50 protein-coding genes, 2 pseudogenes and 3 riboswitches (2 of these 55 running past the window's edge) are annotated in these 57,671 nt (G+C 44.5%); of the genes and pseudogenes, 43 read left to right on the plus strand and 9 right to left on the minus strand.

Annotation, left to right across the window (positions count from 1 at the left end; all coding sequences use genetic code 11):
- Window positions 1-3,434 carry the 3' portion of a discoidin domain-containing protein gene (locus tag AC3WU2_RS03995; RefSeq protein ID WP_492451454.1) on the plus strand. Its footprint begins 1,705 nt before the window's first position, so only the last 3,434 of its 5,139 coding nucleotides appear in the window; its start codon lies off the left edge, out of view; the stop codon is at window positions 3,432-3,434.
- A 33-nt stretch (window positions 3,435-3,467) separates the two neighbouring features.
- The gene (locus AC3WU2_RS04000; protein WP_492451456.1) at window positions 3,468-6,305 is read left to right on the plus strand and encodes a LamG-like jellyroll fold domain-containing protein; all 2,838 of its coding nucleotides are present in this window, start codon (window positions 3,468-3,470) and stop codon (window positions 6,303-6,305) included.
- Between the two features lie 83 nt (window positions 6,306-6,388).
- On the opposite strand, the gene AC3WU2_RS04005 is transcribed toward AC3WU2_RS04000, so the two are convergent.
- On the minus strand, window positions 6,389-8,536 hold the full coding sequence (locus AC3WU2_RS04005) for a HelD family protein (protein ID WP_492451458.1): 2,148 nt from the start codon (window positions 8,534-8,536) through the stop codon (window positions 6,389-6,391).
- Between the two features lie 196 nt (window positions 8,537-8,732).
- Here AC3WU2_RS04005 and AC3WU2_RS04010 point away from each other — a divergent pair, with 196 nt between their 5' ends.
- The 4 genes from AC3WU2_RS04010 (at window position 8,733) to AC3WU2_RS04025 (ending at window position 12,173) form a co-directional block, all read left to right on the plus strand.
- A complete protein-coding gene (locus AC3WU2_RS04010) occupies window positions 8,733-9,302 on the plus strand; it encodes a TetR/AcrR family transcriptional regulator (RefSeq protein ID WP_492451460.1) in 570 nt (189 codons plus the stop codon).
- Between the two features lie 66 nt (window positions 9,303-9,368).
- The gene (locus tag AC3WU2_RS04015) at window positions 9,369-10,760 is read left to right on the plus strand and encodes an MFS transporter (protein WP_492451462.1); all 1,392 of its coding nucleotides are present in this window, start codon (window positions 9,369-9,371) and stop codon (window positions 10,758-10,760) included.
- Window positions 10,761-10,786: 26 nt separating this feature from the next.
- On the plus strand, window positions 10,787-11,107 hold the full coding sequence (locus AC3WU2_RS04020) for a luciferase domain-containing protein (RefSeq protein WP_492451463.1): 321 nt from the start codon (window positions 10,787-10,789) through the stop codon (window positions 11,105-11,107).
- Between the two features lie 163 nt (window positions 11,108-11,270).
- Window positions 11,271-12,173 carry a hypothetical protein gene (locus AC3WU2_RS04025; protein ID WP_492451465.1) on the plus strand — a complete coding sequence of 301 codons (903 nt, stop codon included), beginning with the start codon at window positions 11,271-11,273 and terminating at the stop codon, window positions 12,171-12,173.
- 86 nt (window positions 12,174-12,259) lie between these two features.
- On the opposite strand, the gene gcvPB is transcribed toward AC3WU2_RS04025, so the two are convergent.
- Genes gcvPB through gcvT form a run of 3 tightly spaced genes read right to left on the minus strand, consistent with a single transcriptional unit; the run spans window position 12,260 to window position 16,190 of the window.
- Window positions 12,260-13,717, minus strand: coding sequence for an aminomethyl-transferring glycine dehydrogenase subunit GcvPB (gcvPB, locus tag AC3WU2_RS04030; protein WP_492451467.1), 1,458 nt, complete (start codon window positions 13,715-13,717; stop codon window positions 12,260-12,262).
- Window positions 13,714-15,066 (minus strand): aminomethyl-transferring glycine dehydrogenase subunit GcvPA, encoded by a 1,353-nt coding sequence (gcvPA, locus tag AC3WU2_RS04035; RefSeq protein WP_492451469.1) that lies wholly within the window; start codon window positions 15,064-15,066, stop codon window positions 13,714-13,716. Before gcvPA ends, gcvPB begins: the two co-directional genes overlap by 4 nt.
- A complete protein-coding gene (gcvT, locus tag AC3WU2_RS04040; RefSeq protein WP_492451471.1) occupies window positions 15,063-16,190 on the minus strand; it encodes a glycine cleavage system aminomethyltransferase GcvT in 1,128 nt (375 codons plus the stop codon). Before gcvT ends, gcvPA begins: the two co-directional genes overlap by 4 nt.
- Window positions 16,191-16,293: 103 nt before the next feature.
- Window positions 16,294-16,393: riboswitch (glycine riboswitch) on the minus strand.
- A gap of 3 nt (window positions 16,394-16,396) precedes the next feature.
- Window positions 16,397-16,491: riboswitch (glycine riboswitch) on the minus strand.
- 207 nt (window positions 16,492-16,698) lie between these two features.
- On the opposite strand from gcvT, the gene gcvH reads away from it, so the two are divergent.
- From gcvH to cls, 3 genes are all read left to right on the plus strand, one after another.
- Window positions 16,699-17,091, plus strand: a complete 393-nt coding sequence (gene gcvH, locus AC3WU2_RS04045; RefSeq protein ID WP_492451473.1) for a glycine cleavage system protein GcvH — start codon at window positions 16,699-16,701, stop codon at window positions 17,089-17,091.
- 285 nt (window positions 17,092-17,376) lie between these two features.
- Window positions 17,377-17,811 carry a MarR family winged helix-turn-helix transcriptional regulator gene (locus AC3WU2_RS04050; protein WP_492451475.1) on the plus strand — a complete coding sequence of 145 codons (435 nt, stop codon included), beginning with the start codon at window positions 17,377-17,379 and terminating at the stop codon, window positions 17,809-17,811.
- Between the two features lie 48 nt (window positions 17,812-17,859).
- Window positions 17,860-19,305: a cardiolipin synthase gene (cls, locus tag AC3WU2_RS04055; RefSeq protein ID WP_492451477.1), complete on the plus strand. Its 1,446-nt coding sequence runs from the start codon at window positions 17,860-17,862 to the stop codon at window positions 19,303-19,305.
- Between the two features lie 60 nt (window positions 19,306-19,365).
- Here cls and AC3WU2_RS04060 read toward each other — a convergent pair whose 3' ends face one another.
- On the minus strand, window positions 19,366-20,184 hold the full coding sequence (locus AC3WU2_RS04060; protein WP_492451479.1) for a Cof-type HAD-IIB family hydrolase: 819 nt from the start codon (window positions 20,182-20,184) through the stop codon (window positions 19,366-19,368).
- Window positions 20,185-20,354: 170 nt separating this feature from the next.
- Between AC3WU2_RS04060 and AC3WU2_RS04065 the strand changes: the two are divergent.
- The 7 genes and pseudogenes from AC3WU2_RS04065 (at window position 20,355) to AC3WU2_RS04095 (ending at window position 27,128) form a co-directional block, all read left to right on the plus strand.
- Window positions 20,355-21,332, plus strand: a pseudogene (locus AC3WU2_RS04065) (LacI family DNA-binding transcriptional regulator).
- A 15-nt stretch (window positions 21,333-21,347) separates the two neighbouring features.
- Window positions 21,348-21,890 carry a GrpB family protein gene (locus tag AC3WU2_RS04070; protein WP_492451481.1) on the plus strand — a complete coding sequence of 181 codons (543 nt, stop codon included), beginning with the start codon at window positions 21,348-21,350 and terminating at the stop codon, window positions 21,888-21,890.
- A 578-nt stretch (window positions 21,891-22,468) separates the two neighbouring features.
- Entirely contained in the window at window positions 22,469-23,533 is a 1,065-nt protein-coding gene (locus tag AC3WU2_RS04075) for a LacI family DNA-binding transcriptional regulator (RefSeq protein WP_492451483.1), read from the plus strand.
- 9 nt (window positions 23,534-23,542) lie between these two features.
- Complete coding sequence (locus AC3WU2_RS04080) at window positions 23,543-24,814, plus strand: Gfo/Idh/MocA family protein (protein WP_492451485.1); 1,272 nt, start codon at window positions 23,543-23,545, stop codon at window positions 24,812-24,814.
- A 176-nt stretch (window positions 24,815-24,990) separates the two neighbouring features.
- Window positions 24,991-25,587, plus strand: coding sequence for a histidine phosphatase family protein (locus AC3WU2_RS04085; RefSeq protein ID WP_492451487.1), 597 nt, complete (start codon window positions 24,991-24,993; stop codon window positions 25,585-25,587).
- A 24-nt stretch (window positions 25,588-25,611) separates the two neighbouring features.
- Window positions 25,612-26,337 (plus strand): HAD family hydrolase, encoded by a 726-nt coding sequence (locus AC3WU2_RS04090; protein ID WP_492451489.1) that lies wholly within the window; start codon window positions 25,612-25,614, stop codon window positions 26,335-26,337.
- The gene (locus tag AC3WU2_RS04095; RefSeq protein ID WP_492451491.1) at window positions 26,334-27,128 is read left to right on the plus strand and encodes a DUF817 domain-containing protein; all 795 of its coding nucleotides are present in this window, start codon (window positions 26,334-26,336) and stop codon (window positions 27,126-27,128) included. Before AC3WU2_RS04090 ends, AC3WU2_RS04095 begins: the two co-directional genes overlap by 4 nt.
- A gap of 86 nt (window positions 27,129-27,214) precedes the next feature.
- Here AC3WU2_RS04095 and bluB read toward each other — a convergent pair whose 3' ends face one another.
- Window positions 27,215-27,874, minus strand: coding sequence for a 5,6-dimethylbenzimidazole synthase (bluB, locus tag AC3WU2_RS04100; protein ID WP_379343512.1), 660 nt, complete (start codon window positions 27,872-27,874; stop codon window positions 27,215-27,217).
- 215 nt (window positions 27,875-28,089) lie between these two features.
- On the opposite strand from bluB, the gene AC3WU2_RS04105 reads away from it, so the two are divergent.
- From AC3WU2_RS04105 to AC3WU2_RS04120, 4 genes are all read left to right on the plus strand, one after another.
- Window positions 28,090-28,338 (plus strand): DUF2164 family protein, encoded by a 249-nt coding sequence (locus tag AC3WU2_RS04105; RefSeq protein WP_018758006.1) that lies wholly within the window; start codon window positions 28,090-28,092, stop codon window positions 28,336-28,338.
- A gap of 105 nt (window positions 28,339-28,443) precedes the next feature.
- On the plus strand, window positions 28,444-28,878 hold the full coding sequence (gene fucU / locus AC3WU2_RS04110) for an L-fucose mutarotase (protein WP_492451494.1): 435 nt from the start codon (window positions 28,444-28,446) through the stop codon (window positions 28,876-28,878).
- Window positions 28,875-29,726 (plus strand): amidohydrolase family protein, encoded by an 852-nt coding sequence (locus AC3WU2_RS04115; RefSeq protein WP_492451496.1) that lies wholly within the window; start codon window positions 28,875-28,877, stop codon window positions 29,724-29,726. Before fucU ends, AC3WU2_RS04115 begins: the two co-directional genes overlap by 4 nt.
- Window positions 29,727-29,858: 132 nt before the next feature.
- On the plus strand, window positions 29,859-30,026 hold the full coding sequence (locus tag AC3WU2_RS04120; protein ID WP_492451498.1) for a hypothetical protein: 168 nt from the start codon (window positions 29,859-29,861) through the stop codon (window positions 30,024-30,026).
- Window positions 30,027-30,067: 41 nt separating this feature from the next.
- Here the strand turns inward: AC3WU2_RS04120 and AC3WU2_RS04125 are convergent, their stop codons facing one another.
- Together AC3WU2_RS04125 and AC3WU2_RS04130 are read right to left on the minus strand one after the other, a co-directional pair.
- Complete coding sequence (locus AC3WU2_RS04125) at window positions 30,068-30,382, minus strand: DMT family transporter (RefSeq protein ID WP_492451500.1); 315 nt, start codon at window positions 30,380-30,382, stop codon at window positions 30,068-30,070.
- Window positions 30,382-30,723: a DMT family transporter gene (locus tag AC3WU2_RS04130; RefSeq protein ID WP_492451502.1), complete on the minus strand. Its 342-nt coding sequence runs from the start codon at window positions 30,721-30,723 to the stop codon at window positions 30,382-30,384. The genes AC3WU2_RS04125 and AC3WU2_RS04130 overlap by 1 nt, the downstream gene beginning before the upstream one ends.
- An 85-nt stretch (window positions 30,724-30,808) precedes the next feature.
- A riboswitch (guanidine-I (ykkC/yxkD leader) is annotated at window positions 30,809-30,917 on the minus strand.
- A 151-nt stretch (window positions 30,918-31,068) separates the two neighbouring features.
- Between AC3WU2_RS04130 and AC3WU2_RS04135 the strand changes: the two genes are divergently transcribed.
- The 20 genes from AC3WU2_RS04135 to AC3WU2_RS04230 all read left to right on the plus strand — a co-directional run bounded on the left by AC3WU2_RS04135 (window position 31,069) and on the right by AC3WU2_RS04230 (window position 54,630).
- On the plus strand, window positions 31,069-32,787 hold the full coding sequence (locus AC3WU2_RS04135) for an RNA polymerase sigma factor (protein ID WP_492452184.1): 1,719 nt from the start codon (window positions 31,069-31,071) through the stop codon (window positions 32,785-32,787).
- A gap of 135 nt (window positions 32,788-32,922) precedes the next feature.
- Window positions 32,923-34,416 carry a stalk domain-containing protein gene (locus tag AC3WU2_RS04140; protein WP_492451504.1) on the plus strand — a complete coding sequence of 498 codons (1,494 nt, stop codon included), beginning with the start codon at window positions 32,923-32,925 and terminating at the stop codon, window positions 34,414-34,416.
- 288 nt (window positions 34,417-34,704) lie between these two features.
- Window positions 34,705-36,465: an ABC transporter ATP-binding protein gene (locus AC3WU2_RS04145; RefSeq protein ID WP_492451507.1), complete on the plus strand. Its 1,761-nt coding sequence runs from the start codon at window positions 34,705-34,707 to the stop codon at window positions 36,463-36,465.
- A gap of 23 nt (window positions 36,466-36,488) precedes the next feature.
- Window positions 36,489-38,330: an ABC transporter ATP-binding protein gene (locus tag AC3WU2_RS04150; protein ID WP_492451509.1), complete on the plus strand. Its 1,842-nt coding sequence runs from the start codon at window positions 36,489-36,491 to the stop codon at window positions 38,328-38,330.
- 144 nt (window positions 38,331-38,474) lie between these two features.
- Window positions 38,475-38,984 carry a hypothetical protein gene (locus tag AC3WU2_RS04155; RefSeq protein ID WP_492451511.1) on the plus strand — a complete coding sequence of 170 codons (510 nt, stop codon included), beginning with the start codon at window positions 38,475-38,477 and terminating at the stop codon, window positions 38,982-38,984.
- Window positions 38,985-38,998: 14 nt separating this feature from the next.
- Window positions 38,999-39,130 carry a hypothetical protein gene (locus AC3WU2_RS04160; protein WP_492451513.1) on the plus strand — a complete coding sequence of 44 codons (132 nt, stop codon included), beginning with the start codon at window positions 38,999-39,001 and terminating at the stop codon, window positions 39,128-39,130.
- 309 nt (window positions 39,131-39,439) lie between these two features.
- A complete protein-coding gene (locus tag AC3WU2_RS04165; RefSeq protein WP_492451515.1) occupies window positions 39,440-41,398 on the plus strand; it encodes a hypothetical protein in 1,959 nt (652 codons plus the stop codon).
- A 232-nt stretch (window positions 41,399-41,630) separates the two neighbouring features.
- Window positions 41,631-42,917, plus strand: a complete 1,287-nt coding sequence (gene kynU / locus AC3WU2_RS04170; RefSeq protein WP_492451517.1) for a kynureninase — start codon at window positions 41,631-41,633, stop codon at window positions 42,915-42,917.
- A gap of 45 nt (window positions 42,918-42,962) precedes the next feature.
- Entirely contained in the window at window positions 42,963-43,586 is a 624-nt protein-coding gene (gene kynB, locus AC3WU2_RS04175) for an arylformamidase (protein WP_492451519.1), read from the plus strand.
- A 37-nt stretch (window positions 43,587-43,623) separates the two neighbouring features.
- Window positions 43,624-44,481: a tryptophan 2,3-dioxygenase gene (gene kynA, locus AC3WU2_RS04180; protein ID WP_492451521.1), complete on the plus strand. Its 858-nt coding sequence runs from the start codon at window positions 43,624-43,626 to the stop codon at window positions 44,479-44,481.
- A 695-nt stretch (window positions 44,482-45,176) separates the two neighbouring features.
- Window positions 45,177-46,262, plus strand: a complete 1,086-nt coding sequence (locus tag AC3WU2_RS04185; protein WP_492451523.1) for an HD domain-containing protein — start codon at window positions 45,177-45,179, stop codon at window positions 46,260-46,262.
- Between the two features lie 40 nt (window positions 46,263-46,302).
- Window positions 46,303-46,683, plus strand: a complete 381-nt coding sequence (locus AC3WU2_RS04190) for a VOC family protein (RefSeq protein WP_492451525.1) — start codon at window positions 46,303-46,305, stop codon at window positions 46,681-46,683.
- Window positions 46,684-46,768: 85 nt separating this feature from the next.
- Window positions 46,769-47,746, plus strand: a complete 978-nt coding sequence (locus AC3WU2_RS04195) for a serine hydrolase domain-containing protein (RefSeq protein ID WP_492451527.1) — start codon at window positions 46,769-46,771, stop codon at window positions 47,744-47,746.
- Window positions 47,747-48,022: 276 nt separating this feature from the next.
- A complete protein-coding gene (locus AC3WU2_RS04200; RefSeq protein WP_492451529.1) occupies window positions 48,023-48,748 on the plus strand; it encodes a response regulator in 726 nt (241 codons plus the stop codon).
- Window positions 48,745-49,845 (plus strand): sensor histidine kinase, encoded by a 1,101-nt coding sequence (locus AC3WU2_RS04205; RefSeq protein ID WP_492451531.1) that lies wholly within the window; start codon window positions 48,745-48,747, stop codon window positions 49,843-49,845. The genes AC3WU2_RS04200 and AC3WU2_RS04205 overlap by 4 nt, the downstream gene beginning before the upstream one ends.
- 120 nt (window positions 49,846-49,965) lie before the next feature.
- Window positions 49,966-50,742, plus strand: a complete 777-nt coding sequence (locus tag AC3WU2_RS04210; RefSeq protein ID WP_492451534.1) for an ABC transporter ATP-binding protein — start codon at window positions 49,966-49,968, stop codon at window positions 50,740-50,742.
- Entirely contained in the window at window positions 50,717-52,072 is a 1,356-nt protein-coding gene (locus AC3WU2_RS04215) for an FtsX-like permease family protein (RefSeq protein WP_492451536.1), read from the plus strand. The genes AC3WU2_RS04210 and AC3WU2_RS04215 overlap by 26 nt, the downstream gene beginning before the upstream one ends.
- Window positions 52,069-53,571 carry a serine hydrolase domain-containing protein gene (locus AC3WU2_RS04220; RefSeq protein WP_492451538.1) on the plus strand — a complete coding sequence of 501 codons (1,503 nt, stop codon included), beginning with the start codon at window positions 52,069-52,071 and terminating at the stop codon, window positions 53,569-53,571. Before AC3WU2_RS04215 ends, AC3WU2_RS04220 begins: the two co-directional genes overlap by 4 nt.
- 132 nt (window positions 53,572-53,703) lie before the next feature.
- Window positions 53,704-54,210: a DinB family protein gene (locus AC3WU2_RS04225; protein WP_492451541.1), complete on the plus strand. Its 507-nt coding sequence runs from the start codon at window positions 53,704-53,706 to the stop codon at window positions 54,208-54,210.
- Window positions 54,211-54,246: 36 nt separating this feature from the next.
- Window positions 54,247-54,630: a VOC family protein gene (locus tag AC3WU2_RS04230; protein WP_492451543.1), complete on the plus strand. Its 384-nt coding sequence runs from the start codon at window positions 54,247-54,249 to the stop codon at window positions 54,628-54,630.
- Window positions 54,631-54,670: 40 nt separating this feature from the next.
- On the opposite strand, the gene AC3WU2_RS04235 is transcribed toward AC3WU2_RS04230, so the two are convergent.
- Entirely contained in the window at window positions 54,671-55,456 is a 786-nt protein-coding gene (locus tag AC3WU2_RS04235) for a helix-turn-helix domain-containing protein (RefSeq protein WP_492451545.1), read from the minus strand.
- A gap of 227 nt (window positions 55,457-55,683) precedes the next feature.
- Between AC3WU2_RS04235 and AC3WU2_RS04240 the strand changes: the two genes are divergently transcribed.
- From AC3WU2_RS04240 to AC3WU2_RS04250, 3 genes and pseudogenes are all read left to right on the plus strand, one after another.
- Complete coding sequence (locus AC3WU2_RS04240) at window positions 55,684-56,229, plus strand: glutathione peroxidase (RefSeq protein WP_492451547.1); 546 nt, start codon at window positions 55,684-55,686, stop codon at window positions 56,227-56,229.
- Between the two features lie 163 nt (window positions 56,230-56,392).
- Window positions 56,393-57,319, plus strand: a pseudogene (locus tag AC3WU2_RS04245) (IS1595 family transposase); the annotation flags it as partial.
- A 52-nt stretch (window positions 57,320-57,371) separates the two neighbouring features.
- Window positions 57,372-57,671, plus strand: partial view of an ester cyclase gene (locus AC3WU2_RS04250; protein ID WP_492451549.1) — the 5' portion only. Its footprint extends 63 nt past the window's final position; 300 of the gene's 363 nt are visible here — the first part of the coding sequence; the start codon lies at window positions 57,372-57,374; its stop codon lies beyond the right edge, outside the window.

Below are 57,671 nucleotides of genomic sequence, written 5' to 3' on the forward strand. Positions count from 1 at the left end.
GGAGCGGGGTAGAACATTACGGTTCCAAAATGCTCGATGAATACGCAGCGCCACTAAGCAAATTGCCGTTGTTAGTCAAAGCGGGCGCTATTATTCCAATGTATCCAGAATCGCTCTATGACGGTCAAGTGCCGCCAAATCCGATCACATATGACATCTATCCGTACAAAACATCCAGCTTTAAGATGTATGAAGATGATGGCGTGACGAGAGAGCATCGTCAGGGCAAATATGCAGAGACTCTCATCAAATCGATAGCGCCAGAGACAGGAATAGGCGAACTTGTCATTCAAGTCGGCGCTACAGTTGGTGATTACAAAGGCAAGCTGGAAGCTCGTAAAAATCAATTTACCATTCATATGCATAACAAGCCGGGCAACGTGTCGTTAAGCGGTAAACCATTAAATGAATTAGCGAGCAAATCCGCATGGGATACAGCTGCTAGCGGCTGGTTCTTCGATGCAGCAGACAAAGGCGGCATCCTGTATGTCAGGACGGAAGAATTGCCGACAAATCTAGGATTCGAACTGCGCACGACAGGTTTCGTCGCGGATACAACGCCGCTGAAAGACGCGGTTGTCATTGAGATCCCGCAGGAAGATACAGATCCGAGCCGGATTCCGCAAGAAGATATCATAGCAACGGCTTCGAATGCGGACAGCTCGACACCTGCGTCCAATGTTCTGGATGCAAGCCGTGAATCCATCTGGAGCACGAATCTCACCGGATCGACTGCATTGCCACAATCCATTACGTTGAACCTGGGGACCAATCATTTTATTAACCGGGTCAAAGTTCTTCCTCGTCAATATGGCGGTACAGACGGCATCATTACGGAATATAAGCTATACAGCAGCTTGGATGGGACGAATTATGCGCTTGTGACAAGAGGGCTATGGAACGCCGACAAGGAAGAGAAGACAATTGCTTTTGATACCGTCGAAGCACAATACGTGAAGCTTGAAGCCGTCAAAGGTGTGAATGGATTCGCATCCATCGCCGAAGCGAATGTCTATCGTGATCCGACCAAACCAGCGCCTACGCCGATTAAGAAATCGGAGATGAAAGCAACCGCGGCAAGCTTCCAATCGGGTAGTGAGGCTTCCAAAGCGATTGATGGCAACTCGAGTACCGTCTGGCATACGAAATGGGATGGTTCGGATAAACTCCCTCAGTCCATTGTCATAGACCTAGGATCGATCCATGAAATCAGCCAGGTACGATACGCACCACGAACGGATGCAGGTAACGGGACATTCACGAAATACAACTTGTACCTCAGTACGGACGGAACGAATTACACCAATGTGAGCAGCGGGGATTGGGTACGGAATAGCGCGAAGAAATATATCAAGTTCGCTCCAACGCTCGCTCGGTACGTAAAGCTAGAAGCAGTTCAAGCGGTAGGAGGCTTCGCATCCGCATCTGAAATAGATGTCTATGACGCGCCGAAAGCGGAAATTGTGATCTCGAACATTTCCGAGGGTAAATCAATCTCAGCAGACAGCAGTGATCCTGCTTTTCCTGCGAACCATGCGAATGATGGCAAGCCGGAGACGAGATGGTCTGCAGCAGACAGTCTGACAGGTCATACGTTAACAGTGGATTTCGGTAAAATGTATTCGATCCAAGGCTCTGAGACCTCGTTCGAATCCAGTACGAAGGCTTATCAATATAAAATTGAAGTTCGTGAAGACAATACATCGAACTGGATTCAAGTTGCGAATCGTACAGCGAATACGGAAGCGGGTGCGGTGTTAAAAGACAACTTCGCCAGCCGCGGAAGGTATGCGCGTATTACGATTACTGGCTTGCCAGATGCGGCAGCGAAAGCGAGTATTTCGGAATTTAAGCTATTCGGCTATTCGCTTGGCGGCATTACCAAGGTAACTGGCGTTACATTGGATAAACCGACGCTTAGCATGGATGTGCTAGGAGCTTCAGCAACACTCACAGCGACGGTTGCCCCAGTAGATGCATCGATTAAGACAGTAACATGGAGCAGTAGTGATCCTTCCATTGCCATGGTCGATGCGCAAGGTGTCGTGACAGCGAAAGGTCAAGGTACGGCGACTATTACAGTAACAACGACGGACGGTAATTTCAAAGCAACGAGCGAAGTGACCGTGAAAGGCCAAGAGAATTTGGTGAAAATTCCACAGTCTCAAATGACTGCAACGGCAACAAGCTTCGAAACAGGTGAGAATGATCCGAAGTATGCGATTGACGGTGATTCTGAGACGCATTGGCATACGAAATGGTATAACGTGGATCCACTTCCTCAATCTTTGATGATTGAGCTTGGCGGTACGTATACGATCAGTAAAGTCGATTACTTACCGCGACCAGAGGCGAGCAACGGTACAATTTTGGCCTATAATGTATATGTCAGTGAAGATGGTGTGAACTATACGAAGGTTGGAAGCGGCAAATGGCTGAGGAACAATCTGTTAAAAGAGATCAACTTCGCCCCTGTCAAAGCCAAGTTTGTGAAGCTCGAAGCGACGGAAGGTGTCGGTGACTTCGCTTCCGTAGCAGAGCTCAATGTCTATCGTTCTTCCGATTCCCAAGCGGAGCTTCAATCGATCGCATTGAATGCATCGAGATATACGGTCAAAGTTAATGAGTCGACTTCCGTTCAAGTGACGGCGAAATATGCAGATGGATCGAGCAAAGAGGTTACCGCGCAAGTCAAATTGACAGTTGCTCAGCCAACCATTGCTTCGCTGACAAGCGGTAGTCTGAAAGGGATTGCCGTAGGCGATACAACCATCACAGCTAGCTTTGGCGGCAAAACAGCAACAGCAGATGTACATGTAAATCCGGCGGCTCCGACAAGCCCTGCGACATCCCTTACAGGGGATAGCACAGTTCAAGCTGGTAAGGACTTTAAAGTTCGCGTTGGCTTAAACGGTGTAACAACCGACGTCTATGCACAAGAGCTTGCATTGACTTACGATACAAGTGCACTTGAAGTGGTAGCCGTAAATCCTGTGAAAGATGGTTTGAATCTTCTACAAAAATCAGATATTAATGGTAAATTGCATTACATTATTGCAAGCGAAGGTCCAGGCAAAGCGATTAAAGGCGATGCACAAGTCTTGGAGATAACGTTCCGAGCAAAGAGTACGGAGCAAGATCGAACGGCGAACATCAGCTTGGTTAATGCCGTGCTGGGTGATGCAACAGGAGCAGAAGTTAGTGCGACACCATCATCTTTCCGAATTCAAATTGTAACGGTACCGCAAGGCATCCCAGGCGACTTGAACCATGATGGCAAAGTGTCAATCGGTGACCTTGCATTGATGGCGCTGAACTACGGTAAGACGACAGCAAGCCCAGATTGGGAGAAGATTAAACATATGGATCTGAAGAAAGACGGTGTCATCGATATTCTTGATCTAGCAGAAGTAGCGAGTCTGATTCTGAAGTAAGCCAAATTTTGAAGTTGAGGAGGAAGTTAGGCAATGGACATCAAACCGAGTCGCTTCGGGATTTCACAAGTGATGTCGAAGTTACTTATAGCTGCGATGGTTCTTCAATTATTTACCACCTGGGTGGGTGTGGGTCAAGGGGATGCTGCGGAAGCAGCGTCCCACACCACTACGAAACGCCCAGACGGTAAGAATCTTGTTTTTCCGGTGCTAAGTGACATTCATATCGGTCATACACCGAAGGATGTTCCGAAATGGCAGATGGTATTGAACCAGCTGAACGCCATTGCGCCGAACTATGACGCTCTAGCAGCAGTTGGCGATATTACGGACAGTGGGACGGTTGCTCAATATGACACGTTAATGAGCAATTACAACAACTTGAAAGTCCCGAATGCAGTGTCACTCTTCACCATTGGGAATCATGATTATATCAATGGATCAGCAGGTGCGATGCAGCAACGCTTTAAAGACAAGACGGGTATGAGCGGCATCTATTATGACCAGTGGATCAACGGTTATCATTTCATTATTCTGGGGAGCGAGGATGGTACGCGGGATGGTACGCTCTCTGATGCTCAGCTAAATTGGCTTGATACGAAACTCGCAGAGGAGGCAGATCCGAACAAACCCATCTTCGTGTTCTTGCATCAACCGATTACGAATACGGTCTATGGCAGTGATTTGTGGGGACACAAACAGAATGCAACGAAGCTGTACAATACGATTGCGAAATATCCGCAAGTCATCACATTCTCGGGACATTCCCATTATGTTCTAGATGATCCAGGCTCCATTAATCAACGCGATTTCACGGCAGTCGGTACGGCTGCAGTACGTTATCCAGAATTAGAGCCAGGGAAAATTCAGGGTATTCATCCGAGCGATGAGATCACACAAGGGCTTGTCGTTGAAGTGCTTGATAACGAAGTACACATCAAACGCAGAGATTTCCATACCAATGCTTGGACAGGGGACGATTGGGTCGTCAAGTATCCAGCCGTGAAAAATCAATTTACGTATACCGATGATCGTGACAAGGTGAAGCCTTCATTCCCTACCTCGGCCAAAGCGACCATCGATCCAGCCAGCATCGGTCCGAAGCAAATGCGTGTGACTTTCGATCAAGCTACGGATAATCTATTCGTGCGGTCATATGAGGTGAGAGCGATTAACGTGGCAACCGGAGGGACGGTACAATCGTTCCTCGCGTTCGCCCAGCAATATGACGATCCGGCGCCGACGCAGCTATCGTTCGATATTAGCGGACTTCAGCCGGAGACCCAATATCGAATTGAGGTCACAGCGATTGATTCCTTCAACAACCGTAGCGACGCTCCTCTTCAGGTGGAGGCGACAACAGGGAACAAACCTGTACTTGAAAAGCCAGCTGCGGATGTCATCGATATTGACTTTATCGATGGCACAGGGAAGGATCGTTCACCAGCACAGAACCACGCGACGTCAACTGGCAGCAGTGCCAAGATCGTCTATAGCTCCGAGTTTAAAAAATATGTTGCCCGGATGAATGGGACGACTGACGAATATTTCAGTATTCCGGTTAGCAGCTCGATCAAGAATGTGAAGAATCAATTTACGCTAGAATCCTTATTCAAGCTGAACTCCACACGCAACCAAGATGTGTTTGGGAATACGCAAAGTTCCGGTATGATTTTCGAGTCGACGACCAGTGGAAAAATGGAGTTGTGGGCACACATCGGCGGTAGTTACAAGCGTCTAGGCGTTCAATTGGAGCCGAACAAAATACATCATCTTGTCGCGACCTATGACGGTGCTCAAATTCTCCTCTTCTTAAATGGTGCTCAAGTTGGTTCGATGGCAGCGACGGGCACGATTGCTCAATCAGATATCCAATTTGCGATTGGTGCTGATCCTGAAGCGAATAATCGCGGGAACTATGTATTAGATGGCGATGTGAGCGTCGCGAGATTATACAGCTATGCGATTTATCCGGAGCAAGTACAAATGCTCTATAATGATCTGGCGCAGCGAATGTCTATCGAAGAAATGAATACGTTGTATAACGACATTCAGTTTGCCAGACAACTTGCAAGTGATACGTCTGTCGTCGGGACGAATCCGGGACAGTATCCTGCAAGCGCGATGAATATTTACACAACGAAAATAAACGCAGCCGAGCTTGTGCTTAAGACAAGAACCGTTACGCAGGAACAGGTTCAAACTGCAATTCAACAGTTGAAAGAAGCCAAAACCGAGCTCGACAAATCGAAAAATGTACCTGAAGCGAATCATATAACAGCCCTAGCAGCAAGCAAGAATGCTGTAGAGGAAGGGCAATCGTTCACGGTGAAGCTAGCCATTAATCGTGTTACCAAGAGCGTCTATGCTGAAGATGTGACGATTCAGTATGATGCGAGTTTGCTTGAATACATGGATGCAAAGTCTTTGCAATCTAACCTTCATCTCATACCAAATGCATCCAAAACCCCAGGAACACTAAGGTTCATTCTTGTAAGTATGGGCGCTGACAAAGGAATCTCGGGAGATACCGACGTGTTCGAGATGACATTTAAGGCCAAACCCGTTGATCAAGCTGCATCGGCAAAAGTAGCCGTCAACAAAACCGTGTTAGCGGATGAAAATGGTCAAGAGCTTGAAGCAAGTCTTTCGACTATTAACGTGCAAGTCACACCAATTTCAGGACCAAGTTCACCGGATGTGAACCATGATGGAAAAGTTAGTATCGGTGACCTTGCGATAATCGCAGCACATTATGGCAAGACAACAGCAAGCCAAGACTGGCAGCAAGTGAAGCAATATGACCTGAACCATGACGGCAAAATTGACATCTCTGATCTTTCGGCAGTTGCGTCTCAGATTATTAAGTAATAGACACATTGGCTATACGGCCAAAAAAGGCTGCACCATTGACGATTATGACAATAGTGCAGCCTTTCCTTTGATGAAGGATGTTATTTCGTAATAAACGGTGTCAATTCGCCATGGTAGAGAACCCATAACTCATGCAATGCACGGGTACAACCGACGTAGAGGAGCTTCGCATCCATGGCGCCTTCCCGGTAGTGATGTGAATCGACATCCATGAGTAGTACAGCGTCGAATTCTAACCCTTTGGATAGATAGACGGGAAGAACGGAAATACCTCCCAGGTATTCACTCTTACTGCCATCGATTAGATTGACGTTCACGCCGCTTGTTTCGAGCTTCGTATAAAGTGCTTTAGCTTCTTCCAACGTGCGTGTAAGCAGTGCCGTCGTATTATATTCTGATTGATGGAATTGTTCGATAGCCTTCTGAATGAAGGAGACTTCCTCTTCAGGTGCGACGGATTTGACTTGTACTTGATGACCGCTGCGGAAGACGGGTTCTGCGAGCAGATCGGTCTGCACCCCGTGCTTCAGAATTCCATTCGCGAAATCGATAATCTCCATCGTCGATCGGTAGCTGCGCGTTAACGCGAAATACGCCGTATCAGAAGCATCGAATAAGGATTGCATCTCGCGCCATTCATGAATGCCTTGGTAGGCGTGAATGCCCTGTGATAGATCTCCAAGGATAGTAAAAGAATGATTACGTACGAATAGATCGAGTACAGCCACTTGGAATGGTGAGAAATCCTGCGCTTCATCAATGACGATATGGTCGAATCGCGAGCTGCTCTCAATATCGTGCAATTTCACATGGATATAGAGCAATCCTGCAAGATCCTCATGGCGAATTTCGCCGTTTTTGAGCGTCGCATTTGTCTGCTTCACGACACCCGCCGGAATGGATTCGAACCGGTCGGAAGGAAAGATGTCGCCTCGTTTACCCTGTTGGAACAAACTTTTGTAAATCGCAAAGGCGTTAAATTCCGGCCATTTTTTCGTATACGCCTTGAGTCGTTGGCTGGACTTTTGCTTGAAATCCTTCAGCCTCACCTTATTCGTAATCGGCTTGAGCTCCATCTCAATCCAGCGATTGATTCTCGCAAGCACGCGTTCTTTACGTTTGGCTAATGCATAATGCTTATATTCTTCAAAGAACCATTGATGAATGGTCTGAAGCGGGAGGACTTTGCCGTCCCAGGCTTCAAAATCGGTCTCAGGCACGCTAATTGTCCCGAGTTGTTCGAGGGATTGATCGATCCAATCCCGGAATCGGATGGATCCTTTGTAACGACCAGATACATCATCATTGAGCACTGGCCGGTTATCAAGCGACTCGAACCAGATCGACCACATATCGGATGGCGGGAGCAGCTTTGCATCTAAATCAAGCAAGTTCATCGCCCAATCCGCGTATGTGTTCTGCTGGATGTTCCCGACACCTAGTTCTGGTAATACATCTGAGATATAATTCAAGAACATTTGGTTCGGTGCGAATATAATCATACGTTCTGCTCGTATTTGTTCTTGGTATTGATAGAGTAGGAAGGCAAGACGGTGCAGGGCGACGGTTGTTTTTCCACTACCGGCAACCCCTTGGATCATTAATGCGGTATTTTTCGCAGCCCGGATGATCTGATCCTGTTCGGCTTGAATGGTGGAGACGATATCACGCAAGCGGTTATCTTTGTTCTCACCGAGCCGATAGAGCAGGAATTCATCGGATACAGCAGGTTGATCATTATCGCTATCGCGGACATAGGTATCAACAACGCGCTGAAGTATTCTTTTGCGAATGACAAGATTTCGTTTGAGATAGACAAGGCCTTCGATGGTTCCGTCGGGCGCTTCATACGATGCGGGTCCAAGACCACCCGTGAAGGAGTAGAAGAGGCTGGCGATCGGCGCGCGCCAATCGACTACGAGCGGATTCTCCTGTTCGATCTCCTGATCTTCACCGTGATTGACACCGACTTTGCCAATGTAGAGAGGAGAGGGGGCTGATGAATTTCCTGTCTGGAAATCCAGTCGTCCGAAATACGGTTCATTCTCTGCGCGACTTAGCCGCTGACGTCTTTGCTCTCTCGTGTCCTCTAACACTTGTTCCGTAAAATCACTTCCGGTATAGACCGGTGTATTGCGTAGTTTGGCCAGCTGTTGATCGATTTGCGCTTGGGCAATTTCGAGCTGACGGAGTTCGTCTTGATAGGCACTTTGAAAAGTGTCTTCCATTTTCAGTTACCTCCTAAGATTTATTGGTTCCGTATGAAAGGAGTAAGTAATATATCATAAGGAATGGTAAAAAGCAAACGTTTCGATAAAAACTTCTAGGATGATAAGAGGGGCTCTTCCTGTTATTGACAATCAAGAAAGAATGGAATAAGATAGAAATGTAAGTAAGTACTTGCATTCAAGGTGGGTAGATCAAATGACTAATAATCGTAGCACAAGCGATAAAATACTCCAGGCAGTGATTGATCTAATGGCTGAGAAAGGGTATGACGGGACATCAACCAAGGAAATAGCCCAGGTTGCAGGCGTGAATGAAGTGACCGTATTTCGCCACTTCGGCACGAAAGGGAAGTTGCTGGAAGCTGCGCTGAAGCGCAATCATTACGCGGAGGAAATGACGAAGCTGTTCCACGATCGTCTGGTCGGTGATTTGCATGCAGATCTGCTCTTGATTGGTAGAACATATCATCAGATCATGAACCAGAATCGTAAACTCATCTTAATTGCACAGAAGGGCGGCAGCAGCCTTCCAGAGGGGGTTAGTGAAGAGGCGGACCGACATCCGCAGCAGCTCAAGAAACTTCTGACGGACTATCTGATGGAGATGTCTAATGAAGGGAAGGTAATGACCACGAATCCGGAATTACAGGCATTATCATTCATGTGGATGCATTATGGTGCATTTAACAGCTGGCTTAGTTCTCATGTGCTGGAAGAGTTTATCGAGGAGAGTACGCGGCTATTCGCTAGGGCTTTAACGCCCTAGTTTTTTTCCGAGTAATATGCAAGTGTGTACTTACATGCATTCTATATTATCCAAGGAGTGATTCTTATGACATTCGATTCGCATCAGAAGAAAGGTTCCATCTTAATGCGTTTGTTAATGTTCACCGTTATGATTTCCTCCATGAGTGCCATCATGTTCAATGTCGTTCTTCCGCAGATCAGTCAGGAGTTCCAATTATCAATCGCAGAAGTAAGCTGGCTCACAACCGCCTATACGCTCATCTATGCTTTTGGCACGGTAACGTATGGTAAACTGTCTGATCGGTTTCAACTGAAGACGCTCATGACGTTTGGATTAACTTTATTTGCGATTGGGTCGCTGATTGGTCTTGTCTCTCAAGTCTTCTGGGTCGCACTTCTAGGACGTTGCTTGCAATCTGCAGGCGCTGCGGCTATTCCTGCGATGGCTTTGATGATACCGATTCGATATTTTGCGCCGGAGAAGCGGGGTTCTGCCATAGCTATGACAGCCGTTGGGATCGCGCTGGGTGGTGCTCTCGCCCCTGTGATTGCAGCAGTTCTCGTCAGTGTTGCGAACTGGAGATGGTTGTTCCTCCCCTCACTGCTCATCTTAGTATTGCTTCCGATCTATCGCAAACATTTGGAATTCGAGCCGAAAAGTAAATCGACTACATTTGATTGGCCTGGCGGCGTGCTGCTCGCGGTATCCGTCTCAACTCTGCTGCTCGGCATCACGAACAAGACGTTCTGGTTGTTGATGATAGGCGCAGTGGCATTGATCCTCTTCGTCTTACGCATCCGTACGGCTCATGAAGCGTTCATTCAACCCCAATTGTTCCGCAACACGAAATATACGACCGCTCTTGTGTTAGTATTTCTTATCCATTGTATCGGGATATCGTTATACTTCTTAACTCCGATTTTGTTCGCGGACGTCTACCACTTGGATTCCGCTTGGATCGGATTCGCGATGGTTCCTGCTGCGATCGCCTCCTCCATTCTGGGAAGACAGGGGGGCAAGCTCGCGGATAAGAAGGGAAATACGCATCTGTTCTCGATTGCTTCCAGCAGTTTAATCTTGTGCTTCATCTTCATGTCTATCTTCGTAGGCATTTCGCCGTTATGGATATCGCTATTCCTCGTTTTCGGCAATGTTGGTCAATCCTTCATGCAGGTGGCTATGTCTAATTTCATTTCTACGACCTTGCCCAAAGACCAAGTTGGCGTAGGGATGGGCTTATTCTCGATGATCGGTTTCATTGCCCAAGGCGTCGCGGCCAGTCTCTACAGTATGGTGTTGGCAACGGGTTATACGTTGAATTGGAATCCGCTTCATCTAGATCTGAATAGTCAGTTGTATAGTAATGTGTATCTTGTTCTTGCTTCACTTCACGTAGGAATCTTATTGTTCTTCCGGATCCGATTCCGGGTGAAGCAACCAATGACCGCTCTGGAGCGTACCGTCAAACAATCCTAATTCGATGTTCAGGGGAGAGATGAGATATGACTTTATCCGTGAAACAAATCATTAGCGAACAATTACTGACATGGTCAGACGTGACGCAGCAGCCCCACCGTTTCGGTGGAATCGAATTTCTGTATCAAGGGAAGGAAATTGGACATTTGCACGGTGATTTCTTAGTGGATATCCTGATATCCAGACCATCGCGAGATCAGTTCATTGCAGAAGGGCGCGCAAAGCCTCATCATATCTATCCAGAATCCAGTTGGATATCCGTGTACATCCAATCGGAAGAGGATATCGCGGACGCGATTGAGTTATTGCGTTTTAAGTATAATTATCTCGTGAGCAAGATGAAGTAGATAGATAAACTCGATAGATGTGCTGGATGTCATTCTAGAACATTCAGCGCAGCTAATTTAATGAATATCATCATTAAAATGACTTAAATCGCATGAAAAGTTGATACAAAATATGGTATAGTCTTCACGAGAACAAAAGTTCTCGTGAAGAGGAGGGGCTAGGGTGGAAATGTTAACACAATCTCGCTTTGCTCATGCACAATCATTCATGAAAAAAGGGGCACGCGCACTGGAGAAAGCGCTGTTCGAATATGAGTTTGAGGGTGGAAGCGCAGCTTCTGTCTTGGAACAGTTATCCCGTTATCAGAATCAAGACGGTGGATTCCATAGTCTTGAACCGGATATTCGTACCCCTGTGTCATCGGCGATTAGTACATCGATTGCTTTTCAAATCTTGGACAAGCTGAACGGAGAAGGGGAATATGAGGAAATCGCTCGAAATGCAATACAATATTTAATCCATACCTATCGGCAAGATCGGAAGGGATGGGATATTACCCCACGAGATGCGGATGAATCTCCTCGTGCGATATGGTGGAACTACGGCGCCTTTGATGAAACATGGGGGAACCCAAATGCGGAGTTAGCCGGTTATCTGTACAAATACCGACATCTAGTGCCCAGCGACTTCGTTCAGGAAGTGGTGGATGAAGCAATGGACTACCTATTGCATCATTCTGCATGTAATGAGATGCATGAAATGTTCTGCTACCTTCGCCTAGCGGAGCAGCTGCCGGAAGATCAGGTTCAGCGAATGACTCACCGAATCGACCAATTCATCGAGAACTGTGTGATCCATCAACCAGAGGAAGGGCAAGGGTATGGCGCTTATCCTTTGCAAGTCGCTGAGTCACCTGATGCGAGATACTTTGAGCGTTATGCTGAAGTCATTGCCGGGGAGCTTGATCGACTCATTGAATCGCAATTATCCGATGGATCCTGGGGACCGAACTGGGCGTGGGGTCGCTTTGAAGACGAATGGCCTGCTGCTCGAGAAGAATGGAAGGGGATCATTACGTTGAATCATTTACGGATTCTACGCGCTTATGGTCGGATTCAGGAATAGGTAGGGTACCGCATAAATGATAAAACGAGGCGCGTTCCGTCGGACATCAGACGAATTGTGCCTCGTTTTATATTGTCATGCCAGGATTAGCCGCAGCTGCAATTGAGTACAGGTTTCCGAGCGGCCTGCGTCTCATCAAGACGCCGAACGACAGTATCGTATGGCGCATTCAGCAACAATTCTGGATTCGTGGCTGCCTCTTCCGCAATTAGAATCATCGTATTAATGAAGGCATCCAGTGTCTCCTTGCTCTCCGTCTCTGTAGGCTCAATCATGATGCATTCCTCAACATTCAATGGGAAATAAATCGTAGGTGGATGATAGCCGAAATCGAGTAGTCGCTTGGCAATATCTAGTGTTCGGATGCCATATTGTTTGAAGCTCTTACCGGACATGACAAATTCATGTTTGCACACCCCTGGATATGAAATCTCGTAGTATGGTGCAAGCCGGTGCATCATATAGTTCGCATTCAATACGGCATATTCCGAGACTTGGCGTAATCCTTCTGGGCCATAGGTACGGATATACGTGTAGGCGCGAACAAGGATGCCGAAGTTACCATAGTAAGCTTTGACTCGACCGATAGACTGCGGGATGTTGTCATCCAAGTAATAGCTGCCATCCTCTCGTTTTGCGACGATCGGTTTGGGGAGGAATGGGGTGAGGATTGCTTTGACCCCAACAGGTCCCGCACCCGGTCCGCCGCCGCCATGCGGCGTACTCATTGTCTTGTGGAGATTCAAATGGACGACGTCGAAGCCCATATCTCCAGGTCGCGTAATGCCCATGATCGCATTCGAGTTGGCACCGTCATAATAGAGAAGACCGCCTGCTTCATGCACGATACGAGCAATCTCTACGATCTGCTCCTCGAAGAGCCCAAGTGTGTTCGGATTGGTGAGCATCAAGGCTGCCGTATCTTGACCTACAACAGAACGGAGGGCTTCAAGGTCAACATGTCCACGAGCATTCGAAGGAATCGTGATGGTCTCGAAGCCGGCGACGGTTGCGCTAGCTGGATTCGTACCATGAGACGTGTCCGGCACGATCACCTTGGTACGTACTTCGCCTCGGCTCTCATGGTAGGCTCGAATCATCATGAGTCCCGTCCATTCCCCATGCGCTCCCGCAGCAGGCTGAAGCGTGACTTGATCCATCCCCGTTAACGCCGCGATATCTTGCTGAAGGGTGTACATGAGGCCTAGTGCGCCTTGGATGCTCGCTTCCGGCTGGTAAGGATGGATCTTAGCGAAGCCTGCAAACCTTGCAACATCTTCATTGATCTTCGGATTATATTTCATCGTACAGGATCCTAATGGATAGAAGCCATTATCGATCCCGAAGTTCCGACGCGAAAGGGCGGTATAATGCCGGATGACATCGACTTCATAGACCTCTGGCAGCGCCGCAGGTTCTGTGCGTAAGAAGGATGACGGAATCATTTCTGATAGGTTAACTTCAGGGACATCGCATTCAGGCAGTGCGTAAGCAACGCGTCCTGGTTGACTTAACTCGAAGATTAAAGCTTGGTTCTGGCTCATAGACATGCCTCCAAACGCGCTACGAATTGATCGATCTCATCTTTGGTTCTCCGTTCGGTTACAGCAACTAACAGATGTCCTTGCAATTCTGGATAGGCAAGACCAAGATCATACCCGCCGAGGTAACCAGCAGCAAGTAATTGTTCATTGATTTGAGTGACGTTCGCTTCTTCTGGCAGCTTGATGACGAATTCATTGAAGAACGGAGATGTGTTGGCGATAGCAAGCCGTTCTGAATGGCGGATTGCATTTGCCGCATAGTGCGCTTTCTGGATATTCAATCGCGCTACATCTTGAATTCCTTGCTTGCCCATGGTGGACAGATAGACGGATGCGCATAAAGCTAACAGAGCTTGGTTCGAGCAAATATTGGAGGTCGCTTTTTCCCTGCGGATATGTTGTTCTCTGGCTTGTAAGGTCAAGACAAAGCCACGCTTCCCATCGCGGTCAAGGGTCTGTCCAACGATACGACCCGGCATTTTACGCATCAAGGCTTCTGTTACTGCGAAATACCCGCAAGTAGGACCGCCAAGCGATGCTGCAATTCCGAATGGCTGCGCATCCCCGATGACGACGTCAGCACCCAACTTGCCAGGACTTTCAAGCACCCCGAGCGATAGCGGGTTGCTACTAACGACGAGTAGTCCTTTGTGTGCATGAATCATATCGCCAATCGTGCGAATATCTTCAATACAACCGAAGAAGTTAGGGGACTGGATTAGAACTGCCGCAGTGTTAGTTGAGATCATCGATTCCAGGTGCGAAAGATCCGTTACGCCGTTCTGAACATCGATTTCTATGATGTCCAGATTCAACCCGCGAGCGGAAGTCTGTAGAATTTGACGTGCTTCGGGATGAACGGCCCGGGATACGATGAGTTGTTTTCTTCTCGTCGCGCTAGCTGCAAGAGAGCCAGCTTCTGCGAGGGCCGTTGCTCCGTCATACATACTTGCATTCGCGACGGCCATGCCTGTTAACTCACAAATATAAGATTGAAATTCGAAAATCGCTTGCAGTTCGCCCTGACTGATCTCGGGCTGATAAGGTGTGTAGGCGGTATAGAATTCAGAGCGGGAAATGACATGATTGATGACGACAGGGACATGATGATCATAGATGCCTGCCCCGAGGAAGCTTGTATACCGGTCAAAATCAGCATTCTGATCGGACAATTGCTTCATATGGCGGAGTAAAGATATTTCATCCAGTGCTTCAGAGATGGGAAGAGTGCCTTGATAGCGTATTTCTGTCGGGATGTCTTGGAATAATTGTTCCATGGAATCCATTCCGATGACTTGTAACATGTCGGCTTGGTCTTGTGGTGTCATAGGCAGATAGCGATGTTTCATATTGTTTTCGTGCCTCCTGTCGAACGTGTCTTGTTTCGATAGAATGGAGCGGGTACAATTTTGGCGCGGAGCAGTTTGCCGCGAATTTCTACTTCGACTTCGGTATCTATGGCCGTATATTTCGTATCGATCAATGCAAGACCCAGATTTCGTTTGAGTGTAGGAGATTGTGTCCCCGTCGTCACTTCGCCAATCCGGTTTCCGTTCGCAAAGACGGGATAGTGGGATCTTGGGATGCCGCGATCGACCAGTTCAAGCCCCACTAATTTACGAGACAATCCTGATTGCTTCTGGTAAGCGAGTGCTTCCTGTCCAATAAAATCCCCTTTATCAAGTTTAACGAACATTCCTAGACCAGCTTCGAGTGGTGTGATTTGGGCCGATAATTCTTGACCGTAGAGCGGCAGCTTGGCTTCAAAGCGCAACGTATCGCGAGCGCCGAGTCCAGCTGGCACGAGTCCCATCCCTTGACCTAGTTCTAACAGTCCATTCCACACAGCAGGGGCGTCTGAATCACGAACATACAATTCGAATCCGTCTTCCCCGGTATATCCTGTACGCGAGATGAGTGTTCTTACCCCGCAGACAGACGCTTCTTTCATGAACTCAAATCCAGCGAGCCCCGCGATTGGTGTCTCCGTTGCTTCCTGTAAGATCGCTTCCGCCAGAGGGCCTTGGATGGCGAGGAGCGCGGTCTGATCGGATACATTCTCTATCTTCACGTTGCTAGGCTGATGAATTTTGAGCCAATCCCAGTCTTTATCGATATTGGAGGCGTTGACGACAAGCATATAATTCGACATCGATAGTCGATACACCAATAAATCATCGACGACACCACCTGTTGGGTAACACATGCAAGTATACTGTGCTTGACCATCTTGCAGCTTGGTGACGTCGTTCGTCGTCATATGCTGGAGAAAGGCTTCGGCATCTTCGCCAGTGACGATAAATTCGCCCATGTGGGAGACATCGAACAAACCGGCTTGTTGTCGTACGGCTTCGTGTTCTTTCTGGATGCCAAGAAATTGAACAGGCAATTCCCATCCGCCAAAGTCAATACATCTTACACCGGAATGGTTAGCGTAGAGCGGGTAGAGTGGCGTTCTGCGAAGCTGAGTCATGCATTCACCTCATCTGATTGGATTGTGTAGATCGCACGCGATAACAACAAAAAAAGACAGGCAAAAGAAACGATAGATGCCGCTACGCATCCCATTTCCTTCGCTCTGTCCTTTGTACCTGAGAGTTACCTTATGGGCTGGTTCTCCCATAAGTTTCCCCTTGGGTGATTCGATCGGCTAGAAGTCTCGAATACTCTCCAGAGGTGCGTCCGGTAAAGGTCCTTTTGCCTGAGAGATTCACCTATGCAGGCTTACTCCTTCGGCGTTACCTAGGTTCGGTAATCTCTCCCGTTACCATCATCCGCTATTATTATTCCATTACTCCATTAATACTCGACCGTTCACTACCTTGTCAATCAATTTTTTGGTAATGAAAATAATTTAATGCCGGATATTGACAGTCTTGTTCTCGTTGTTCTACGCTAATAGGGAATTAGACCTCCGGAGCTAAGACAAGCAAACAATATGCAATCCGATACAGTGACATTTCGAGAAAAGAGGCGTTCAGATGAGTGAAGTAAAACCAAACTTGCGGTACAGTGAAGAGCATGAATGGGCTGAAGTGATCTCGGAGAATACGATCCGAATTGGCATTTCCGATCATGCGCAGCATCAGCTGGGGGATATTGTATTCATTGAATTTCCTGAAGTCGGCTATGAAGTGACAGCAGGAGACAGCATGGGATCGATCGAATCGGTAAAGACGGTCTCGGAATTGTACTGCCCTGTTACAGGAAAAGTAACTCGCGTCAACTCGCAATTGGAGACAGAGCCAGAACTCGTGAACAATGAGCCTTATGCAGGTGGATGGCTTGTTGAGGTGGAGGTTGACGGTACGGCGGAAGATGCGGTTCAACATTTGTTAACGGCAGATGCTTATACAGAGCTGACTAAGGACTAATGGTATAGTGAATATTGAATATTTCTAAGTAAAAAGAGTTGATTCGCGGTGAGTATGCGGCGGACAGCTCTTTTTTGCCATGTCTCTCGTATATTGAAATATAACGGGGGATTCAACCGACTCCTGAGTATACCGTGTATGGAATAAGACGACACTGAGTGATGTATCCGATAATTTGCGATGGTGCTTATCTTCATTGACACTTCATCATGAACATGATAATTTTAGATTATCTAATTGTTGAAGATCAAAAATAATTTTGATAAGGGTTTTTGGGGAGGAACTATGGAGTCATATCTAGAAAGATTTCAGAAAGCAATGGATCTCGTACACAAGAAATTGAATAGTGAAGTGATGGAGAAGCTTCCCGCTGGGATTACGCCGCCTCAAATCATGATGCTATTTCGTTTGTACAAACTAGGATTGTGCAAACTATCACAGCTCGCTGAATGTCTGGAAGTGAAGCCAAGCTCGATTACAGTCATGATCGATCGACTGGAGAAAAGCGGCTATGTCGCACGCCAATCCGATCCGAATGACCGTCGTATTGTACTCGTGCAGCTCACGGACAAAGGACGTGAAATTCTGAAATCAACAGGAAAGCTACGTGATCAAGCGCTTGAACCTTTAGTGCAAGACCTCACGAAAGCTGAATTGGTCACGCTCGTCGAGACATTTGAGAAGATCACCTCGAAGTTCACGAATCAGGATAAAGAATAGAACTTGTATCATGAAAATCAAATGGATTAGAAGGGCGGGCCAGACAGTTTGAATATATGGAGCTCGAGTTTTTCAATACTCTCAATATTGAACATGGTCCTGGCGATCGCGGTCATCTTCATTGAGAGACGTAATGTCGGAAATACATGGGCGTGGCTAATGGTCCTGTTATTTCTCCCAGGGATTGGATTTATACTATATCTCATGTTCGGTCAGAACATTAGCAAACGTAAAATCTATAAGATTCCCAAAGAACAGCATGAAAATATGAATCATATGGTTCGAGCACAACAACAGCTTTTCAGAGAGGGTCAGGTTAAGTTCCACGATACATCCATCACGGAATACCAGGATATGATCTACATGAATTTGTCGGCGGCCAAATCGATCCTTACGCAAGATAACGATATCACGATTTATACGGATGGTCATGAGAAGTTTGATGCGCTTATCGAATCGATTCTGCAGGCGGAGCATCATGTGCATGTGATGTATTATATCGTTCGGGACGATCATCTCGGGCGCCGACTGTTGGACGCACTAACGCTGAAAGCACGCGAGCATGTTCATGTTCGATTTTTGTATGATGATATTGGGAGTGCAGGCTTGTCGAAGGATTTCTTCAAACCGCTTATTGAAGCGGGCGGACAAGTCGCTGCCTTTTTCCCGTCTCGGATACCTTACGTGAATTTTCGATTGAACTATCGGAATCATAGGAAGCTGGCCATTATCGATGGGACGATCGGATTTATTGGCGGATTTAACGTGGGGGATGAATATCTCGGTCTAGATTCCCGTTACGGCTACTGGCGAGATACCCATTTGAAGGTGAATGGAAGCAGTGTGTTTCAGATGCAAGCACAATTTATTATGGACTGGGATCTGGCCTCGACACAGCGTCTAACAGAGATGGAGCAGTATTTCGTCCCTGTGGAGCGTTCGGGTCTTAATGCGATGCAGATTGTATCCAGCGGGCCAAATAGTACCCAAGAACAGATCAAGAATGCATGTATCAAACTCATTAATTCCGCGAAAGAAACGTTGTATCTGCAATCACCGTATTTTGTGCCGGATGAGACGATGCAGAATGCACTTCGGATGGCCATTTTGTCTGGGGTGGATGTTCGGATTATGATACCGGCTGTACCGGATCATAAAATCGTCCATCTGGCAACGTACTCTTACTTAGGAGAACTGCTTAAAATCGGGGCAAAGTGTTACCTGTATCAGAAAGGGTTCTTACATGCCAAGACGATGGTCGCTGATGGCAAAGTTGCTACCGTGGGTACAGCGAACATGGATATCCGCAGCTTTAAGCTGAACTTTGAGGTGAACGCGTTTCTATATGGGGGAGAGGCGCCTTCCAAGCTGCATGCTATTTTCGAAGAGGATATGGAGGATTCCATCCGTTTGACTCGCGAAATGTACGAAGGGCGGCCACGCAGGCATAAGATTGGAGAATCGGTGACGCGACTCATTTCCCCAATCCTATAATGCATCTGCGATGATTGAATCGAATATGGTTCTAGATTTCAGGAGAAACGCTTTATCGACCTATTGGGGCGACAAAGACGTTTCTTCTTGTTTTTGTAGGACAGGTGCGATTAGACCGAGCTTCACCAGCCCATAATAGATGCCGTCTTCATCGCATGATGTTGTGATCATGTCTGCCGCTGCCTTGGTCTCCGGGAGTGCATTGCCCATGGCGACCCCCGTTCCAACAAGTGAGAGCATCTCAAGATCGTTGTTATTGTCACCGAATGCATAGCTGTCTTCAAGTTCAAAGTTGCCGTGTTCTAACATTTTGGTAATACCAATGGCTTTGGAGCAGCCTTTGGGAAGAATATCTAACGCATACGTATGCCAAGGCAAAAATGTGAAATGGGGGAAACGGTCGATGTAATGGCTGCGCTCATCTTCTTCACAGAATACAATCGCTTGGTAGATCGGAGCACGCAGATGGAAGGTCGGATCAACCTCCGGATAGACGATTTTTGTGTCACCAAAAGAATCGCGAAGGTAAGGATGGTTCGCAACACTCGATTTGAAATCGTCATGACTCACATGGGCATACGGGTGATTATTGCGCTGCATTTCGATCTGAAGCTTGACAAGCTCTTCTTGCGGAATGGGATTGTCGTAAATAACTTGTCCTTCGAAGACGACATACTGCCCGTTCATTGCAACATAAGAATCGATTCCCAGCGACTGCCGAATTTCTTCGAACAAGATTGGAGTTCTTCCGGTTGCAATGGCTGTATATACGCCTTGTTGCTGAAGCTCATGAATGGCAATTCGAGTTGATGCTAGAATTTCTTTATTTTCATTCAGTAATGTACCGTCAATATCGAAGAATACGATAGGTCTTCCCATGGTAACATTCCTCCTCTATGATGATAAAAGAAAGGGTGCGGCCATGACGCCCAATGAAGGTAACGCTGACCGCATTTGATGACTGTACTTGATGTTACAACTTCATGATAAAATATGAAAAGCTTTTCAGGTCAAGAGTCTTTTTTCAGAAAAGGTGGTGAACGTGTTTCATGGCCAATATTAAGGAAATCGCAAAATTAGCGGGTGTATCGATTGCAACGGTATCACGTGTACTGAATCAGCATCCTTATGTGCGAGAAGACAAACGCGCCGCTGTCCTTGAAGCGGTGGAGAAGCTCAATTATTCGCAGAATATGAATGCGGTCCATCTCGTGTAAGGGAAGACATCGATGATCGCCGTCGTCTTGCCGTATGTGAATCACCCCTATTTTGGGGGGATTACTGATGGGATCGCCAATGCTTCCTTAGCGTGTAATTACAAGCTAATCCTATGTCAGACGGATTATCGTGCAGAAGAAGAACAGAAGGTGCTTGATATGCTTCGTATGAAGCAAGTTGACGGCATTGTTTTCTGTTCGAAAACGATGACATGGGATGAAATTGAACCTTATACGGTCTATGGCCCGATTATTGCCTGTGAAAATGCAGGGGATCGTGCGGTTTCATCCGTCTATATCGATCATTACGGCAGCTTCAAGCTGGGGATGGATTATTTGATTGCTAAAGGGCATCGGGAAATTGGATATTTCATCGGTCGCGGAGATAGCTACATTAATATGAACCGAAAGCGGGCTTATATGGATGCGCTTCAAGCGATTGGCGAGGAGCCTTACGCAGAATGGCAATTCGAGCGCATATTCGATTTTGAACGCGGGGTTGAAGTGGTTCGCAGGCTCTTAGCCATGAAGAACCGACCGACGGCGATCCTCGGGAGTGGAGATCATCCCGCTGCTGCGATCGTCGCAGAAGCTAGAAAGCACGGCATTCGTGTCCCTGAGGATTTAGCAGTGATTGGATCGGATAATCACCCCATTGCGGAGGTGCTTGGCATTACGACAATCGAACTATCGATGTATGACGTTGGGAAAAATGCCTTCGAAATTTTATTCGAACGGATGAATGATAAGTCGTTGCCTTCAACGCGAAAAGAGTTGACGTATCGGCTAATCGAGCGGTCGACGGTCTGAGGAAGGAGGGGTAAAATGGAGCCCATTGAAGTCGTGGTATACCGACCCGAATGGAAGATTCAATTCCTGGAGCTGGGAAGTGCTTTGCGAAGTGCACTAGGTGATAACGTATGGCGAATTGATCACGTGGGTTCGACTTCTGTGGTCGGGTTAGTAGCGAAACCGATTATTGATATTCAAATATCTGTTCCAAACTTGAGTGAAATGGAAACATATCAGACAATTCTGGAACGTGTAGGTTATCGTTACCGTGCAGATAATGACGACCTTAGCAAACGTTATTTCCGTGAGGTGCCGGGAAAGCCAAGAACCCATATTCATGTTCGTCAAGCAGGCAGCTGGTCTGAGCAATTGAATTTATTATTTCGTGATTATTTAAGAAGACATCCCGAAGCATGTCATACATATGGACAAGTAAAAAATCACCTCGCGGAGCTATATCGCGATGATCGCGAATCCTACGTTCGCGGGAAGGAAGATGTGGTCTGGGCGATCCTCAGGGAGGCCCATATCTGGAGTATGGCTGTTGGTTGGAAGCCAGAGAAATCGGACGCTTAGTTTTGCATGAACAGGTCCATCGATTTGGTCAGCTCTCTTACTATATTGCGGTACAAGATGGGGACGATATTACTGTGAAGCATGAAATTGAATTCGAGATGATATTACTGTGAAGCATGAAATTGAATTCGAGATGATATTGCGGTAGGAGATATGATAATGATGAGAAGGTCGAGCCCAAGGGCTCGGCTTTTTTAACGATCTTAAATACGAACTTATGTTCTGTTATAATGGTGAAAGTAGATAACAACGAAAAAAGTGGAGATAGCTGTTTCGCGTGGAATAAAAATACGTGTTTGCACATGATTGTCCTGCGTCCTCGCATCATCCATACGTTTGCGGTATCTACTTCCGTTATTCTCTAACCATCCATACCACATATCTAACTATTGCGAAAGCGGTACGCATCCGAAAACATCTTGACAAATAAAAACCAACAATAAAGAAATTGGGCCCAAATATACCCAAAAATATTCGTTGACACCTCCCAAAATGCCCCTTATATTTAATGTAAATCACCCAAATTTGGAGAAGGTAGAGACTCTAAGAGGATATAGAAGGTGTATGGGAGGTGGAACATGCCGTCTTTGAAGGATATTGCCCAAATGGTTGGGGTATCAATTTCCACGGTATCTCGCGTCATCAATAACGACACGAGTAAGCATATCAGCGCGGATACGAAGAACAGAGTATGGGAAGCTGTGAAAGGTTTGAACTATAAACCGAATGAAACACCAAGACGCTTGATGCAGAAAAAAATGAATCAAGTCGAACCAGAATCACAACCGCGAAGAATTGGATGTATTCTTTCACTTCCGAACAATAAGTATAACCATCCGTATTTCTCGCCCATTCTGGCTGGCATTGAAGATAAATTGAAAAGCCTGGGTTGTGTGCTGCATTTTATTCGAACGGAAGATGAGATTCGCGAAGATCTGAAGAATCTTCAATTAGAAGGTGATGGGAAGCCGGATGGCTTGATTTTCGTCGAAGGTGTCGAGAAATCGCTCTATCAGAGGTTAAAAGAAGTTGTTCCATACAGTGTTGGGATTGATATCTCCGATCCGACGGTACCCGTGATTGCATATGATCGTGTGATCGCGGCGAAGGCTGCGACCCAACATCTGATTGAACAAGGTCACGAGCAGATTGGTTTTATCGGTGGCGTGGGGCTAACAGGAGACATGACGAGGGAGAAAAGATTCCGAGGATATCGCGAAGCTTTAGAGCGTGCCGGTCTTCCGGTAAATCCAGATTGGATCATGAACTCGGAATGGGATGTCGATCTCAGCTATGCATGCATGAAAAATTTGCTTCACGAGCATCCGGATCATCTGCCTACTGCTATGTTCTGTGCGAGCGACATGATGGCGATTTCAGCGATGAGAGCGGTTACAGAAGTAGGTTTGAGTATCCCTGAAGATATTGCATTTATTGGTCTTGATAATATCGATTTTGCTAAATATACATCTCCAGCACTCTCATCTGTACATATTCCGAAATACGAGATGGGGCTGGCCGCAACGAAGACGCTTCTAGATTGGATGGACGGAGCGTATCCGATGCCCTTTAGAATGGTATTACCCTTTGAACTGATGATAAGAGAATCCTCTATTCATAGCCAAATTCTTATCGAAAGGTAGTGTACACGTATGAACAAAATTACAGCAATCCTATTAGGTGCAGGAGATCGAGGAGCTAGAGCCTATGGTCCATATGCCATCAATTTTCCACACGAACTGCAGATTATCGCTGTAGCCGAGCCGAATGAAGAACGTAGAGTGAGTTTTATGCAAGATCATGGCATCCCAGAATCGATGGCATTTACTGATTGGAAGGATGTCCTGAATAAGCCGAAAATGGCGGATGTCATGATCATTTGTACCATGGACCGCATGCATTATGAACCTACTTTAAAGGCACTCGATCTCGGTTATCATGTTCTGTTGGAAAAGCCAATGTCGCCAGAACCACGTGAATGTATCGAGATGGAGCTTGCAGCGAAACGTAACAACAGACTTCTAATCATTGGACATGTGCTTCGTTACACGAGTTATTGGTCCACAATCAAACGCTTTCTTGACGAAGGACGAATCGGTCAAATTGCTTCGATTCAACTGAATGAAAATGTCGAGCATATGCATATGTCTCATAGCTTCGTTCGAGGCAATTGGAACAATTCGGATGTGTCGAGTCCGATGATTCTCCAGAAATCCTGTCATGACATGGATGTGCTCTCATGGCTTATGAATCAGCCGTGTATGCGAATTAGTTCTTACGGATCACTGATGCACTTCAATGAGAAGAATGCACCAGAGGGTGCACCGCTTCGTTGTCTTGATGGTTGTCCTGCGGAACTTACTTGTCCTTATCATGCTGCACGTTATTACCTCGGTGAAGGCAAAGGATGGGCACGCAAGTTCACGTTAGACAACAGCCGCGAAGGCATTTTGGAAGCGCTTCAGACCAATAGCTACGGTCGATGTGTATACCATAGCGACAATAATGTCGTGGATCACCAAGTAGCGTCCATGGAATTCGCGGATGGTGCGACAGCAACCTTCAGCATGTGTGGGTTCACACATAATCAGACACGGACCGTTCAGATTATGGGTACCAAAGGCGAAATTCGTGGCGATATGGAGAATAACTCGTTCACGATTTATGATTTCTTGACGAAAGAGCAGCAGACGATCAAAGTCAATCCGGGCACATTCGGACATGGCGGAGGCGACGAAGGTATTGTGAGAACATTCCTGAAAGAAGTCCGTGAGTATGTCGGCGGTGAAGGTCTTACTTCGGCATCGGCATCAGTACGCAGTCACTTGATGGCGTTCGCTGCGGAAGAATCAAGATTGAATAACGGCAAAGCGATTGAGATTGATGCTTATTACAGAAGCTTCATTCCGGAAGGCGCAGTCTAGAACGTAACCTCATGTATATTCCATCAAGGGATCGCTCTCACCGGTACGAAGCAATAAGATGTACGGGTAGGGTTGAATGAGTTTTCCATGTTTTGATAAAATATAAAAATAGGTTGTGATAGAATAGGAAAGCTGAGAAGCTTTCCTTTTTATTGTTCATGGGGGAGGGAAATCGAATGAACAGACTTGGCTTAATTCGACATGGTGTTACCCCTTGGAATCAAGAAGGCCGATTTCAAGGTCATTCGGATATAGCATTAGCGCCAGAGGGGGTCAGGCAAGCAGAAGCGCTCGCGGCCAGATTGCGAGAGGATGAAGGGGCATGGGATCTAATCTACACCAGTGATCTGTCACGTGCTGCCATGACCGCACAGATCATCTCAGATGCACTCGGCATGAAGGAAATTCACTTCGATGCGCGTCTTCGTGAAGTGTCTGGCGGATTGCTCGATGGAACGACGGAGGAGGAGCGCGTCTCCAAATGGGGTGAGGATTGGTATGATTCTGTGACAACACTCGGATTAGAGACCGAAGAACAAAGTGTAAGACGAGGACTCCAATGCATTGAGGATATGGTGAGCCAGCATCCGGCCAAGCGAATTTTGCTCGTTAGTCATGGTACCTTTCTAAGCTACATGCTGAACCAATTGATGCCGAATGATCCGAACCGACCTCACTTAAACAACACATCACTTACAACGTTGATCCGAGATGCAGAGGTATGGCAATGTGAATTGTATAATTGTACGAAACATTTGGTGAATATATCATGAAAATCGCAACCAGGAGGTGCAGAGATGAAAAAGGTTTTGTTCTGGGACTTCGACGGCACACTAGGGGGCCGGATGGATGGTCTGAAAGGTAAAGCATGGAGCGCCTCGATATGGGAAGCATTGGTTGAACATCACTTGCAGCATGACGTAAATCGTGACGATATTTTGCCGCGGTTAGGGCAAGGATTTCCTTGGCAAGAGCCGGAGAAACCTCATATCCATCTGAACACCCCAGCATTGTGGTGGGCGCACATAGAATCGATCTTTAAGCAAATTTATGAGGATCTCGGTTTCTCAAATGATATAGCCAATCGACTATCCGCTACCGCGCGGATCAAATATGTGGATCTACCGATGTGGGAATTGTACCCCGATACACTGCCCGTGCTTCAATCGTTATCTCAACAAGGTTGGTCGCATATGATTGTATCCAATCATGTTCCAGAATTACGCACGATTGCAGCCCACTTAGGGCTTCAAAACGTGATATCTGAGATTGTGAACTCGGCAGAGGTTGGCTATGAGAAGCCGAATCCCGAAATATTCCATATTGCGATGAAGAAGGCTGGAACGCCTCATGAAGTATGGATGATCGGTGATAACATCGATGCGGATGTATTCGGCGCACGACAGGCAGGGATTCCTTCGATCCTGGTTCGTGAGAAGGATCCGAGGGCTGAGCATCAATTCGATGACTTCTATGGCGTAGCGAAGTTCTTGGCCGTACGTGGCACGACAGGGCACCAATGAGCAGGTTACGACAACTATGGTTATTCGGATGGAATCAAGCACTCTGCTGTATATTTCCTGTTATTATATTCTTAACGTTAGGCATTACGAAGTTCATCTCGCTACCCTACATCCATCGTTATGACTTGATTCTGCTGGTCTGCATCGTCGCGCAGATTGCCATGGTGAAGTTCAAGTTCGAGACGATGGACGAGCTGAAAGTGATCATGTTATTCCATTTGATTGGTCTCGCACTTGAATTGTACAAGGTTCATATGGGATCTTGGGCATATCCCGGAGAAGCGTGGTCTAAGGTTGGTGGTGTACCGCTCTATAGTGGGTTTATGTACGCTAGCGTAGCGAGTTATATTTGCCAAGCTTGGAGACGGTTCGATTTGTACTTGGTCGCATGGCCGCGGCAGGTGATAGCTGTAACCATTGGGGTAGGCATTTATGTGAACTTTTTTACGCATCATTTCATGATGGATCTACGATGGATATGGATTGTTTTGTTATTCATTGCCTTCTGGCGGACAAAAGTTTATTATACGGTGGGTCAAGTTCGCTATCAGATGCCACTTATCTTGTCCTTTTTCCTCATTGCGTTCTTCATCTGGATTGCGGAGAATATTTCAACCTTGCTCGGTGCGTGGAAGTATCCGGATCAGATGACAAAGTGGACCTGGGTACATCTCGGGAAATTAAGCTCATGGTTCTTACTAATCATCATAAGCATCATCATCGTTGCTTATTTGAAACAGATCAAGATGCAATCACGAGGTATGAAAAGAGAGGAAGTTCCTCGTGCATAGATGTTGGCAAAGCAAAGAACCACATCGCATCGGAGCTGGCGGCTCTCGCTGTTATGCGGCTCTAATTCATATACTGATCATGATCGTTACGTCGTTCTTGGCGTTCCCCATTGGTCTTGATAGATTAGTTCATTCATTGCACGACGTCGCTCCCAATCGTGAATTTCGAGCAAAGGGCGATCTGGGTAAGAATCCGTATATCCTAGGGATAGCAGAGCTACAGGATCGATATGTGGTGGAATACCGAGAATGCGGCGGACATCCGGTTTCTTATAAAAGCTGACCCAGCCCATCGCGATTCCTTCGGCGTAAGCAGCAAGCCACATATTCTGAATCGCGCAGCTCACGGACATCATATCGGTCTCAGGAATGGAGTTTCGTCCGAGGACATGATCACCTGCTCGTGATGGATCACAGGTTACGCAGATGGTCAGAGGTGCTTCCTGAATGCCAGCAATTTTAAGTGCAAGGAATTTTAGATCACGGTCTGTATCTTCATAATGAATGGCAAGCGCTCGGCGTTCCTTATCGACGATGTATGCGAGATCATCCTTCGTCTTCTGCTGCTCAATCATGATGAAATTCCACGGCTGCATAAAGCCAACGGAAGGAGCATGATGCGCACTCTCTAGAATGCGTTCTAGCGCAGCTGAAGGGAGGGGATCGGGTAGAAATGATCGTATATCCCTGCGTTTGAAGATCGCTTTATAGACACCTTGCTTCTCTTCTTCGGTTAAGTGTTCCATGGATCAACCTCCATTATTGAATTGTAGGATGCGTATCTCAATTCTAACGTATGACCGATAGGATCACAAATGGCACGGTGTAGTGGTTAAATAAAAAGAATAAGAGTTAATTAACGAGATTAAATAAAAATATGTTTTTTTGACGAACACAGTCGTGTCAGGGGTTTTGGTAGTTTGTTAATGATATTAACTATTAGTTAAAAAGGAGAATGAAGATGTCCTTACCTGTTAAAATGCCCAGAGAGCAAAAAGAGATGATTATTCGCAATGTTCAGTTGTTTTTTGAGGAAGAGCGTTCTGAAACGTTAGGAAACATTGCTGCGGAATCGATCGTTGATTTTATGCTTAAGGAGCTAGCACCTCATCTATACAACAAAGGGGTAGCAGATGCGAGAAACCTGTTGATGCAGAAGATGTCGCAAATCGAAGATGAGTGCTATGCTTTAGAACAACCGATTCGTTAGTATACATCAAAAATAAACATATTTAGATCAAAAATCATAATACCATGCCATGATCTGTACGTTATAATAAAAGCATTACTAGATTAAGGAAAAAGGGTGACCGACATGTTGAAAGGGATTTCATCAATCATTTCGCCGGAATTACTAAAAATCTTAATGGAGATGGGGCATGGAGATACAATCGTACTCGCTGATGGCAATTTCCCATCCGCAAGTCATGCTGCGCGCCTCATTCGTGCAGATGGACATGGCATACCACAATTGTTAGATGCGATTCTCCAGCTTATGCCGTTAGATACATATGTTGAACATCCGGTTGCGCTCATGGATCTTGTTCCGGGAGATAACGTGGAGACCCCGATTTGGGATGAATATCGTGCGATTGTGCAACGTCATGAAGGACAAGACGTATCGTTCGAGATGATTGAACGGTTCGCATTCTACGAAGAAGCGAAGAAATGCTACGCGGTCGTCGCAACAGGTGAGCGTGCGCTGTATGCGAATATCATCTTGAAGAAAGGGGTTATCGCATCCTCATGACAGCCATTCGAATTGATGCGCATCAGCATTACTGGTCGATTCAAAGAGATGATTATGGTTGGTTAACACCGGAACTACCGACACTTTATCGAGACTATCTTCCTACAGATCTTGAAGCACTGCTTAAGGAGCATCAAATTAACGGCTCGATTGTTGTTCAAGCGGCAGAGAGTATCGCGGAGACGGACTTTATGTTGGGATTGGCTGTACAGCATCCTAGTATTCTCGGGGTTGTTGGGTGGCTTGATCTTCATGCACCAGATTATATGCAGCAATTAGAACGATTTCGTGCACATCCCAAATTCGTAGGCATTCGGATCATGATTCAAGAGATGAAGGATAGCAACGAGGTTCTTGAACCCGGGATGGTGCAAGCGATTACAGCTCTTGCAGATACAGGAGTGCCTGTTGATCTGCTATGCACGTCGAATCAACTGCATTCAGTCGTGGAGCTGCTGAAGCGAGTGCCTCATTTGCATGCCGTGATCGACCATATTGCAAAGCCGCAAATTGCAGCGCAAGTATTCGAGCCATGGAGATCACAAATGGCGGAGATTGCATCGAATCCAGGCATTTATTGCAAATTGTCGGGCATGGTGACTGAAGCGGATCGTCAGCACTGGAGCTCGGAACAGATTATCCCTTATATACGTCATGCAATCGACCTATTCGGTTATAACCGTATCATGTTCGGTAGTGACTGGCCTGTATGTCTGCTCGCAGCAAGCTATGATGAGGTTGTTGGTGTGCTTGAACAGGCGATGGATTCACAAGTGAGTTCAGAAGATCGCGAGAAGTTATTTGGTCGCAATGCGGCTGACTTTTATCGGTTAATTTCACAGGCATAATAATAGGGTTATAGATCATTTGCAATTACTTCATGATATGATGACATCCCGTTGATAAAGAAAAATAGTCTCATCACATTTTGATCCCATAATGGAGTTAATTCTAAGGGAACAAGTGAGGAGAAGACAATTATGAAATCAACAACGATTCGGATATGTACATTAGTGATGTTATCATTTGCATTAACGGCGGGGGCAGGATTATCAACAGTTGAAGCTAAAGCCGCCTCATCTGCTGCATCATCACAAATAAATGGAAAATTCACGCAGGCTTCTGTAATCGGAGTATGGGTCCAATAGGAAAATAGGGAACAGGATCCTTGGATCCCTGTTCCCTATTGTTATGAGATGGCTTTGAGACCGACGACCGATCCGAGGATAATGAAGATACATAAGATGCGTCGCCAATCTTTAGATTCATGGAACAAGAACATACCCATAAGCGCTCCCCCGGAAGCCCCAATTCCTGTCCAGATCGCATAGGCCGTGCCCATTGGAATAGAGCGCATTGCAATGGTTAATAATGCGAAGCTGGCACCGAAAGACAGGATCAGGTAAACGACAGATTTCCAGTTCTTATCCCGATTCACAATATTAATCATGACGACACCGAGCGTTTCACATAAACCAGCCAAGATGAGTAAGATCCAAGCCATTATCCTTCACTCCCTTCAGCTTGGTCATGATTTCCAGTTACGAGCTTCAGTCCAACGACACCAAGCAGTAACAAGAGGACGAGCAGCAGCTTCGCGAGGTTGAAAGGTTCACCGAAGAACAGCATCTCGGAAGCGACGGTTCCTGCGGTTCCTAACCCCACGAATACAGCATACACGGTTCCTACAGGTAGACTGCGTGAAGCGACGATGATGACATGGAAGCTGATATAGATTGCGATAATGGTACCGATCCATGCCAAGGGTGTTGAAGCATGCTTGAGCCCAATGACCCACATGACTTCAAATACGGCGCCGCAGACCACTTTTAGCCAATGATTCATTTGAATCACTCCTATCTCTGATTGTTATTATGAAGCAAAATGACCGAAACAAACCGAAAAAGCCCGAGAGTTATCGATGTATCGATACTCCCGGGCTTTTGTCCCTCCGTGTCAACGGCATGAATGCCGTCCGCTTCCTCTCGGACCAGACTTGTTACCAATGTGGTAACAACGGAACCCTAGGAAACTTTGCTCATGAAATTACTTGTTAGTATAATACAGTTTGTAGCGAAGCTCAATAGGAAAAATGTGCAGAAAAAAATGTTAGGTGTTTTGTCAGAAATTCATTCTATCCAGCGTCTATACCATAGATCAACGACTCGCGAGGTGCTTAACTTGAATGAAATGTTCGTAGAATGGGATGAGATGGAAGATGAAATGCTAGTTCGAGAATCAAGGAATGGGAGGCAGGAGGCGTTCGGTGAGCTGGTGCGTCGGCATCGAGCGAAGGTATATGGCTACGCACAGTCCATTACCCAAGAAGCATTTCTTGCCGAAGATATCGTGCAAGAAGCCTTGGTTCGTGCCTTCCTGAATCTTGGATCCCTAGTGGATTCTGCGCGGTTCTTGCCGTGGCTGCATCGGATTGTTCGTAATCAAGCATACACGAAACTGCGAAGCTCTTCGGTAACGAGAGAGCGTGTTGCTAGTGGGTTGGTCCGGCTAGGAGATGAAGAGGCCAGAGAAGAGAACTGGCATGACCTTGATTACATTCTCTATCGATTATCGAAAGCTACCCCACCCGTTGATGATCAGCGGTCGAATCCTGAAGAGCGACTTATTCGTCAGGAACTGCTCGATATGATCAGTGGTATGCTTCGTTGTCTGAAGCCAAGAGAGCGGATCGTCTTCGAATCGCATTTCTTCGATCAATTGTCAGCGCAGGAGATTGCCAGACTATTCCACCTGACGGATGCAAACGTGTATCAGATTCTATCCCGTTCCAGGAAGAAAGTCATTCAAGAGAGAGTTCGTGTCGTTGTTGATGACTATGTGAAATCGAGAAAGGATAGGAACAATATGAAAAAAGTAATGTTAAACCCTTCAGAAGCAACGCAACAAGGATACAGCTGGACATCCGCTGCAACGATTATGCACAAGATGATTACGTTTACGGGTCGGGAGGTATCGCTGCCTGCGGTTATGGGTTATTCAGGTCATGCTTTTCGGATCAACATTATTCCGGAGGATGTCCATATTGCGGGCCCTACATGCTTTTATTTCGATCGTAACCTCGCGCAAGGGATGCGGAATTTAGGGTTTGAGACATGTATGGTCGTAGGGATTAAGCCAGCGATGGGGCCCAATGCGAACTTAGCTGATCCAGGTCAATTGACTTCAGCTGCAAAAGAAAAGAGGGAAATCCATCAAGCTCTGCCAGAAGCGCTAGAATTAATCCATCGTTCGCTGGATCGTGGTCTACCTGTCATGACCTGGGATACGTTCATTCCTGAGTTCGGCATGATTTACGGCTATGATGATGAGCAGCGACTCCTCACGGTTCATGAATGCGGTAAAGATGATGCAGTCCCTTATGAACATTTGGGCCGCGGGATTTTAGAGGATTTGTTCGTGTTGGCGATTGAGTCACAGCATGAGTTCGATGAGCGATCGGCGCTAAGGGGTGCACTAGAGATGATTCTAGATCACTATCAAGGACGTGAAGAGCAGTGCATGAATGCGGTGCAAGGTCTCAGCGCCTATTCGGTATGGATCGATGCATTCCGTGGTGGGAAGATTGAACCGAATGGGAATGCGTACAATACCGTTCTTCTCTGGGATGCGCGCCGGAATGCTGCAGCATTCTTGCATGAAGTCGCCGACACATGGGCAGGAGAGACGCCAAGTGACAGACATGTTCGGGAGTTAAGCAGGACAGCAGCGGCAACTTATACGCAAATTGCGGAGCAATTACAAGAATTACATCAGATGTTCCCATTCCCGATGGGTGGCGAACCAAATGATCCTGCTCGTGCAGAGCGTTCGATACAGATTCTACAGTCGGTTCATGCTCTCGAAGTGCAGGCTGTAGCAACATTAGAGCAGATGAATGAGGCTTTATAGTAAGCAGGGAAGGATATATTCATAGGATCGACAGAGGCAATCCGTGTGACGGGTTGTCTTTTTGCGGTTGATAGGATAATATAACCATAGTTTGGTAAATATACTATTTTCAGAGAATCATAGGAGTTGAATCAGTTGAAAAAATGGATTGTATGGTTAAGTCTGTTATCGATTTGTACATTTTCAATACCGGTATATGCAGGGGAAATGCCATTAAATCAGAACATTCGGGATTTCGACACTTCATCGCTTATTAAGACGGATCTCTCCTACTGGGTATGGGGAAATAATCAGTCGGTACCGACACAAATTGCGGCTTTAACCGATGTTGTTCAATCTTTTACCGATCAATTGGTGATGAAGAAAGACGGATCGGTATGGTATTGGGAATATACACCATCAGGCATTCAGATTCAACAGATGAAGGGCTTGAACAATATCGTTGCCGTGGCTTCAGGTTGGAGAGGATCAATAGCCTATAATCAGACGGGGAAAGTCTATTATTTGTCGAAGACAGAGGGACGATTTACACCGGGGCATGCGGATTATGCAGAGCTTCGCGAAATTGATCATGTCGTGGATATTAGCAGCTACTATGACCAAGACAGTGAGTTTCACTGGTTGTTCGTCTGTGATGATGGCCGACTTTTCCAGAGCAATGAGCAGCTTGATGCCATCGTGCCAGTTGAGTCGCTGCGATCGGTGAAGGAAGTTGAGGAGAATGTTGTGCTTCAATCAGATGGCACGGTGCTTCAACTCAAGAATAACAGAAATGAAGATGATCGTGCGAACGCAAAAGGAACGGGAGAACTCCAATTTGCATCAGTTGAAGGGTTAACCGGCATCCAGAAGATTACATCAAAAAGCGGTTCTTATCTTGCGATTGATGGGCAAGGACGTGTTTGGTTCTGGGGCGTGACCTATACGGGCTATTCCGATGGCACCACCTTGAATCAGCACCCAAAGGCGATCCAATTATCGGGTCTGAAAGGAAAGGCAAGAGAAATCTACATTGTTGAACGAACGTTGGTTGTATTGGCAGAGGGTGGAAATGTATATGGAACGTCGATCGATCAGCTTGTATCGTTACCTGCGAATACGCCATTGAAGCTCATTGCAAGTGATGTTCAGACGATTAAAGCCAGTACGCGTCATATGATTATGATGAAATACGGGGGATCGCTGTGGGGTTATGGTGTTAATAAGAATGGGCAGCTGGGGCACGGGGATTACGAATTTATGCATGACAACCCCGTGAGCGTACAGAAGCCTGTGTCAGTAGAGTTTAACGGCGAGATCATTCAATTGAATAATGGCGTAATCATTCAGAACGGACAGGCTTTTATACCTCTTCGCTCGGTGTTCGAGAAAATTGGTGCTGAAATCGGGTGGGACATGGCAACTAAAATTTCGATCTTGGAGCAAAAGAAAGCCGACCCAGCGGTGAGCATACGGATTGATTTTCGATCGGGTGAAGTAACGAAGAACGGTGAGAAAGTAACGCTATTGAATAAACCTTTTGTCCTGCAAAGTACGGCGTATCTGCCATTACGATTCATAAGCGAAGCGCTAGGAGCCAAGGTGGAATGGAATCAAGAGGCGGGCAAGATTGTGATTTCAATGAAATAAATAGGATAGGAAAGCAGTAGAAGCTTAATCCTGCAACTTGTGCGTTGCTGGGATTAAGCTTTTTGTTTGTAGCATGGCATAAAAAAAAACACCGTGCGGTGTCTGGTTTGCATTTTTGGGTGGGTTCAAATAGAGCCTGCCTATCCCGGTTTCCTATAATATTAGTATAAACTGGGATTTATTATAAGTCTATACTTTTAGCGAATTTTTCTATATTTTATACTATGCCGCTGAAATCATACGAAATGGCGGTGATTACATATTAGTCATGTTAGGTTGTTGAAGTGGATGAATCATGCGATGTTCGATAGTTTTGGCAATGCCTTCTTGATTCTGTACCGAAATGAGCGGCGTCCTGTTCTTGTCTTAGGGGTTACGATGCTACTATCGATTCCGATCATGCCACTCGAACTTATGCTAGTTCAATATTTTATAGATCAAATTGGGGCATGGACAGCAAGAGATCAGGTGGGATCCATTCTTATGGCAGCGGTGTGGATTGGGGTCCTTATGTTCGTGAACAATATCGTACTCGGGGTACCCGTCCCACTCGCCATGACACGCTTGAATGAGGTGGGCACGTTGGAAGAACAACGAATGATTGTAGAGAAGACATCGAAGCTCCCGCTGCTATCCATTGAATCTGCGACTGTTAAAGATGTACGAGAACGCGCAGTACAGGTTTCTATTTATGAGATATATCATGCAGGTCTTCAGATCCTCCAATTGTCGTTGCAATTATCCCTTCTCATGCTCATTATTCTCCAATTCGGGCAATGGATTCCCGTCGTTACTGTGGTCGCAGTTGCCATCCTATTATCTTATGTATCGGGTAAATCTGCAGCAAGTCTTGAGCACCTGCAGCGGGAGCAAGCATCTCGCCGGAGGATGATACGATATTATGCTGACCTTATGACAGAGCGAAGCAGTGCTAAAGAAGTAAGAATGTTCGGATTAGGGTCCTTATTCATGAATAGGTGGAACGCGCTATATCAGAAGCAATCGAAGGATAGAATAGCGGTTGTTCGAGCTTCAGAGATCCGCAAGTTCGGACCGGAGCTGCTATTGGCAGTGATTGCTGGTCTTCTTATGGCTTTGGTCATTCTGTTACCTGGGTCGAAGCCAATGACATCGGGTGACTTCGCACTCCTGTATCTCGTATTGACGGCGGTGCTATCCCAATTGCCGGAACTGATTAATCAAATCACTACGATGAAACGGCATGCGATGAAGTGGCAGGATTTCCGGGCTTATCTTGATCTCGAGGAAGATCCGTGTATACGCGAAAATGATACACATGTGGAAAAGGGAGCGTGCAACCTGCAACTACATGTTCAGGACCTTTGGTTCCGATATCCTGAGTCGGAGGTTGATTCGATCCAAGGCATTAGTTTTACCGTGCCTCCCGGATGTCGTGTCGCGTTGGTTGGTGAGAATGGTTCAGGAAAATCTACCTTAGTTAAGTTGATTCTTGGCCTTTATCCTCCAAATGCGGGGGAAATAACATGGCTTAATACGAGGGAAGGGTCGAAAGAACATGTGACTGGGAGTGCTTCGATATCCGCTGTGTTTCAAGATTTTACGCGACTACATTTGACCGTTAGGGAAAACGTCGGCCTTGGCAATGTCGGAGTGATGGCGCATGATGTGATGTTGCTAGACTCTTTGGAGACAGCGGGAAGTAAGTTTATTAATTTAGAAATGCAGCTCGGTGTACCTTTTGGCGGAATTGATCCATCGGGTGGCGAATGGCAGAAGATTGCTACAGCACGTGCAATCCTACGGGATGCCCACTTCATTGTATTCGACGAACCAACTGCTGCGTTAGATCCGCAAGCGGAGAGGGCTGCATTCGAGCAGTTCATCCAGTTAACCGAAGGTCGATCCGCGTTGTTAATTACACATCGGCTTGGCGCAGCCAAATTGGCGGATATGATTCTCGTCATGCAGGAGGGTCGTATTGTCGAACAGGGAACTCATGATGAATTGATGCTGTTGAATGGCGAATATCGCCGGATGTTCGATGTGCAAGCATCTTGGTATGTCTAGATGAAAGTGGGGGGAGTTGGGCTATGAAGGATAATGTTCGAACCAATATTGTCAGCATCATCTTTCAATTGATGAGTCGAGTTTGGCGTCGAATGCCTATTTTAGCATCGGGCTGGCTAAGTATTCCGATCCTACTCGGTGTTCTGATTATACCGGGATACGCCGCACAAAGGGCATTGATTGATGTATTCATACATGGTGACGTAGAGCGGTCATGGATGGATGTGTGGCTGCTCGCATGGCCGCCGCTGGCTATTTTCACAGGAATATCGTTATTACGTGTAGCACTCACTGCAATTCAAAATATCGTCGATGTTAAATTCCAAGACCGTGCGACGATGCAAGTGCAAGCAGAAGTGTATGAGCGGGCTTCGCGTGTTTCCTTGGAGCAACTGGAGCAGGCGGATTACTATAATAGACTCCAACGAGCAAAGGGAGTTGCTGGTACAGATGTGTTCGGTGTGCTCCAACAGCTTATTTTTCTATTACGATTGGGGTTCGAATTCATCGGGTTGATGATTGTGGGATGGCTCGCTGATCCTGGAATAGGAATTGTATTCGTCATCCTCTTCGCTTTGTCTTTCGCGGTTCGCCTGGAGTCAGACATTGTCGTGCGCCGCGTGAATCGGGATTTGACGTTCTCTGGCAGGCAGTCTGATTACTTAAATGATGTTCTATCTCGGCCAGAGACTGTGAAAGAATTGCGAATCTTCGATTCAATCGATTATTTGATCGGCAAATGGTATGGATTGATGGGAGCGTCGCTAGCCATGCGGATGAATGCACGCCGTAGAGAAATTAAACATGGGATCTTCGTATCTTCCGTGCAGATTGTGGGGCTCATCGGAGTATTGATCTGGATGGTAATGCAGATGAAATCGGGCGGGTTTACTGCCGGGAGCTTTGTTGTTGTATTCTTGGCACTACGGCAAGCTTATGGAATCTCGGGACGAATGGCGTTCCCCGTTAGCAAGATCATAAATCAAGGATCTAAAATCTATGATTTAGTTACATTTCTACGAGAGGAAGCGGGATTTAAGCATGAGAACGAGAAGGAGAATAGGGAAAGAGTAATAGACGGGATAGGAGTACCTAGCGAGCAGGCGAGAATTAGCTTCGATCATGTGACTTATTCATACCCAAATGCCAATAAACCTGTGCTGAGTGATATTCATCTGACTTTGCATCCAGGTGAGATTGTGGCCTTAGTTGGTGAGAATGGTGCTGGTAAATCTACATTGGTTCGACTCTTGTTAGGACTCTATCAACCGACGCATGGAAAGATGCTATGGGATGGCAAGGATTATAAGGAGTTGGATGCGAATTGGTTACATGGCTCAATGTCTGCGGTCTTCCAAGATTTTGTTCGGTATGAGACAACAGTGCGTGATAATGTGGCATTTGGATGCGAGAAGGATGCTGATGAAGATGAAGTACATCGTGCCTTACGTATGAGCGGTGCCGCGGATCTGGCCAACATGTCGGGTGGCATTGACGCTCAAGTAGGTTTGCTCGCATCCGGTGGTCATGATCTAAGTGGCGGACAATGGCAGCGCCTTGCACTTGCAAGAGCGGCGGTTCGGGATACTCCGCTTCTGGTGCTCGACGAGCCGACTGCCGCGATCGATCCGCAGCATGAGATGGATCTCTATCATTCTTTTCGAGAAATGGCGCAAGGTAAAACGGTGCTGCTCGTCTCCCATCGACTCGGCTGGGCGCGTTATGCGGATCGGATCGTCGTGCTTAAGGATGGGCGCATTGTAGACGAGGGGACGCATGAAATCTTAATAGATAGGGATGGAGAATATGCTAGGATGTTTCGAGCGCAGGCTGAGTGGTATCGTGGGGATAAGGTGGAAGTATAAGAGAATTGAAATCTAAAACGCATGCTTATAAATGTGGTAAAATGTGTAAGAGGGAAGAAGGTTCGCGAGTAAAGCTTAGGTTGTAAGTAATGCGAAGTTCGTGAATATATTGTTATTTTAAACACCTAGAAGAGAGGTTGAAATATGAATCGATCAATTAGCATTAGAATTTCTCAAATTATAATACTGATCATTCTTACAATATTCTGTTTTATATATGGTCGTGAAGTAATTGATAGATTCGATGGGGAATTATTTAGTCACTCAGCTGTTCCCATAGGATATTCCTTGGTGTTTCTTTTTTTGTTGATTAGTATCGGATCAACTCTTGGATTTTTAATAGAAGAGACATCTGTGTTTAGCAAAATCATACTCTGTTGGCCTCTGATACATCTTGTTATTGTATTTCTTTGTTTTATTGTAGGACAGGCTTGGGAAATGCTTCTAGGATTAGCCCTATATTCAATAATAGTAATGCCAATAAACTTAATTGGTGAAGGTATATCTTTAGGCTTTCAAACAAATCGACTATTATTCCGAAGAGATCAAAATGAATTATTAGCATTTTCTTTTGGATTACTGATGAATTTGATTATCATCATTTATGTTTTTAGTAAAATATCTAAAGATTATCTTGCAAACCTCTTTATGTAATTCAGGAGGTCTAGGTGCTTCGTATAACAATGCATTCCAACTGCGGGCAGACGCTCTTGATCGCTAAGAAGAATCTCAAAGAAGCTGAATCAGGCGATACATTCAACCAGCTAAGTCTAACGACCCCGTTTCCTTCGGTCACTTAAGCTGCTTGAACGTCAGGAATGCAGAAACGTTATACGACAGAATCAAGAGATAAAATGAATAGTGTCTTTTGTATATCCTCTGGTAGTAATTCATGTACCTGCTTGAAGTAGAGATTCCGTTCCGTATTGATTGTAGTTGGAGTTGTTTTTGGTAAGCTCGCCATAAGACTTTAGGTTTTCACCCTGGGGACTTATTAGAGTACATATCCAAATAATAATAATTTCGTGTAATTAGAATATATGACAGCGTTATGCAAAGTGATAACAGATAAAGTTATCGGAAATCATGGAGTTTAGGGGACATATATAATGAGAAAGATTAAGTTCTATTCGAAAAATGACTTAGCAAGTGGGCATATTCTACAAAAAATTGAAGATTTTTTAATGGAACACAAAGAGGAAAAAGAACTAGCAAACATCAACGATATGATTGAAATATATAATATAAAACATTATTTTGACCATAAGCTTTACTTGCTAAAGTGGACTTCGAATGAGATTAAAAAATACGAAAGTCAAATCGAAATATATTTTAAGCGAGTTGCACGTTTTTTTAATTCTATTAACGGGGAGAATTTAACAGATTTTTTTAATGAATTGGATATAGAATACAGAGAAGATTTTTGGGCACTTTTTGAAAAATTTAAAGTATACGAAAAAATCACTGATGAAGAATTTAAGCAACTTATGCATGAAAAGAATTTTTGGCTTTATCAACTATTAAAATATAAAACTCTTGTTCAACATTTTGGTAGAGTAATTAAAGAATATATGCTGAACGATCATTCATCAGCAGAGCTGTTGTTAGATGCATATGAGATGCAGCATACAGTGGAAAAAGGAAAGTTTATTTTCCCAAAAGAGCTAACAAATCCGGAAAAGGAAACAATAATTCTTAACTATATTGATAGCGAAAGTCCTAACTTAAATTATTTGCGGCTTATTGTTAATATACAAAATAATAAAGACAAAATTGTGCTTTCACCAAGAACTTTATTAAATGCGAAAAAAAGAGTAGAGAAAGTAGAAGAGGAACTTTTCCCAGAAGATTCTGGAATCCTTGTGGAAACTTGCGTAGGTTTCTCTAAAAGCCAAGAAGAAGCTGTTATTGCTAATGTAGATGGGATGTCAATAGAGGCAGTATACAGTACAAAATGGCTTGAAGAAAACATAGATTATGAAACACTTTTGAATAACTTCATATATTTGTTTGAATTTGTTGATTCTCAAATGAGATGTAATTTTGTAAACAAGCCTAACCAAATGGGAGTAATGGAAAGGATCATTAATTCTCGCTCTCGAAATGCTTACTTAACAGGAATGGCTTTTAATCAAATGAATATGTTATCTTTATTGCAAATTAACGGATATTATAATGAATTATTCAGCTTAGGAGTACGTCTAGAGTCAGTCATTGAATGGTTTTTTAAAGAGTACTTGTCTACTGAGTTTCAAGCATTTAATTTTGATATAACTATGCCGTCTACCCACTCTACATTACTCGAAAAGTGTACTAATATAATGCCAGCAGTAGAGTCGGTTCTAAAACAATTTTCTTTATTTGTTGAAGAAGGTATAGTCGAATTTGAATTACTTGAAATACGCTCTGAACATCTTATATATAGTAATATCCCCTCATTAGTAAATAAAAAGTATGTCTACGGTGTTGGAGAAGAATTTAACTATGCAATTTTTCTCTTTTTCTCTGATCAAAGCGGATTAGGATATAACGAGAAAAATCAGAGTAGCTATGAAAATTACTTTGAATTGTTATGCAATCAATCCCTCAAATTAGTTGAATACCCAGAATACTGCCATCAGAAAATTGAGTGGCTATTGGAGAGAAATTATCTGAAAAGCAACAATGAAGGATATATCACTTTTGAAGATGAAGCTGTAATTCTGGTAATGATGGATATATATTTTAATCAAGTAATTAACTATTGGCGATCTTCAAAAACAAAAAGAAGTGCTATAGATAAACTTGAAACAAGAAAAGTAATTGTTTTTGAAAGTTCATTATTTTCAAAACCTGAGCAAAATTATATAAACTATATGCTCAACAAGTCTCAATTCAATAATGGGTGGGATTTAAGAAACAGATATAGTCATACTCAACCCAAAAATACTGAAAATGAAAAAATGCACGAACAAAACTACATGATATTTCTACGATTGTTAGTTTTATTTGTGATAAAAATAAACGATGATTTTTGCATATCAGATTCGATCTCTATAGGAGAATTTGAAAACATTTCAATCTCATAAATAGATGTTACGTTGCTATAAGAAAACGGTATGAAGGGCAATGTCTGCGCATTGTAGGCGAATAAAGAACATTATTTAAAGTCCCGTTGTAGTTAATTAATAGATTGATTATTTAAAAGAAAATAGGTTTTATGAGTAGGAGAGGTACATAAGTATTATATTGACAACATCTACTATATTAAGTAAGATCTCCACAATTCTATCTAGTTCTATATTCCACAAGGAGGGCTTTATGTCCAGAGAACCCTATCGTTACTCCAAAGAATATGCCCGGCAGCTTGACAAAGAAGATGAGCTGGCACGTTTTCGAGATGAATTTTATATGAATTCGGAATCAATCTATCTTGATGGCAACTCATTAGGACTGTTATCCAGACGTGCTGAACGAACATTGTTGGAAGTAGTTGATGCTTGGAAAACGCAAGGAATAGATGGCTGGTTACGGGGTGAATACCCTTGGTTTTATCTTTCGGAAAAATTAGCAGCCTTAAGTGCCCCGTTAGTTGGCGGATCAGAAGATGAGATCATTTTGACTGGTTCTACAACAACGAATTTACATCAGCTTGTGGCGACTTTTTATAAGCCTGATGGTGTCAGAACTAAGATTATGGCGGATGAATTGAATTTTCCATCTGATATTTATGCCCTACAAAGTCAATTGCAATTGCATGGATACGACCCGTCTCAACATTTGATTCAAGTAAAAAGTCGTGATAGGCGAACAATTGAAGAAGATGATATCGTTGCGGCCATGACGGATGAAGTAGCACTGATCATCTTGCCGACAGTACTCTATCGAAGTGGACAATTACTCGATATAGAGCGTTTAACGGCCGAAGCTCATGCACGAGGAATCCTCATTGGCTTTGACGGCTGTCATTCTGTAGGAGCAATTCCTCATCACCTAAGCAAATGGAATGTTGATTTTGCATATTGGTGCAACTACAAGTATCTGAACAGCGGGCCGGGCGGTGTAGGCAGCTTATACGTAAATCATAAACACTTCGGTCGCTCACCAGGCTTGGCAGGATGGTTTGGTTCACGGAAAGACAAGCAATTTGACATGGAGCACAATTTTGTTCCGGCGGAGACGGCTGGCGCTTTTCAAATTGGCACACCGCATATCTTAAGTATGGCTCCATTAATTGGATCTTTGGAAATATTCGCAGAGGCTAGTATAGAAAAGCTGCGAAAAAAGTCCTTGCATATCACAGCATATATGATGGATTTAATTGAACAAGAATTGGTCGGAATGGGCTTTACAATCGGGAATCCAAAAGATGATCTGCGTAGAGGGGGACATATATGTTTAGAGCATGAGGAAGCAGCCCGGATTTGCAAATCACTAAAGGAAAATAGGATTATACCCGATTTCAGAGCTCCGAACATCATTCGTCTTGCTCCCGTTGCACTCTATACGACATATTATGAAGTGTGGGATACTGTGCAGCGATTGAAAACAATTATGGTTGAAAAGCAGTACGAGCAATTCGAGAATACACGCGACGTAGTCGCTTAACCAGCGATCAGCAGTGGACAAACCATTTGTTGAAAGGAAATGATTATGACAATTTTTGATATCTCTCGACCATTGAAAACAGGAGTTCCGACTTGGCCAGGAGATACGCCCTTCTCTTACGAGGTCAGTTGGACAAAAGAACAAAGCGGATCGGTAAATGTAGGGAAACTGACGATGAGTATCCATACGGGTACGCATATGGATGCTCCGTTCCATTTTGAAAACGAAGGTCGGAAGGTCATGGAACTAGATCTCGAGCTGTACATCGGACTTGCGCGGGTTATTGACGTCTCGGGTAAATCGAGTATCGGTGCAGAGGATTTGAAGGAGTATGATTTAGATGGTGTCGCTCGATTACTGCTTCGTACAAATTCTTGGCCAAATCAGGAGGATTTTCCCACGGAGATCGCTTATCTGCGAGCAGATCTAGGGCCTTATCTAGCGGAAAAGGGAATTCGGCTCATCGGTGTGGATGTACCCTCAGTTGATCCACTCGATAGCAAAGAGTTGTCTGCCCATCATGCCTTGCATGCACATGACATTCATATTTTGGAAGGGATCTTTCTGGAGCACATTGAGCCTGGTGATTTTGAATTGATAGCGCTTCCCCTTCCGCTTGTTGAGGCAGACGGAAGTCCTGTTAGGGCCGTTCTTCGCCGCTTGAAATAGGATAAGTCATACACCATCCATATTAGGAGTGAATAACATGTCCAATTCAGAGAAACACGAACAATCACAGTCAAATGAAACAGAGTCTACCATTCATCGCGACTTTGCAAAAGAGATGTCCTATGGAGACTATCTTCAACTCGATAAAGTGTTATCCAGTCAGCAACGGTTATCTGGGCATCACGATGAAATGCTGTTTATCATCATCCATCAAGCCAGCGAACTTTGGATGAAGTTGATTTTGCACGAATTGGAAGCAGCTCGTCTTCTCATTCAGCAAAATAATTTGGAGCCGGCCTTCAAAATGCTAGCTCGCGTCTCTAGAATCCAGCAGCAATTAATCCAATCCTGGGACGTTTTGTCGACGTTGACTCCGGCAGAATACATGGAATTCCGGAACAGCCTAGGCCGATCATCCGGGTTTCAGTCGTTCCAAAATCGACTTATCGAATTCATGCTGGGGGGCAAGCAAACCAAGGTACTGACTGTTTATGAGCATCAGCCGGAGCTTCATCAACAATTGAGTCAATCACTTCACGAACCCAGCCTCTACGATGCAGCGATCATGGCTCTTTCTTTGAGAGGCTTAGAGGTCGATAAGCAGTATTTGAAGCGGGATTGGTCACAGGAATACAAGGAAAATGCCAGTGTCAAAGCCGCATGGTTGACGGTGTATCAAGACGTTGAACGCTATTGGGATCTATATGAACTTGCGGAAAAGTTGGTTGACATCGACAGCCGTCAACAACAATGGCGGTTCAATCACATGGTGACGGTTGAACGGATTATCGGATTTAAGCCGGGGACTGGAGGCTCAGCCGGTGTTGAATATTTAAAGCACGTAGTTTCGCAACGTTATTTCCCTGAATTATGGAGTCTCCGCACAGATCTGTAAGCTACAAATACATGGAAACAAATGCAGCCTGACCTCTATGAAGAGGTAGGCTGCATTTGTTTGACGGGAAGCGGGAAGTTAAAGGATCTGTGTATGGAACGTCGTGAATACGCGTACGTTAAATGAAAGAGATATAGGATCATAAAAAACTATAAATCTATGAGAACACTTGTGCGCTGTTGGAAATACAGGTAAAATATAGATAACAATTGAATCTTGGGTGGGTATGGTTTCCCTTCGAAGGGACTTGCACTTTTAACTTACATTAACAATAACAACAAGAAAAAGTAAAATCCCACCCCAATGGTTGACTGCCAAAGGTGGGGTTTTATTCCGTTAAGACTTGGAAGGGAATATATCATCCAAGCCAATTGTACTGACCAAGTGTTCGTAGCACTTGGTCATTAATAAATATATATTAACATACTTGAAAATATGTATCAAAACAGAAATTGAATAAAGTATTTAATATTAAAGTTCGTTTGTTTAAGAACCTGTTTTGTTAGGAGTTCGCAATAAAGAAGCGATTGATGAGAATAAAATGAAATTCCATCAAAATATCGATATTTTGTTATTGTGATTTTCCAAGAATATAGTAAAAACTCATAGAAAGCGCTGACATCAGATAACAGACTTTGCTTGCTGTTAAGCTTTTATTAATAAAGATTGTAGAAGTGAGGAGGTGAAGATTTACAGTGAGTGATCGAATGGGAACCAAAGTAAATAGTCGACTTGAGAGTGTTCGTGTACTTGTTCAAGAATTGATTTTCTCAATGGATAGCGAACTCCAGAGACAGGAAGCGTGTGTTCATCTGTACGGGGTGTCTACATTTGCTGCAATGCTTGCTAAGAAAAGAGGAGAAAATCAGGAATTAGCAGCAATTATAGGATTACTTCACGATTATTATTTCTATAAAACCGGAATCAATGAATTTCCTGGTCCCAACAGTGCCGAGACCGGAAGACCTCTATTAAGAGATATGGACATTTTTACTAAAGAAGAGCTGACTATAATCCTAAAAGCAATCTTCCATCATGGGGACAGAAGTAGGGTCCAGGGTCCATATGAAGAAATCGTCAAGGATGCTTTTGTGCTGCAGTTATACTTTCAGAATAGGAACCATATCTTATCGACGCAGGATGTCAGTAGACTCCGGAATGTGTTTCGTGAGTTGGCAATTCCAGAAGATTTGTCAGACGAGATGGATGACAGTGACAAAAGAGGGATTCTCCAGAATCCGGACAGACGCAGCAAGTTGGCAGATATTGCGGAAGCACTCGGGAATGAGAACATTATTGGAATACCGGGAGATGAACGATATCGAGAAATTTGTAAATATTGGCCTGATCAAGGTATCTATAAAGTATTACAAAGCAATTGGTGCGCTGCATTCGTGTATCACTGTTGTATGCTAGCTGGATTTGAAATGCCGATTCGATACCCAACTGGTACGTACCGACTGGCTGGTGTAGGGGCTTGGTTAGAGTGGGCACAGTTACCTGAAACCGGATTTCTTTGTTTTGATGGGCAGAATGGATTTACTCCTCAACACGGCGATATCGTGATCTATGAAAAATTGCTAACCAATGACTCACACGATCATATAGGTATTGTTCTAGCATGCACCGACAAAGAAATATTAGTTGCAGAGGGTAACAGAGATAATCGGAATTACTCTAGTGTTTTCTACAGGGATAGGTGGCATTGCATACTCGCCTATATCCGTATCGATAATGATTACATATTTCATTTTAGTGGCGATTACAATCCAAAGTTCTAAAGATGATTCTTAATTAATTAGAAAAGGGAGATTGATAAAAATGATTCAACAATTTATTGAAGGCATTGAGTATACCGAAATACCAGTTTCTGATTTGGATCAAGCAATAGAGTGGTACTGTAATAAGCTGGGGGCAAAACTAGGATTCAGAAATGATGAATTGGCTTACGTGGATTTTTCAATAGGGCCAAGCTTATTTTTAGTGAAAACAAATGATCAAACCACTTCTACATTTCTAGTAAACGGAAAAGATCATTATACAATCGGATTTAGAGTAAAAGATATTGAAGGATTCTATAATTATCTATTAGAACTGGGAGTTGAGGTAAGTGAGATAATTGATGAAGGCAATATTGGTAAATTCTTTACTTTCTATGATCTTTTCCGGAATATGTTCGATGTTCATCAACCGGCTCAATAAGAAGAATCAGAGACAAGTTAATTGTGGAGCGATTTCGAAGTTAATGTGATGGAACATTTTAATTTCATTATTGAGGTGGGAAATTATGAAAGAACTAGAGGCGTTAATCAATAAGTATGATAAAGAAAATTACTTAAGCGGAGCGATTTTGATAGCTAAGGACGGTAAGATTTTATTTGAGAAGGCATATGGGAAAGCTAGTATTCAACTTGATGTGCCAAATACAGTAGATACCAAATTCCATATTGCCTCCGTAACAAAAATGTTTATTGCGGCAGCAATTTTAAAACTACAAGAGCAGGATTTAGTCCAACTTCATGAGAAACCTGGTACCTATATAGAAGAATTTAAAGCTCTTCATCCGAATATAACTGTTCATCATTTGTTAACCCATTCGTCAGGACTCCATGATATCTATGGTGTTCCTAATTTACGATTTGAAATGACTAAACTAAACATAGAGAAGGGCTGTTTTCTTACATATTTAGCGAAACAAGATCAATTATATCCACCTGGTGAAAGATGGCATTATAGTAGTACTGGTTTTTTAATTTTAGGTTATATCGTAGAGAAAGTAACGGGTCTAACATTTGACAATGCGTTGAATCAACTTTTCTTAGATCCGTTAGACATGCTAAATACTGGTCCTGATAATCCTCGTACAATTCATGATGGTCGAGCTTATGGTCATTCTAAAGAAAATGAAAAATACATAAATGCAGATAACGATAAGTTAAGTGAAGTTGATGCGCCTCGAGAATTATTTTCTACCGTTCGAGACTTAAATAAGTGGTGCGATGCCTTATTAAATGGCATTTTATCTCAAGAATCAATAGACAAGATGTTCAGACCATATCTCAGTGTAAGCTTTGATCCAACTCTTAAGTATGGATATGGATGGTTTTTAGGGGATCATTTTCGATTAATTGGTGGTGGAACACCTGGGTTTAGGTCGGAGATTTGGCAATTTCCAGATGAGAAGGTAAATGTAATCATGCTTTGGAACTACGAAAAAGTAGATTCTCACAAACTGTTTCATACGATAAAGGATTTCATTGTTTAATTGAAGTAGTGACATTGGATTTAACATCCAAATAGATGCGATAGCTATTAGAAAAGACTGAGAAGATTCGAGACGAATAATAGAAACTAAAGATATTCGCTCTTTATTCTCAAATAATCCAATAACCTAATGAACCTCCGCGTATAACGCGGTTTTTTTATTACTATTATCTATTTGATGTCCTTGTCGAAATGTCTCGAATGCCCTTTATCCCAGTCTCTCAACAATCTGCTATACTATTAATTGGCTAATACGGAGAACTCGAGGAGGAATCTTATGTACCGGATTTTCATTGTAGAGGACGATCATAAAATTAGCGCTGTCCTAAAGCGGAATATAGAGAAGTATGGATTTGAAGCATCGTGTGTATCGCAATTTCGTGACATTATGCCAGAGCTTGCAGCATATGAACCGCATTTGATCATGCTTGACATTAACCTGCCGTACTTCGACGGCTATTATTGGTGTAGACAAATACGAACAAAGTCCAATGTACCGATCATTTTCATTTCCGCTCGAGCGGGTGAGATGGATCAAGTGATGGCTATTGATCATGGTGGCGATGATTATGTCACCAAGCCGATCCACTTAGACCTCCTAATCGCCAAGGTGAGAAGTGTGCTAAGGAGAGTGTATGGGGATTATTCGGCTTCAACCGGTCTTGCTCCATCACAAGAGAACGAGTTAAACGTACAAGGTTTGAGGCTGAATCTTAGCCGTAATGAACTCATATGGCAAAATCGTAAAATCCAGATATCGAAAAATGAACAGTTATTGGCTGAATGCTTCATACATCAATATGGTAAAACCGTATCGCGGGACCAGCTGCTGGAGACGTTGTGGGACAATGCGCAGTTTGTCGATGACAACACGTTGACTGTTAATGTTGCAAGATTGCGGAAGAAGCTGGAGGAGCTGGGTTTGCCGAATGCGATCGCAACGGTACGAGGGTTGGGATATAAATTGCTCCTCGAAGAAGGGGAGGAGGAAGTGAATGCATGAGATGGTTGTCGGCAGCTTTGTTCATTCGTGACCGGCTAATTTATGTCGTAACTGGCCTTGTTATTATCGGGATTGGCGCCTGTTTAATGTTGCTGGAAAATGCTCGAAATCCTGGATTAATGGAGCCAAGCACGATTACGTATTTTGTAGCTGCGGGTGCTCTTTTGGGGGTGCTTGGTCTTACGGTTGACTATATCCGGCAGCGTCCGTATTACACACAGCTTAGAAAAGCCATTGATCGGTCTGATGAATTACAGGTTAACGCGATCAATCATTCTGCCGTCACGACGGAGCAGAAGCTCGTTGCGCGTTTGTTGGATTCACAGAACAGCGCTTATCTGAATAAGCTTGGCACATACCGCCGTCAGCAGGAGCTTCATAATCATTTTGTGCTGCAATGGGTGCACCATATGAAGACACCTTTATCGGTGATCGATTTGCTCTTGCAAGAGACGATAATGCAGATGCCTTCTACGGAGGAGGAACAGAAAGACCTCATCCTTAGCCTGCAAGAAGAGTCGGATCGAATGACGAGAGGTCTAGAAATGCTGCTGCATACCGCGCGCCTCGACAAGTTCGAAATGGATCTTCATCTCAAAAAAACGCCGATTCACGATATCATTCGCGACGTTCTAATCGCTCACAAACGCCTATGTATACGTCATACCATCATACCGCAAATTCACGGTGAATTATGGCCAGAAACGGATAAGAAGTGGATGACCGTCGTACTCAATCAAATCGTCAGTAACGCGATCAAATACAGCAAGGATAAGCAGGGTATGAAACACCTTATTTTCCATTTGGATCAGCAGGCAACAAGCAGCACGCTTAGCGTAACCGATGAGGGAAGTGGGATCGCACCACATGATTTGCCGCGAATATTTGATCCTTTCTTCACGGGTGAGAATGGCCAATCTGCGGGGGAATCAACGGGAATGGGGCTGTATTTGGCCAAGCAGATTTGCAGCAGGCTCGGTCACAAATTGTCCGTATCGTCGGAACGAGGTGTTGGAACCACATTTACGATCACGTTTCAACCAGATGGCATTCACATTCTTGGTGACAAGACTGGAAAGGATCTTCACGCTTTGTGACAACCTTGTCATGTTCGAAGCGTGATTTTTGTTATGTAAATCGATGGGTTCGGAGATCGTTGCCCGTTATACTAAACGTTGTAAAGACCAACAGACTGGAACGGGAGGAGGAATCGAACGATGAGTGTGCTTACAGCGCAAGGGCTTAGTAAAATTTACAATTCCAAAGGGAATATCGTATGTACAGCATTAGATGACATTGACTTGCAAATTGAAGATGGCGAATTTGTCGGTGTGATGGGTCCTTCGGGAAGCGGGAAGACGACATTGCTTCATCTGCTGGCGGCCATGGATCGTCCAACATCTGGCCGAATTGAAATTAACGGTATTGATCCGAGCAAGTTGAGTGATAAAAAATTGGCGCTCTTCAGAAGGCGCAAGCTTGGTTTCATTTTTCAGGATTTTAATCTACTGGAAGCGTTGACCATTAAGGAAAACATTATATTGCCGCTTGTGTTGGAAGGGGCGGATCCGATATTGATCGAAGAGAGACTGCGTCCGCTTGTGGAATGGCTGCAGATAGCACCTCTATTGAAAAAGCGTACCTATGAAGTATCAGGTGGTCAGAAGCAGCGGGCGGCGATAGCGCGGGCTCTAATTAATGCTCCGTCGTTAGTGCTCGCGGATGAATTGACTGGCAACTTGGATTCGAAATCAGCCAAGGATGTGATGGAGTCGCTCAATTCGTTGAATGAACGACTGAACGCAACGGTGTTAATGGTGACGCACGACCCGTTCTCAGCGAGCTATTGCCAGCGCATCGTGTTCATTAAAGACGGCAGAATCTTCTCGGAAATCCGGCGCGGCTCCAATCGGCAAGCATTTTTTCAACAAATATTAGACGTGCTGAGTGTGCTGGGAGGGAATTTCAATGACGTTCCGTTCGCTCGCGCTTAGCAACATTCGTGGTAATTGGCGGTCTTACAGTGCATTTTTTATGAGCAGCGTGTTTTCCGTCATGATCTTCTATATGTATGCTGCGTTTATTGCACACCCCGACCTGACAAGCGGTCATATGATCGGGACCTCTCAAGTAAGACAGGGAATGTTGTTCTGCCAATATATTATCGTCATTTTCTCGTTTCTGTTCGTGCTGTACTCTAATGCCGCCTTTCTGAAATCGAGAAGGAAAGAATTCGGGCTGTTATCCCTATTCGGAATGACCCGGATGCAGCTTCGCCAACTTATCATCTTTGAAAACACAGTTATCGCGGTCATGGCGATCGGTGGAGGTATCGGTCTAGGGGTGTTATTCAGCAAACCTTTCTTTATGGCACTCGCCGTTCTACTGGGAATGAGTGATCCCATTGCGGTTGCTGTACCACTTCATGCGCTATGGTTAACGGCTGGCGGCTTCTTCATGCTGTTCACACTCATCACAATCGGAACGGTTATGCGAGTAGGCCGAGCGGAAATTGTTGATTTACTTATGCCAGCAAGTACCTCCAAGAAGGAGACTGCTTATTCACCATGGCTTGCTTTGCTTGCAATCGCTTGTATTATAGCGGCTTATAGCATGGCTCTCCTATTAAATGTTAAGAACTTTAGTTTACTCGCAGGGTTCATCTTGCTTACGGCAATGACCGGAACGTATCTGTTGTTCACGCAGTTCAGTGTCTTGCTGCTGCGCTACTTGAAAAGAAATACAAGAGTCTACTACAATCGAACGAATTTGATCGTATTGGCCCAACTTGGTCATAAGCTGAAGGACAATGCACGAATGCTGTTTATGGTATCGATATTGAGTACCGTTATTTTAACGGCATCCGGTACGATTTACATGTTAGGTCTTGCGGTGCAGTTAGATGATATAAAGACGCAATATGCTGATCCGGAAGGACTCATTTCACTTACGATGTTTATTGGGATGTTCATTAGCTTGCTGTTCTTCATCGCATCTGGCAGCATGATTTACTTCAAATTATTTACCGAGCTGCAGGAAGATCAGATGCAGTATAAGGCGATTACCCGAATCGGAATGACGCCATCCGAACTTCGCAAAATCGTCGTTACTCAAGTCGGTGTTCTGTTCTACGCGCCTTGCCTCGTCGGCATTGTGCATGCGCTGATCGCGCTCAAAGCGTTGAATAATCTGCTCATGGTATCCAATTGGATCTATTCGTTCGTTATCATCGGCATTTATTTGGCCATGCATACAATTTACTTCCTTGTGGCTTGCAACAGCTACATGAAGAGCATAAATTTAACCAAGGAGAATCGGGAATGAAATCATCTATAAAACTGGGAATGATTATGATTGCTATGATTCTAGCAGTTAGCAGTTTTTCGCCAATCATAGCTAACGCAGACGCAAGCAATAAAATAGAGAAGATTGAACAATTCGTTCAAGAGCAAAAAAATATTAGTAAAATTCCAGGGATCTCGCTAGTCATTGTGGAGAAGGGGAAAACGGTCTATCAGAAAAGCTTCGGTTATGCTGATGTGAGAACGAAAAAACCAGTGACTGAAGAGACGCTATTTGAAATCGGATCAACATCCAAAGCATTTACGGGATTAGCTATTCTGCAATTGGAAAAGGAAGGGTTGTTAGAACTTTCAGATGATGTCCAGAAGTATATCCCATGGTTGAAATTGAACTATAACGGAGAAGCGCAGACCATTACCCTGAATCAACTTCTTCATCATACCAGCGGAATCGCTTCGAAATCGATCACACGTATTCCTGAGAGCAAAGCAGATAACGCCCTTGAGCTGACAGTAAAAACACTGCTGGATCAACCTTTAAACCGTAAGCCAGGCAGCTCTTTGGAATACGCAACAATCAATTACGATGTCTTGGGACTCGTGATCGAGAAGGTAACAAATAAGCCATATGATATGTACATGAAGGAGCATGTTTTAGAGCCGATCGGTATGCATGATTCGTTCGTTGGACGACATCAAGTGGGTCAATCCGCAGAGATGGCAACCGGTTATAAAATCGGGTTCATGAAAGAACAGGCCTATACAGCACCCATTTACCGGGGGAATATTCCGGCAGGGTATATAGTCAGCAACACGAGTGATATTGCGAAATGGATGAATTTACAGTTAGGTAACGATCTAAGCCATGCTATCGATAATCAGGTCATTCAAGCATCACATATGCCTGATCAATCCGTCGCCCCATTCGATAAGGATACCTACTATGCCAGCGGCTGGGCAATCATGAAGAAGCACGACAAACCCTATATTTATCACGCTGGTGAGAACCCGAATTTTACCTCGTATTTCATCATGCAGCCGGATGAGCAGGTAGGCGTTGCTATATTATCCAATATGGATACGAGTTTTACGAGAGCTATAGGTCAAGGTGTGATGGAGTTGTGGGAGGGGAATAAGGTAACCAATAATCATACCGATAGTTATCAAAAGATGGATTACATTGTGAGCATCGTATGCATCGTCGGTGGCGGTTTGGGTGTATTGTTCATCCTATTCACGCTCGTCATTGTGAGAAATCTGGCTTGTAAACAACGGATATGGACATCTTTAAACGTCAAAAGAAGTCTGTTATTGCTTATTCTTACATTGCTTGTTGCAGCGATTTTGACATTCATGATTAAGGCACCGAAAATCTTTCTTGGAGTGCCATGGACTTTTATTAAAGTATGGGGACCGACGTCCATAACGGCGTTTCTATATAGCGTCATCGCCTTATGCCTCGTCGTTTATATGTTTGGATTATTACTCATCTTATCGAAGAAGATGAAATTGCCGCGTTGAAGTGTAAATGATCAAAAAGACGCGTGGGCAGGCTAACATCATGTAAAATAGCAATTCAGAAGAAATGCAGCACCTGCAATTATCATATAATAAGGCTACAGAAGCTAAGAATCGAGGAAGGGGGGGATCCGGTTGAGTCATATCACATTAATCGAATCGTATAAAAGCGATTTACAGCAGTATTCACAAGATCATTTAAGGTATATCGCTTCTGAAGGGGTCTGGTCAATCGGACAAATGTACGACCATTTGATTCTCGTTGCCCATGAGTACCTGGATAATGTAGAAACATGTGCGAGGCAGGAAGTAGAGCAACACCTCGGGAAGAGCGATTTTGGGGAACGTCTATATCAAATGGGAGGATTTCCACCCATTAAAATCAAATTACCAGACGAATTAAATGCACCGCCCAACAATTCGGCTAGTCAAGAAGATCTTATGAATAGACTCGATCAAGTCATGCTGAGATTGAGAGAATTAGAAACCAGCATAGATGCGATAAATCCAAACTACAAAGTTAACCATGGCGGCTTTGGCTGGCTGAATGCGAAAGAATGGTACGATCTTGTCGGCATGCATTTTCGCCATCATCTACGACAGAAATACGAGTTGGAGCAAAACCTAGGGTTCCAAGCATGAAAGAGGAAATCATTCTATGATGAAGGGGGCAATAACTTGAAGTTTTCTCATGTAAGATTATTAGTGCCGAATGTGAGGGAATGTTTTATCTTTTACCGGGATATTATGGGCCTTGAAGTTCTGTATGGCAATGAAGACACGCCGTTTGCTGAGTTTAAGACAGGAGATATTCATATCGCATTGGAGCCTCCAATGGCGAGTGAACCTATTGCAGCTTTCCGTAATAAGAATGAATTTAGTGCCCTTGATCAGGTTGCCCTCATTTTCAGAGTAGATGACATTGACGCAACATATGATCGATTGAAGAGTAGAGAAGTTGAGTTTGTAAAAGAACCACATGACACGCTTGAATGGAATATGCGAGTAGCATATTTTCGTGACCCTGCTGGAAATTTGATTGAGATTAATCAAGGAATTTAATAGATCGATGATATCCCTTTCTTGCAGAAGGGATTTTTTCTTATGAGAGCATAGGGCGATTCAGGAAACGTTTCATGAGCAATGAAAGTGAGATCAGGATCGGAGGATCATCTATTCGTGGTGGGTAGAGCTCAACATTCTGATCCGGAATAGGCTCACTCATTTTGACGATAATAGGCATCTTAGAGCGCGTGCGAAGTGTATGATGAGGCAGCAAAAATTCTCTCGACTCCATCCCCCAAGCTACGGAAGTCGCCATGAGGTAATACGTTCCGGGTTGGATAGAAGGTATACAAAAATCGCCAAGGGAGCGCAATAAGGTTCCGTACTTGGGGAGACCTTCCGGAATGGGCTTCGTAAACAACCCGATCAGAATCACACCTTCAAACGGATACGCGCTATGAATGGTTCCAGTTAGGTTGGGGTATATGTGAGAACCAATGGTCGGCGTCGGCCATCGTTGAAGATTGGCTAACTGATGCAAATGTTCGTCAGCGAACATCGTTGAATGACGAAATACGGAAGGCGTCATGCCTACACGTTGCGTAAATCGGGTCGTAAACGTGCCGAGACTCTGTTGCCCGATCTCCTCTGCGATTTCTCGAATAGGGAAGGGTGTCGTGAGCAACAAATCTTTAGCCTTCTGGAGTCGTAATGATGAAATGAAATGCTGTGGGGTTAGCCCTAACCTCTGTTTAAATATTCTCGTAAAATGGAAGGGACTATATGCCACATAGCGAGATAACTGGGATAATGTGAGCGGTTCATAAATATGTGCATGAATGTAATGAATCAACTCATCCAGCTCTGGATAAAGGTCGGTCACGATGTTCACTTCCCATCAAGGATCAATGCCACACCATGCGATTATATTAAATTTGAGAATAATTAGCAATTAATGAAAAAGATACTTCTGTTAGATAGCATCATGACATACTGTGGTGAAACACATGTTATTGGTATTTCCTATAATAGTTATTTCGATTATATATTATACCAATAGACGTCATGCCTCTATGATGTACTTATGTAATCATGTGGAGGGATGATCAGATGTCTATTTATGAATTTCAAGTGAAGTCGATTCATGATTCACCCGTATGTATATCAATTTATCGTGAGAAGGTTCTCCTTGTTGTCAATACAGCCAGCAGGTGCAGCTACTCCCGCCAATTCGCCGATCTTCAAAAGCTATATGAAACACACCTTGCAAAAGGATTTGAAGTGCTCGGTTTTCCTTGTCATCAATTTAACGAGAAAGAACCGGGGAGTAACTTGGAAATACAAGAATATTGCAAGGGGAACTTCGGCTTGACGTTTCCATTATTTGCGAAAGTGGAGGTTCGGGGGCCGTCTGCTCATCCTCTATTCCAATATTTAACACAGCAAGCACCATTTCATGGTTATGATAGCAAGACGGTGAATGGAATAGGGATGCGGGATTTTCTGCAAAAAAAGTATCCTAACATATATGCCGGTGATGGGATCAAGTGGAATTTCTCGAAGTTTTTGATCGATCGGAACGGCCATGTGTTGAAGAGATACGAAACGACGACGGAACCATCTGCTATTGAAATGGATATTAAATCGATCCTTTGAGGGAAGGAGGAGGTTTTGGAATTTTACGATTTCCAATTTATTGGTGAGCGTAATTTATCGATTCATATGATGAACGAGCATCGTGAGTTTAAATATTATGGCTATGTTAATTCTTAATGTTGATATTTGAAAAGCTTAGCGGCTCCAAATCGTGCAATTGAATGAAATCCAGGAGCAAAAGCATAAAGATGGACTGGTTTGTCCGCATTGCAACAATCATTCAGTGGTGCGATTTGGAAAATACGTGATTAAGACTCGTACTGGTGAGGTCAAACGACAACGTTACCGTTGTAAATCCTGTCGTCAAACCTTCAATGACCTCACCAACACCCCTCTTCAACGCACCAGAAGACCTCACCTCTGGGTTCGATTTATAGAATGTATGATTGAGGGTTTTTCACTGAGGAAATGTGCCGAGCTGTTGCATGATGAGGTAACTCATGTATCCCTGTTTTACTGGCGGCATAAGATTCTTGCCGCTCTGAAACAAATTCCAATCGAAACATTCCAGGGTATCGTCGAAATGGATGAGACCTATTTCTTGTTCTCTGAAAAGGGCAAAAGGAATATCGTTGAACGCAAGTCCCGTAAAAGTGGTGGCAAAGCTAAATATCGTGGCATCAGTAATGACCAAATATGTGTATTGGTGGCTCGTGACCGTCAGAAGATGACTTTCTCTGGCGTTCTTGGACGTGGACGTATTCGGACAGCTAAATTGGATGAGGCTATCGGCTGTCATTTAACCGAATCAAACGTACTTTGTACCGATTCATGGAGGGCATTCAATTCCTATGCGAATACGAAAGGATTAGCACATTACCGCTTTAAGTCTGATGGGAAACAACGTGTTAAAGGCGTTTACCACATTCAGAATGTAAACAACTATCATAGTCGTTTGTAACGATGGATTGACCGCTTTAATGGTGTAGCAACCAAGTATTTACAACATTACCTTGCCTGGTTCCGTTACTTAGACAGCAAGGAATATGAGAATACAACGTCGAATATGAAAAATATGCTGGTCTCCTCCTGCCTGGTTACTGTAAATGAGACAAATACCAAACTTCGACAAACAGCATTTTCATGCTGATGGGTAACGAGGAAGTAGTGTACAAGTTATTAGAGAAACGGAGAGGATTTAATTGAAGAAAGACGAAACGGAACATATCATTTATCGAATGTACGAAGCATTCAATAGCAGAAATATAAACGCCTCAGATGATATTTTTACGAAAGAATTTTATAGTCATCCATTGCAATCGGGGGTTGAAGCTGTTAAAAAGGCATGGGCTTCGATGTTCGAACGATTCCCGAATATCCGAGTTGTTGTCGAAGACCTGCTTGTCGATGGCGATAAGGCTGCAAGCCGTACCAGTATATGGGGAATCACAGCTGACGATTCCGAAAGAAAACCGATGATCCTTGAACTCATTCGAGTGGAA

Source organism: Paenibacillus sp. EB106-05-06-XG162, from assembly GCF_058791655.1.

Bases quoted from the DNA above. Each gene is read 5' to 3' on its own strand.
- AC3WU2_RS04000 (WP_492451456.1), top strand. From the start codon at position 3,468: ATGGACATCAAACCGAGTCGCTTCGGGATTTCACAAGTGATGTCGAAG.
- AC3WU2_RS04005 (WP_492451458.1), bottom strand. From the start codon at position 8,536: ATGGAAGACACTTTTCAAAGTGCCTATCAAGACGAACTCCGTCAGCTC.
- AC3WU2_RS04010 (WP_492451460.1), top strand. From the start codon at position 8,733: ATGACTAATAATCGTAGCACAAGCGATAAAATACTCCAGGCAGTGATT.
- AC3WU2_RS04015 (WP_492451462.1), top strand. From the start codon at position 9,369: ATGACATTCGATTCGCATCAGAAGAAAGGTTCCATCTTAATGCGTTTG.
- AC3WU2_RS04020 (WP_492451463.1), top strand. From the start codon at position 10,787: ATGACTTTATCCGTGAAACAAATCATTAGCGAACAATTACTGACATGG.
- gcvPB (WP_492451467.1), bottom strand. From the start codon at position 13,717: ATGAGCCAGAACCAAGCTTTAATCTTCGAGTTAAGTCAACCAGGACGC.
- gcvPA (WP_492451469.1), bottom strand. From the start codon at position 15,066: ATGAAACATCGCTATCTGCCTATGACACCACAAGACCAAGCCGACATG.
- gcvT (WP_492451471.1), bottom strand. From the start codon at position 16,190: ATGACTCAGCTTCGCAGAACGCCACTCTACCCGCTCTACGCTAACCAT.
- gcvH (WP_492451473.1), top strand. From the start codon at position 16,699: ATGAGTGAAGTAAAACCAAACTTGCGGTACAGTGAAGAGCATGAATGG.
- AC3WU2_RS04050 (WP_492451475.1), top strand. From the start codon at position 17,377: ATGGAGTCATATCTAGAAAGATTTCAGAAAGCAATGGATCTCGTACAC.
- AC3WU2_RS04060 (WP_492451479.1), bottom strand. From the start codon at position 20,184: ATGGGAAGACCTATCGTATTCTTCGATATTGACGGTACATTACTGAAT.
- AC3WU2_RS04070 (WP_492451481.1), top strand. From the start codon at position 21,348: ATGGAGCCCATTGAAGTCGTGGTATACCGACCCGAATGGAAGATTCAA.
- AC3WU2_RS04075 (WP_492451483.1), top strand. From the start codon at position 22,469: ATGCCGTCTTTGAAGGATATTGCCCAAATGGTTGGGGTATCAATTTCC.
- AC3WU2_RS04080 (WP_492451485.1), top strand. From the start codon at position 23,543: ATGAACAAAATTACAGCAATCCTATTAGGTGCAGGAGATCGAGGAGCT.
- AC3WU2_RS04085 (WP_492451487.1), top strand. From the start codon at position 24,991: ATGAACAGACTTGGCTTAATTCGACATGGTGTTACCCCTTGGAATCAA.
- AC3WU2_RS04090 (WP_492451489.1), top strand. From the start codon at position 25,612: ATGAAAAAGGTTTTGTTCTGGGACTTCGACGGCACACTAGGGGGCCGG.
- AC3WU2_RS04095 (WP_492451491.1), top strand. From the start codon at position 26,334: ATGAGCAGGTTACGACAACTATGGTTATTCGGATGGAATCAAGCACTC.
- bluB (WP_379343512.1), bottom strand. From the start codon at position 27,874: ATGGAACACTTAACCGAAGAAGAGAAGCAAGGTGTCTATAAAGCGATC.
- AC3WU2_RS04105 (WP_018758006.1), top strand. From the start codon at position 28,090: ATGTCCTTACCTGTTAAAATGCCCAGAGAGCAAAAAGAGATGATTATT.
- fucU (WP_492451494.1), top strand. From the start codon at position 28,444: ATGTTGAAAGGGATTTCATCAATCATTTCGCCGGAATTACTAAAAATC.
- AC3WU2_RS04115 (WP_492451496.1), top strand. From the start codon at position 28,875: ATGACAGCCATTCGAATTGATGCGCATCAGCATTACTGGTCGATTCAA.
- AC3WU2_RS04120 (WP_492451498.1), top strand. From the start codon at position 29,859: ATGAAATCAACAACGATTCGGATATGTACATTAGTGATGTTATCATTT.
- AC3WU2_RS04125 (WP_492451500.1), bottom strand. From the start codon at position 30,382: ATGGCTTGGATCTTACTCATCTTGGCTGGTTTATGTGAAACGCTCGGT.
- AC3WU2_RS04130 (WP_492451502.1), bottom strand. From the start codon at position 30,723: ATGAATCATTGGCTAAAAGTGGTCTGCGGCGCCGTATTTGAAGTCATG.
- AC3WU2_RS04135 (WP_492452184.1), top strand. From the start codon at position 31,069: ATGTTCGTAGAATGGGATGAGATGGAAGATGAAATGCTAGTTCGAGAA.
- AC3WU2_RS04145 (WP_492451507.1), top strand. From the start codon at position 34,705: ATGAATCATGCGATGTTCGATAGTTTTGGCAATGCCTTCTTGATTCTG.
- AC3WU2_RS04150 (WP_492451509.1), top strand. From the start codon at position 36,489: ATGAAGGATAATGTTCGAACCAATATTGTCAGCATCATCTTTCAATTG.
- AC3WU2_RS04155 (WP_492451511.1), top strand. From the start codon at position 38,475: ATGAATCGATCAATTAGCATTAGAATTTCTCAAATTATAATACTGATC.
- AC3WU2_RS04165 (WP_492451515.1), top strand. From the start codon at position 39,440: ATGAGAAAGATTAAGTTCTATTCGAAAAATGACTTAGCAAGTGGGCAT.
- kynU (WP_492451517.1), top strand. From the start codon at position 41,631: ATGTCCAGAGAACCCTATCGTTACTCCAAAGAATATGCCCGGCAGCTT.
- kynB (WP_492451519.1), top strand. From the start codon at position 42,963: ATGACAATTTTTGATATCTCTCGACCATTGAAAACAGGAGTTCCGACT.
- kynA (WP_492451521.1), top strand. From the start codon at position 43,624: ATGTCCAATTCAGAGAAACACGAACAATCACAGTCAAATGAAACAGAG.
- AC3WU2_RS04190 (WP_492451525.1), top strand. From the start codon at position 46,303: ATGATTCAACAATTTATTGAAGGCATTGAGTATACCGAAATACCAGTT.
- AC3WU2_RS04195 (WP_492451527.1), top strand. From the start codon at position 46,769: ATGAAAGAACTAGAGGCGTTAATCAATAAGTATGATAAAGAAAATTAC.
- AC3WU2_RS04200 (WP_492451529.1), top strand. From the start codon at position 48,023: ATGTACCGGATTTTCATTGTAGAGGACGATCATAAAATTAGCGCTGTC.
- AC3WU2_RS04205 (WP_492451531.1), top strand. From the start codon at position 48,745: ATGAGATGGTTGTCGGCAGCTTTGTTCATTCGTGACCGGCTAATTTAT.
- AC3WU2_RS04210 (WP_492451534.1), top strand. From the start codon at position 49,966: ATGAGTGTGCTTACAGCGCAAGGGCTTAGTAAAATTTACAATTCCAAA.
- AC3WU2_RS04215 (WP_492451536.1), top strand. From the start codon at position 50,717: ATGACGTTCCGTTCGCTCGCGCTTAGCAACATTCGTGGTAATTGGCGG.
- AC3WU2_RS04220 (WP_492451538.1), top strand. From the start codon at position 52,069: ATGAAATCATCTATAAAACTGGGAATGATTATGATTGCTATGATTCTA.
- AC3WU2_RS04240 (WP_492451547.1), top strand. From the start codon at position 55,684: ATGTCTATTTATGAATTTCAAGTGAAGTCGATTCATGATTCACCCGTA.